This window comes from Caballeronia sp. GAWG1-1 (assembly GCF_023631465.1).
GTDB lineage: Bacteria > Pseudomonadota > Gammaproteobacteria > Burkholderiales > Burkholderiaceae > Caballeronia.
In genome coordinates this window covers 57,672-114,580 of record NZ_JALQDB010000016.1, presented here as the reverse complement: position 1 = coordinate 114,580, position 56,909 = coordinate 57,672, and the positions used below count along the sequence as shown (strand labels likewise).

At 61.9% G+C, this 56,909-nt stretch carries 54 protein-coding genes and 1 pseudogene (2 of these 55 cut by a window edge); 25 read left to right on the top strand and 30 right to left on the bottom strand.

The genetic code is table 11. The features are described 5' to 3' along the window. The 4 genes from gmd to NCT03_RS10850 all read left to right on the top strand — a co-directional run. Positions 1–474, top strand: partial view of a GDP-mannose 4,6-dehydratase gene (gmd, locus tag NCT03_RS10865; protein ID WP_244826041.1) — the final stretch only. The gene continues 645 nt to the left of window position 1, outside the view; only the last 474 of its 1,119 coding nucleotides appear in the window; the start codon falls outside the window, past its left edge; it ends in the stop codon at positions 472–474. A gap of 5 nt (positions 475–479) precedes the next feature. Then, positions 480–1,433 carry a GDP-L-fucose synthase family protein gene (locus tag NCT03_RS10860; protein WP_244826040.1) on the top strand — a complete coding sequence of 318 codons (954 nt, stop codon included), beginning with the start codon at positions 480–482 and terminating at the stop codon, positions 1,431–1,433. Between the two features lie 44 nt (positions 1,434–1,477). Then, a complete protein-coding gene (locus NCT03_RS10855; protein ID WP_250465405.1) occupies positions 1,478–2,620 on the top strand; it encodes a glycosyltransferase family 4 protein in 1,143 nt (380 codons plus the stop codon). A gap of 156 nt (positions 2,621–2,776) precedes the next feature. Beyond that, positions 2,777–4,102 carry a glycosyltransferase WbuB gene (locus NCT03_RS10850; RefSeq protein ID WP_250465403.1) on the top strand — a complete coding sequence of 442 codons (1,326 nt, stop codon included), beginning with the start codon at positions 2,777–2,779 and terminating at the stop codon, positions 4,100–4,102. Between the two features lie 72 nt (positions 4,103–4,174). Here NCT03_RS10850 and NCT03_RS10845 read toward each other — a convergent pair whose 3' ends face one another. Then, the gene (locus NCT03_RS10845) at positions 4,175–4,639 is read right to left on the bottom strand and encodes a hypothetical protein (protein ID WP_250465401.1); all 465 of its coding nucleotides are present in this window, start codon (positions 4,637–4,639) and stop codon (positions 4,175–4,177) included. A gap of 517 nt (positions 4,640–5,156) precedes the next feature. Here NCT03_RS10845 and NCT03_RS10840 point away from each other — a divergent pair. The 3 genes from NCT03_RS10840 (at position 5,157) to NCT03_RS10830 (ending at position 8,499) form a co-directional block, all read left to right on the top strand. After that, a complete protein-coding gene (locus tag NCT03_RS10840) occupies positions 5,157–5,792 on the top strand; it encodes a DapH/DapD/GlmU-related protein (RefSeq protein ID WP_250465400.1) in 636 nt (211 codons plus the stop codon). 384 nt (positions 5,793–6,176) lie between these two features. Continuing rightward, entirely contained in the window at positions 6,177–7,910 is a 1,734-nt protein-coding gene (locus NCT03_RS10835) for an FAD-dependent oxidoreductase (protein WP_244826035.1), read from the top strand. 130 nt (positions 7,911–8,040) lie between these two features. Then, a complete protein-coding gene (locus NCT03_RS10830) occupies positions 8,041–8,499 on the top strand; it encodes a hypothetical protein (RefSeq protein ID WP_244826034.1) in 459 nt (152 codons plus the stop codon). Positions 8,500–8,506: 7 nt separating this feature from the next. Here the strand turns inward: NCT03_RS10830 and NCT03_RS10825 are convergent, their stop codons facing one another. Both NCT03_RS10825 and NCT03_RS10820 read right to left on the bottom strand, forming a co-directional pair. Then, positions 8,507–9,709, bottom strand: coding sequence for a glycosyltransferase (locus NCT03_RS10825; protein WP_250465398.1), 1,203 nt, complete (start codon positions 9,707–9,709; stop codon positions 8,507–8,509). Between the two features lie 20 nt (positions 9,710–9,729). Next, positions 9,730–11,208: an O-antigen ligase family protein gene (locus NCT03_RS10820; RefSeq protein ID WP_250492636.1), complete on the bottom strand. Its 1,479-nt coding sequence runs from the start codon at positions 11,206–11,208 to the stop codon at positions 9,730–9,732. 463 nt (positions 11,209–11,671) lie between these two features. On the opposite strand from NCT03_RS10820, the gene NCT03_RS10815 reads away from it, so the two are divergent. After that, positions 11,672–12,811: an acyltransferase family protein gene (locus tag NCT03_RS10815; RefSeq protein ID WP_250465395.1), complete on the top strand. Its 1,140-nt coding sequence runs from the start codon at positions 11,672–11,674 to the stop codon at positions 12,809–12,811. Between the two features lie 81 nt (positions 12,812–12,892). On the opposite strand, the gene NCT03_RS10810 is transcribed toward NCT03_RS10815, so the two are convergent. Next, positions 12,893–14,074, bottom strand: a complete 1,182-nt coding sequence (locus tag NCT03_RS10810; protein ID WP_250465392.1) for a glycosyltransferase — start codon at positions 14,072–14,074, stop codon at positions 12,893–12,895. 397 nt (positions 14,075–14,471) lie between these two features. Between NCT03_RS10810 and NCT03_RS10805 the strand changes: the two genes are divergently transcribed. Beyond that, positions 14,472–15,719 carry an oligosaccharide flippase family protein gene (locus tag NCT03_RS10805; protein ID WP_250465390.1) on the top strand — a complete coding sequence of 416 codons (1,248 nt, stop codon included), beginning with the start codon at positions 14,472–14,474 and terminating at the stop codon, positions 15,717–15,719. Continuing rightward, positions 15,720–16,802, top strand: coding sequence for a glycosyltransferase family 4 protein (locus tag NCT03_RS10800; protein ID WP_244826025.1), 1,083 nt, complete (start codon positions 15,720–15,722; stop codon positions 16,800–16,802). 154 nt (positions 16,803–16,956) lie between these two features. On the opposite strand, the pseudogene NCT03_RS34080 reads toward NCT03_RS10800, so the two are convergent. Further along, positions 16,957–17,055: pseudogene (locus NCT03_RS34080) on the bottom strand (DegT/DnrJ/EryC1/StrS family aminotransferase); the annotation flags it as partial. A 287-nt stretch (positions 17,056–17,342) separates the two neighbouring features. Here NCT03_RS34080 and NCT03_RS10790 point away from each other — a divergent pair. From NCT03_RS10790 to NCT03_RS10780, 3 genes are all read left to right on the top strand, one after another. Further along, on the top strand, positions 17,343–18,164 hold the full coding sequence (locus NCT03_RS10790; RefSeq protein ID WP_244826023.1) for an alpha/beta fold hydrolase: 822 nt from the start codon (positions 17,343–17,345) through the stop codon (positions 18,162–18,164). A gap of 171 nt (positions 18,165–18,335) precedes the next feature. Beyond that, positions 18,336–18,803: an ImmA/IrrE family metallo-endopeptidase gene (locus NCT03_RS10785; RefSeq protein ID WP_250465386.1), complete on the top strand. Its 468-nt coding sequence runs from the start codon at positions 18,336–18,338 to the stop codon at positions 18,801–18,803. After that, positions 18,800–19,264 (top strand): hypothetical protein, encoded by a 465-nt coding sequence (locus NCT03_RS10780; RefSeq protein ID WP_250465384.1) that lies wholly within the window; start codon positions 18,800–18,802, stop codon positions 19,262–19,264. Before NCT03_RS10785 ends, NCT03_RS10780 begins: the two co-directional genes overlap by 4 nt. 46 nt (positions 19,265–19,310) lie before the next feature. Here NCT03_RS10780 and NCT03_RS10775 read toward each other — a convergent pair whose 3' ends face one another. From NCT03_RS10775 to NCT03_RS10755, 5 genes are all read right to left on the bottom strand, one after another. Then, positions 19,311–20,420, bottom strand: a complete 1,110-nt coding sequence (locus tag NCT03_RS10775) for an MraY family glycosyltransferase (RefSeq protein ID WP_244826018.1) — start codon at positions 20,418–20,420, stop codon at positions 19,311–19,313. 45 nt (positions 20,421–20,465) lie between these two features. Then, on the bottom strand, positions 20,466–21,536 hold the full coding sequence (gene galE / locus NCT03_RS10770; protein ID WP_250465382.1) for a UDP-glucose 4-epimerase GalE: 1,071 nt from the start codon (positions 21,534–21,536) through the stop codon (positions 20,466–20,468). A 23-nt stretch (positions 21,537–21,559) separates the two neighbouring features. Further along, positions 21,560–22,699, bottom strand: coding sequence for a glycosyltransferase family 4 protein (locus NCT03_RS10765; RefSeq protein ID WP_250465381.1), 1,140 nt, complete (start codon positions 22,697–22,699; stop codon positions 21,560–21,562). Positions 22,700–22,822: 123 nt separating this feature from the next. Then, complete coding sequence (locus NCT03_RS10760) at positions 22,823–23,632, bottom strand: glycosyltransferase (protein WP_250465379.1); 810 nt, start codon at positions 23,630–23,632, stop codon at positions 22,823–22,825. After that, positions 23,629–24,891 carry an oligosaccharide flippase family protein gene (locus tag NCT03_RS10755; protein WP_250465378.1) on the bottom strand — a complete coding sequence of 421 codons (1,263 nt, stop codon included), beginning with the start codon at positions 24,889–24,891 and terminating at the stop codon, positions 23,629–23,631. The genes NCT03_RS10760 and NCT03_RS10755 overlap by 4 nt, the downstream gene beginning before the upstream one ends. 449 nt (positions 24,892–25,340) lie before the next feature. Here NCT03_RS10755 and NCT03_RS10750 point away from each other — a divergent pair, with 449 nt between their 5' ends. Continuing rightward, positions 25,341–26,741 carry a phosphomannomutase/phosphoglucomutase gene (locus NCT03_RS10750; RefSeq protein ID WP_244826013.1) on the top strand — a complete coding sequence of 467 codons (1,401 nt, stop codon included), beginning with the start codon at positions 25,341–25,343 and terminating at the stop codon, positions 26,739–26,741. 61 nt (positions 26,742–26,802) lie between these two features. Here the strand turns inward: NCT03_RS10750 and NCT03_RS10745 are convergent, their stop codons facing one another. After that, entirely contained in the window at positions 26,803–27,234 is a 432-nt protein-coding gene (locus NCT03_RS10745; RefSeq protein WP_250465376.1) for a DUF29 domain-containing protein, read from the bottom strand. A gap of 197 nt (positions 27,235–27,431) precedes the next feature. Here NCT03_RS10745 and waaC point away from each other — a divergent pair, with 197 nt between their 5' ends. The 3 genes from waaC to waaA all read left to right on the top strand — a co-directional run bounded on the left by waaC (position 27,432) and on the right by waaA (position 30,747). After that, positions 27,432–28,427 (top strand): lipopolysaccharide heptosyltransferase I, encoded by a 996-nt coding sequence (gene waaC / locus NCT03_RS10740; RefSeq protein ID WP_250465375.1) that lies wholly within the window; start codon positions 27,432–27,434, stop codon positions 28,425–28,427. A gap of 68 nt (positions 28,428–28,495) precedes the next feature. After that, positions 28,496–29,380 (top strand): Kdo hydroxylase KdoO, encoded by an 885-nt coding sequence (gene kdoO / locus NCT03_RS10735; protein ID WP_250465374.1) that lies wholly within the window; start codon positions 28,496–28,498, stop codon positions 29,378–29,380. 44 nt (positions 29,381–29,424) lie between these two features. Continuing rightward, the gene (gene waaA, locus NCT03_RS10730; RefSeq protein WP_250465496.1) at positions 29,425–30,747 is read left to right on the top strand and encodes a lipid IV(A) 3-deoxy-D-manno-octulosonic acid transferase; all 1,323 of its coding nucleotides are present in this window, start codon (positions 29,425–29,427) and stop codon (positions 30,745–30,747) included. Positions 30,748–30,762: 15 nt separating this feature from the next. On the opposite strand, the gene NCT03_RS10725 is transcribed toward waaA, so the two are convergent. Then, entirely contained in the window at positions 30,763–32,013 is a 1,251-nt protein-coding gene (locus tag NCT03_RS10725; protein ID WP_502800366.1) for a glycosyltransferase, read from the bottom strand. A 160-nt stretch (positions 32,014–32,173) separates the two neighbouring features. On the opposite strand from NCT03_RS10725, the gene NCT03_RS10720 reads away from it, so the two are divergent. The 4 genes from NCT03_RS10720 (at position 32,174) to NCT03_RS10705 (ending at position 35,864) form a co-directional block, all read left to right on the top strand. Then, positions 32,174–32,590 (top strand): hypothetical protein, encoded by a 417-nt coding sequence (locus tag NCT03_RS10720; protein WP_250465370.1) that lies wholly within the window; start codon positions 32,174–32,176, stop codon positions 32,588–32,590. 81 nt (positions 32,591–32,671) lie between these two features. Then, positions 32,672–34,048 (top strand): AAA family ATPase, encoded by a 1,377-nt coding sequence (locus NCT03_RS10715; protein WP_250465369.1) that lies wholly within the window; start codon positions 32,672–32,674, stop codon positions 34,046–34,048. Between the two features lies 1 nt (position 34,049). Continuing rightward, positions 34,050–34,712 carry a hypothetical protein gene (locus tag NCT03_RS10710; protein WP_250465368.1) on the top strand — a complete coding sequence of 221 codons (663 nt, stop codon included), beginning with the start codon at positions 34,050–34,052 and terminating at the stop codon, positions 34,710–34,712. A 90-nt stretch (positions 34,713–34,802) separates the two neighbouring features. Beyond that, on the top strand, positions 34,803–35,864 hold the full coding sequence (locus NCT03_RS10705; RefSeq protein ID WP_250492677.1) for a DMT family transporter: 1,062 nt from the start codon (positions 34,803–34,805) through the stop codon (positions 35,862–35,864). 15 nt (positions 35,865–35,879) lie between these two features. On the opposite strand, the gene ureG is transcribed toward NCT03_RS10705, so the two are convergent. From ureG to NCT03_RS10655, 10 genes are all read right to left on the bottom strand, one after another. Continuing rightward, the gene (ureG, locus tag NCT03_RS10700; protein WP_250465365.1) at positions 35,880–36,527 is read right to left on the bottom strand and encodes an urease accessory protein UreG; all 648 of its coding nucleotides are present in this window, start codon (positions 36,525–36,527) and stop codon (positions 35,880–35,882) included. 32 nt (positions 36,528–36,559) lie between these two features. Further along, positions 36,560–37,240, bottom strand: coding sequence for an urease accessory protein UreF (locus tag NCT03_RS10695; RefSeq protein ID WP_250465363.1), 681 nt, complete (start codon positions 37,238–37,240; stop codon positions 36,560–36,562). Further along, complete coding sequence (ureE, locus tag NCT03_RS10690; RefSeq protein WP_250465362.1) at positions 37,240–37,884, bottom strand: urease accessory protein UreE; 645 nt, start codon at positions 37,882–37,884, stop codon at positions 37,240–37,242. Before ureE ends, NCT03_RS10695 begins: the two co-directional genes overlap by 1 nt. 8 nt (positions 37,885–37,892) lie before the next feature. Next, the gene (gene ureC / locus NCT03_RS10685) at positions 37,893–39,599 is read right to left on the bottom strand and encodes an urease subunit alpha (RefSeq protein ID WP_250465361.1); all 1,707 of its coding nucleotides are present in this window, start codon (positions 39,597–39,599) and stop codon (positions 37,893–37,895) included. A gap of 16 nt (positions 39,600–39,615) precedes the next feature. Then, positions 39,616–39,921 (bottom strand): urease subunit beta, encoded by a 306-nt coding sequence (locus NCT03_RS10680; protein ID WP_244825994.1) that lies wholly within the window; start codon positions 39,919–39,921, stop codon positions 39,616–39,618. Between the two features lie 4 nt (positions 39,922–39,925). Then, positions 39,926–40,228 carry an urease subunit gamma gene (gene ureA / locus NCT03_RS10675; protein WP_244825992.1) on the bottom strand — a complete coding sequence of 101 codons (303 nt, stop codon included), beginning with the start codon at positions 40,226–40,228 and terminating at the stop codon, positions 39,926–39,928. A 101-nt stretch (positions 40,229–40,329) separates the two neighbouring features. Then, on the bottom strand, positions 40,330–41,049 hold the full coding sequence (locus NCT03_RS10670) for an amino acid ABC transporter ATP-binding protein (protein ID WP_244825991.1): 720 nt from the start codon (positions 41,047–41,049) through the stop codon (positions 40,330–40,332). Beyond that, positions 41,036–41,686, bottom strand: a complete 651-nt coding sequence (locus tag NCT03_RS10665; RefSeq protein ID WP_244825990.1) for an amino acid ABC transporter permease — start codon at positions 41,684–41,686, stop codon at positions 41,036–41,038. Before NCT03_RS10665 ends, NCT03_RS10670 begins: the two co-directional genes overlap by 14 nt. Then, positions 41,683–42,360: an amino acid ABC transporter permease gene (locus tag NCT03_RS10660; RefSeq protein WP_244825988.1), complete on the bottom strand. Its 678-nt coding sequence runs from the start codon at positions 42,358–42,360 to the stop codon at positions 41,683–41,685. The genes NCT03_RS10665 and NCT03_RS10660 overlap by 4 nt, the downstream gene beginning before the upstream one ends. Before the next feature lie 18 nt (positions 42,361–42,378). Continuing rightward, on the bottom strand, positions 42,379–43,182 hold the full coding sequence (locus NCT03_RS10655) for a transporter substrate-binding domain-containing protein (RefSeq protein WP_250465359.1): 804 nt from the start codon (positions 43,180–43,182) through the stop codon (positions 42,379–42,381). A gap of 413 nt (positions 43,183–43,595) precedes the next feature. Between NCT03_RS10655 and NCT03_RS10650 the strand changes: the two genes are divergently transcribed. From NCT03_RS10650 to NCT03_RS10640, 3 genes are all read left to right on the top strand, one after another. Continuing rightward, positions 43,596–44,321 (top strand): sugar dehydrogenase complex small subunit, encoded by a 726-nt coding sequence (locus NCT03_RS10650; RefSeq protein WP_350030007.1) that lies wholly within the window; start codon positions 43,596–43,598, stop codon positions 44,319–44,321. Positions 44,322–44,431: 110 nt separating this feature from the next. Continuing rightward, a complete protein-coding gene (locus NCT03_RS10645) occupies positions 44,432–46,045 on the top strand; it encodes a GMC family oxidoreductase (RefSeq protein WP_250465357.1) in 1,614 nt (537 codons plus the stop codon). Between the two features lie 14 nt (positions 46,046–46,059). Beyond that, positions 46,060–47,514, top strand: coding sequence for a c-type cytochrome (locus NCT03_RS10640; RefSeq protein WP_250492635.1), 1,455 nt, complete (start codon positions 46,060–46,062; stop codon positions 47,512–47,514). 33 nt (positions 47,515–47,547) lie between these two features. On the opposite strand, the gene NCT03_RS10635 is transcribed toward NCT03_RS10640, so the two are convergent. The 7 genes from NCT03_RS10635 to NCT03_RS10605 all read right to left on the bottom strand — a co-directional run bounded on the left by NCT03_RS10635 (position 47,548) and on the right by NCT03_RS10605 (position 55,890). Further along, complete coding sequence (locus NCT03_RS10635) at positions 47,548–48,426, bottom strand: urease accessory protein UreD (RefSeq protein WP_250465354.1); 879 nt, start codon at positions 48,424–48,426, stop codon at positions 47,548–47,550. Between the two features lie 60 nt (positions 48,427–48,486). Continuing rightward, positions 48,487–49,179: an urea ABC transporter ATP-binding subunit UrtE gene (gene urtE / locus NCT03_RS10630; RefSeq protein WP_250465353.1), complete on the bottom strand. Its 693-nt coding sequence runs from the start codon at positions 49,177–49,179 to the stop codon at positions 48,487–48,489. Positions 49,180–49,223: 44 nt separating this feature from the next. Continuing rightward, positions 49,224–50,027 carry an urea ABC transporter ATP-binding protein UrtD gene (urtD, locus tag NCT03_RS10625; RefSeq protein WP_244828098.1) on the bottom strand — a complete coding sequence of 268 codons (804 nt, stop codon included), beginning with the start codon at positions 50,025–50,027 and terminating at the stop codon, positions 49,224–49,226. A 68-nt stretch (positions 50,028–50,095) separates the two neighbouring features. Then, complete coding sequence (gene urtC / locus NCT03_RS10620) at positions 50,096–51,292, bottom strand: urea ABC transporter permease subunit UrtC (protein ID WP_250465351.1); 1,197 nt, start codon at positions 51,290–51,292, stop codon at positions 50,096–50,098. Between the two features lie 4 nt (positions 51,293–51,296). Beyond that, entirely contained in the window at positions 51,297–52,913 is a 1,617-nt protein-coding gene (urtB, locus tag NCT03_RS10615) for an urea ABC transporter permease subunit UrtB (protein WP_250492634.1), read from the bottom strand. Positions 52,914–52,979: 66 nt separating this feature from the next. Further along, entirely contained in the window at positions 52,980–54,287 is a 1,308-nt protein-coding gene (urtA, locus tag NCT03_RS10610) for an urea ABC transporter substrate-binding protein (protein ID WP_244825971.1), read from the bottom strand. A 286-nt stretch (positions 54,288–54,573) separates the two neighbouring features. Beyond that, a complete protein-coding gene (locus NCT03_RS10605; protein WP_244825964.1) occupies positions 54,574–55,890 on the bottom strand; it encodes an MFS transporter in 1,317 nt (438 codons plus the stop codon). Between the two features lie 333 nt (positions 55,891–56,223). Between NCT03_RS10605 and ppa the strand changes: the two genes are divergently transcribed. Continuing rightward, the gene (ppa, locus tag NCT03_RS10600) at positions 56,224–56,751 is read left to right on the top strand and encodes an inorganic diphosphatase (RefSeq protein ID WP_244825962.1); all 528 of its coding nucleotides are present in this window, start codon (positions 56,224–56,226) and stop codon (positions 56,749–56,751) included. Between the two features lie 75 nt (positions 56,752–56,826). On the opposite strand, the gene NCT03_RS10595 is transcribed toward ppa, so the two are convergent. Then, positions 56,827–56,909, bottom strand: the 3' end of a protein-coding gene (locus NCT03_RS10595) for a GIY-YIG nuclease family protein (RefSeq protein ID WP_250492633.1). It continues 247 nt past the right edge of the window; the window shows 83 of its 330 coding nt (coding positions 248–330); its start codon lies beyond the right edge, outside the window — the gene reads right to left on this strand; it ends in the stop codon at positions 56,827–56,829.

Here is a 56,909-nt window from a genome sequence, read left to right as displayed (position 1 = left end):
GATCTGTACCTCGGCAACATGTCCGCGCTGCGCGACTGGGGCCATGCGCGCGACTACGTCGAGATGCAATGGATGATGCTGCAGCAAGAGCAGCCGGAAGACTTCGTGATTGCAACGGGCGTGCAATACAGCGTGCGTGAATTCGTGCAACAGGCAGCGGCCGAACTCGGCGTGCACGTGCGCTTCGAAGGCGAGGGCGTGGATGAAGTGGGTATCGTCGATCGAGTGGAAGGCCGCGAGACGAAGCTGAAGCCGGGTCAGGTGATCGTGCGCGTCGATCCGCGCTACTTCCGTCCGACCGAAGTGGAAACGCTGCTCGGCGATCCGTCGAAGGCGCATGCCAAGCTCGGCTGGCGTCCGCAGACCACCTTCCAGACGCTCGTCAAGGAGATGGTGCGCGCGGACTATCAGATTGCCCGACGCGACGCACTCGTCACGCTCGCCGGTTTCAAGGCCCTGGAACATCACGAGTAAAGCGCATGGACAAGCACGCACGCATTTTCGTGGCGGGACATCGCGGCATGGTGGGCTCGGCGCTGGTGCGCCGGCTCAATAAGGCCGGCTACCGCAACATCGTGACGCGCACGAAGGCGCATCTCGATCTCACCGACCAGGGCGCGGTGAACCTGTTCTTCGAGGAAGAGCATATCGACGTGGTGTTTCTCGCGGCGGCGCGCGTAGGGGGCATCCTCGCGAATTCGACGATGCCCGCCTCGTTCATCTACGAGAACCTAGCGATCCAGACCAACGTGATCCACGCGGCCTGCCGCTGGAACGTGAGCAAGCTCGTGTTCTTCGGTTCGTCGTGCATCTACCCGAAGGCCTGCCCGCAGCCGATCAAGGAAGAATATCTCCTGCAATCGGCGCTTGAGCCGACCAACGAAGCCTATGCGATTGCGAAGATCGCGGGCCTCAAGATGTGCGAGGCGTACAACCGTCAGTACGGCACGAAGTTCGTCTCGGTCATGCCGACGAATCTCTACGGCCCGAACGACAACTACGACCTGAAGAGCAGTCACGTGCTGCCCGCGCTGATTCGCAAGGCGCACGAAGCGAAGCAACGAGGGGATGCGACATTGCCGGTCTGGGGATCGGGCACGCCGCGTCGCGAGTTCCTGCATGTCGACGATCTCGCCGATGCCGCGACCTTCCTCATGGAAAGCGACATCAGCGAAGGCGTATTCAACGTCGGGACAGGTGAAGACCTGACCATCCGCGAACTCGCGCATACGATTTGTCGAGTGGTCGGCTTCGACGGTCAACTCGAGTTCGATGCCAGCAAGCCCGACGGCACGCCGCGCAAGCTGCTCGATGTTTCAAAGCTCGAAGGCATGGGATGGAAGGCGTCGATCGCACTGGAAGAAGGCATCCGCGCGACGTACGGGGACTTCCTCTCGCGTGACGAATCGATGCAAACGCCGGTCGCCGCATAGCCAGCCGCGAACATATCGAATCCTTTCCAAAGGACGCAAAAGAAATGTCAGCATCAGTGACCATTTTTCATAACGTCGTGTGGTCGCGGCATAAAGGCGAAGTTTTGTCCGCGTTGCATAACATCTCGGGGTCCGGCTCTATTCGTTATTCGATGGTGCAGATCGCGGATACGGAGCACGATCGCATCGGCTTTTCCGATGTCGACTATTCGTTCCACCGCTACCCGATGAGAAAGCTATACAGCGGCTGCTATGAAGACGTGCCGACCTGGCGCATGACCATGCGTCTCACTTGGGAAGTGCTCAAGGCGAAGTCCGATCTCGTGGTTTTGCCGGGGTATCACCGTCCGGAATATTGGGCGATGATGGCCGCGTGCATCCTCACCGGAAAGCGCCGCGCCGTGTTCTGCGATTCGACTGCACGTGACAATCCGCGCCGCATGTTGACCTCCATTCCGAAGCGCGTGTTCTTCGCGCTGTGCGACGGTTACTTCGCTTTCGGTACGCGCAGCCGCGAGTATCTGATGTCGCTCGGTGCGAAGCAGGAGAACATTTTCATCCCTTGTCAGGCTGCCGCGCTGCCGCGTTCGTTTTCACCGAAGACGGTGGGTGATGACCGGCTTCTACATCGGCAAGGCAACAAGCCGGTGTTCCTCTATGTCGGACGTCTGTCTGCCGAGAAGGGCATCGATACGCTGGTCGAAGCGTTCAGTACGCTCAAGAAGAGCGTGCCGGATGCCCAGCTGCGTATCGTGGGTACGGGCCCGCTCGGGGACGCGTTGAAGCAGCAAGTGAAAGAGGCTGGTCTCGAGGAATCCGTGCAGTTTCTCGGCAGTCTGCAAGACGCGCCACTGTCGCGCGAGTATTTCAGCGCGACGTGCATGGTGTTGCCGAGCCGGCGTGAACCGTGGGGTCTCGTCACGAACGAAGCATTGAGTCATGGTTGTCCGGTCATCGTCAGCGAAAGCTGCGGCTGCGTTCCGGAACTCGTGGTGGAAGGGGTATCGGGTTACTCCTTCCCTGCGGGCGATGTGGCGGCCTTGCATCGCACGATGCTCAAGTCGTTGGAAGCGTTCGCCGATACGGCGGGCACGGCGAGCCGTTGCACCGATGTGATTCAGCGCTTCGATCCGCCCACGGCGGCTGCCAATATCGCGCGAGGCTGCGCGCTCTTGCTGACCAACTAAGCGGGTGGCAAAAGCGGGACGGTAGATGGAGGAAGACGCACACAGGTAGTGAAGAGACGCTGCCAGACGCGCGGTCCTGCGCGCCTGGTGGCTGGCGCCTTGCCGGACGCGAAAGCCGTTCGGAGCGAAAGGCGCGTTAGTCGGGCGAGGGACCAAATGAGAATACTGATCTACGGGCTGAATTACGCGCCCGAGCTGACGGGAACCGGCAAGTACACGGCAGAGATGGCAGAAGCACTGGCCGCGGGCGGCCACGAAGTGCGCGTCGTCTGCGCGCCGCCATACTACCCGGAGTGGAAGGTCGGCGAGGGGTATCGAAGCTGGCTTCATCGTATCGAGTCACGCAAGGGCGTGCGTGTATGGCGCGCGCCGCTATGGGTGCCCAAGAAGCCTAGCGGCGCAAAGCGCATGTTGCATCTTGCGTCGTTCGCGCTGGCGTCCATGCCCGCGCTCGCGGCGCACGTGGCGTGGCGTCCGCATATCGTAATGAGCATTGCACCGAGCCTCGCCAACGCGCCTGGCGCACTTGCGTTGGCACGTCTGACCGGCGCGCGTTCATGGCTGCATATCCAGGATTTCGAGGTCGATGCCGCCTTCGATCTCGGCCTGCTCAAGAACGCGCGCGCCAGCCGCATGGCGCTCGGCTTCGAACGCTGGCTGATGAAGCACTTCGACGTGGTCTCGTCGATTTCCGACAAGATGGTCGATCGCGCGGTGAGGAAGGGCGTGGAGCTGACGCGCGTGTTCCATCTGCCCAACTGGGTCGATACCGGCGCGATCTTTCCGCTCGATCGTCCGAGCGAGTTTCGTCGTGAACTCGGGATCGGAGAACATACGGGCGTGGTGCTCTATTCGGGCAACATGGGCGCGAAGCAAGGCCTCGAAGTATTGGCCGATGCCGCCGCCGCACTAGCATCGCGCGATGACATCGTCTTCGTGTTTTGCGGTAACGGCGCGACCAAGGCGGAATTGCAGAAGCGTTGCGCGGGTCTCAAGAACACGCGCTTCATGTGCCTTCAGCCGGTTGAGCGTCTGAACGAACTGCTCAATCTCGCCGATGTTCACGTGCTTCCGCAACGCGGCGATGTCGCCGATCTCGTGATGCCTTCGAAGCTCACCGGCATGTTCGCCAGTTCACGCGCCGTGATTGCCATGGCGCATGGCGGCACGGAACTCTACGAAGCCGTCAATGGACGTGGCGTCGTGATCAAGCCGGAGAGCGCGAAGGACCTGACCGATGCGATAGAAATGCTGATCGGCGACCCGGAGTTACGGGCTTCGCATGGCGAGCAAGGACGGCTCTTCGCACAAGAACGTCTGTCGCCGGCTTCCGTGTTTGCACGCCTCGAAGACCGCTTGATCTCGCTCATCGGCAAGCCGGTTCCGCATGCGGCGCCGGTGCGGATCAAGGAAGCGGCTGCGCGGCCGGCGGATACGGATATGTTTATCGAGCGTGCACCTGTCGTCGAGAAGATCGAATAGCAGAGCATCGCGCTGGCTGTTTCACGTGACTTGCAAGGGTTCGTCTTTCATCGAAGACGAACCCTTGTGTTTTTAGTAGGGCGACTTGTAGATGTCTCTGGCGCGCGCGGGATTGGCCGGAGGCTTGAGTCCCGCCGGCGTGGGATAGAGCGTGGCCGCCGCGCCTTGCGGCATCAACATGGCCTTGGCGGTGGCTGCATCGTTTCTTCGACCCGTTGCCCGCAACTGCGCACCCGCACCGGGATTGCCGACATAGCCGTTCTGCTGGGCCAGCAACTTGTCGGTGGGCGAGATGCCCTCAGTGGTCTGCCCGTTCGTGATGGGTCCGCGCTTACCACCTTTGCCGTTGGTCGGCGCGCCATACGGGTCCGAATACGTCGATGGACTTCCGAGCAAGTCCATCTCACCCGCGCCGCCCGCGGCCTGACCGTTGCTCATGGCGGCATCGGCGAAATTGCCTGCATGTGCAAAGGGCGCCGCGGCGAACGCGGTCGCGGCGATGAGCGGGAATAGCACTACACGTAGCGCGTTTTTCATCGAAATCTCCAAAACGGTAGTGCGAAGTTTCCGCAAGTCGGCAGGTGATTGTCTGGTCGCAAGACCTCATTCGGTGCGCTTCCTGCATCGATTCGGTGAACCCGGATACAACGCATGCAACGAATAAATCGGACATGAAAACAGGATATGGCGCGGAACCGATCACTACCGCCAAAAGCCCTGCAGATGCGGCCATTCGTGTATTAGCGCACGCGGGCTCGTGCACCCTTCGCCGATAATCAACCTACCGTATGCGCCTGAGCCGCGCTGCATAGGCATGCTTTCCCTGGCAACGGGCGGGCGGCATGCAGGCATCTCGAGCAATCATGCTTATCAGAAAAGGTAAGACGAGTACGCCTTGAAGCGTACCTAAGGACAAGGCCAAACACGAGTCGCCAGAAAACAAAAGCGCGCTCGATGACAGGCACCGTGCGACAAGCGCTGCACAGCAATGAATCGGCAGTATGCGGGCAGCTGGGCGAGTAGTGAAGCGGAGTGACTGGGGCGGGGGTTCCTAATGGACAGAGCGATCGAAGAGCGTGGCATCGGCGCGGCCAGAAATGGCAACGCTGGCGAGACTGCCACACGGCGCGCGACGGCGTCGGGCAAGGTCATCGACCTGTCGCTCGCGGGTCCCGGCAACTTCGTTGCGAAGCGCGGCTTTCTGACCGAGCTCGTGTGGTTCTTCATCGAAGCATGCTTCATCAATAACAAGCTCATTCCGGTCTCGTTTGTGCGCGTGGCGCTTCTACGCGCATTCGGCGCGCGTATCGGCAGCAACTGCCGCATGCCGCATCCCATTCGCGTGAAGGCGCCGTGGAATCTCGAGGTCGGCGACAACTGCTGGTTCGGCGTCGATGCCTGGATCTACAACCAGACCACGATTCGCATCGGCTCCAACGTCTGCATCTCGCAGGGCGCGTTTCTCACTACCGGCTCGCACGACGTGGGCGGCAACATGGACTTGCAGGTCGCACCGATCGTGATCGAAGACGGCGTCTGGATCACTTCGAAATGCGTGGTGCAGATGGGCGTGACCATCGGGCGCTCGGCAGTCGTCACACCGCTTTCCGTCGTACATCGTTCGCTCGATGCGGAAGGCGTGTATGGCGGCAACCCAGTGCGCTTCATCAAAAAACGCTTCCCTGCATGAGTTTTATCGCGGTCGCGCGCTTCGTGATCGACGCGGCCCGGTCGTTTTTGAAAGCACAAGACATCTGAGGCACGGAGACAAAGCGCGCGCGGCGTGATGCGGGCATGTGATGCCGCGTATCACGGCGGGCTTTCGTGAACCGACAGCGAAGGAGACTTGCAAGCTCATGCGGAGCCCTGCGGCAGCACACGCGAACAAGCGCGAATAGCGCGTATATGGCGTACAGGGCGCCGTCGGGATCGTTCGAATCCGGCAAGAAGATGCGTCGCCAAGACGAGCGACGCCTCGCAACCGGATGCGGCGTTTGGACAACGGGTCAGGGGCGCGGTGCATTGCCGGCAACATGGCACACCGCTTAAGCACGAGTAAGAAGGAGCACGGGGCATGTTCATTGACAGCCGAAGCGTAGAGCAAGGCGCGGTAATCGATACCACGGTCTGCATCGTCGGGGCGGGGGTGGCCGGCATCACGCTGGCGCTCGAACTCGAAAGGCAGGGCATCGACGCGTGCCTCCTGGAAAGCGGCGGGTACAAAGCGGACGACGAAACGCGCGATCTGTATCGCGGCGAGAACGTCGGCGTGCCGTACGAGTTCGCCGATGGTTGCCGCAGCCGCTTTCTCGGCGGCAGCAGCAATTGCTGGGGCGGCTGGTGCCGTCCGCTCGATCCGTGGGATTTCGAAAAGCGCGACTGGGTGAAAGACAGCGGCTGGCCTTTCAGCCTGGACGAGTTGCGCCCTTACTATGCGCGCACGCATCAACTGCTGCAGCTCGGCGAGAATAATTTCGATCCGGCCTACTGGGAAGCGGCGATTCATCGTTCGGATGTCAAGCGTCATCCATTCCCGACGGGCAAGGTGCGCGACACGATCTCGCAGTTCAGCCCGCCGGTGCGCTTCGGCAAGGTGTATCGCAAGCATCTGCTCGATGCGAAGAACGTGCGCGTGATGCTGTACGCGAACGCGATGAACATCGACACCGACACCGACGCACGCACCGTCACGAAGATCGATATCGGCACCATCAGCGGCCGGCGCTTTGCGATTCGCGCGAAGGTCTTCGTGCTCGCGACAGGCGGTATCGAAAACGCGCGTCTGTTGTTGTCGTCGAACAAGGTGCAGAAGGCGGGTCTCGGCAACGGCAACGATCTGGTGGGCCGTTACTTCATGGACCATCCGCGCATCATGTCGGCGAAGGTGAACTTCAAGAAGGAATGGGCGCGCAACAAGCTCTACGACATCAAGTATCACTATCAGAACAAGGCGGTCTCGGCGCACGGTACGTTCATCTCTTCGCAATTCGCGCTCACGCAGTCCGTGCTGGAACGCGAGAAGCTCCTGAACGCGCGCTCGTGGTTCTATTCGGTGTTCCGTGGTGAGAACACCGAGGGTTCCGAAGCGTTGATCCGCGCGAAACAGGCCATGCTCAAGAAGGATCAGCCGGGCTACAGCATGGCGGGCGACCTCATGACCATGATGGCGCATCCCGTCGATACCGCGTGCTTCGGTCTTGCGCGTCTGTTGCAACCGCGTTCGCTCATCACCGAAGTGAAGATTCAGACGATCGTGGAAGCGGAGCCGAATCGCGACAGCCGCGTGACGCTCTCGGCGCAGAAAGACGCGCTCGGAATGAATCGCGTGTCGGTGGACTGGCAAGTGACCGAGCTCGTGAAGCGCACCTTCGATCGCACGGTGACGCTTCTTGCCGAGGAACTGAAGCGCGGCGGCGTGGCCGACGTGGAGCTCGACGAGCCGCTCGAAGGCAAGCCGTGGCCCGCGCAGCTCGAAGGCACATGGCATCACATGGGCACGACGCGCATGCACGACTCGGAAAAGGAAGGCGTGGTCGATCGCAACCTGAAGATTCACGGCATGAGCAACCTGTATGTGGCGGGCAGCTCGGTGTTCCCGACGGTTGGCGCAAACTTCCCGACCATCACGATCGCCGCGATGACCCTGCGTCTCGGTAGCCATCTCGGCCGCATGCTGAAGAACGATGAAAGCACGCCGGCAGCGACGCTCGTCTCTTCGTCCGGCACGCCGCTCAAGGGTATCGTCACCGAGGAAATGCCGATGGCCGCATCGGCCATGCATATGCCGGGTGATCTGAGCAAGGCGTGAGGCAGGGCAGCAGCACCTGAAGCGCAAAACGCCGCCGGTCGTCGAGGACCGGCGGCGTTTCGTTTTGATGCGTGCGAGCGGGCATCGCTATAATCGCCGTCCACACCCGGCTTTTTTAGGTATATCGCTCGTGAAACTGCTTATCGCCCTGACACTTGCCCAGCTCTTGCTCGTAGCCTGCTCGTTCTCCGAAACCGAAGCGCAGAAGGCTGGGCGCTTCACGCGCACCGAGCAATCGCTCGAAGAGGCGCAGCGCAACGCGACCGTCGAATGCAACGACGCGGCGCAATGCGACGCGGCCTGGAAGCTGACGAAGACGTATGTGGAAAAAAGTTCGAAGGAACGTCTGTTGCGCGCGGACGATGTCGCGATCGACACCGACATGCCTTCAGGCTCAGGCAAGCCGGTCTATTCGGCGACGCGCACGGCGAAGGGCAGTGGCGCAACCATCGTGCTATATGCGCAATGCCGCGACATGTACGGCGAAGAGCGCACCGTGGGCTCGGACTACAACGGCTGCGCGGAAAAGATCATCGCCACGCAGAACGGCTTCGTCGATTACCTGAAGGCCAATCTGGTCGCGAAATAAGCACGCATCAACCGGCTTGCCGCTTCAAACGCAAGGCATCGGTCCTGCCGCCGCGCGGTCCCGCCGTTTCGCGCAGCACGCGGACGAGATCCTTCGACATGGCGTCGACATGAAAGCGTTGCATGAAGGTCTTGAGCGCTTGCTCGCGCATGGCTTCGACCTTGGCGGTATCCATGCGCAGCCAGGTCGATAACGCATCGGCGGCGCCCTCGACGGTATCGGTCGTCACGATTCCCGCGCCGTCTTCTTTCACTTCGCGCCAGATGTTGACCTTGTCGGAGATCAGCACCGGCAAGCGCGAACCCAGCGCTTCCGCAACCGCAATGCCGAAGTTCTCCTGATGCGAAGGCAGCGCGAAGACATCGCTCGTGCGAAACGCGCCCCACTTCAAGTCACCACTTAGCATGCCGGTCCACGTCATGCGAGTCTCGATGCCAAGTTCCTTGGCGAGCGTACGCAGATTGGCGGCGAACTCGCCGTCGTCGGGACCGGCCATCACGAGATGCGCGTTCGTGTCGATATCGCGCACGTTGGCGAACGCCTTCAGCAGCAAGTCGCAGCCTTTTTTCTCGTGAATACGGCCGAGAAACAGAATGGTGCGCTTGCCCGCGAGTTGCGGAAACTTCGCCAGGAACGCTTCGCGCAACGCGGTGGAATCGGCGGGCGGCGGGCGCGTGCCGAACGCGACCACTTCCTCATTCGCGCGATACAGTTTGAACGACTCGCGTGCAAGCAGTCGCTCTTCCTGCGTCGTGAACAGCACGCGGCGCGCATCGCGCAGGACGCGATATTCGGCCCACGGCCAATAGAGGCTTTTCTTCAGATGCTTGAGCGGATACGTGCGCTTGAACCACGGATCGAGCATGCCGTGCGGAAACACGTAATAGGGCACGCTGCTGTCGCGCAGAGCATTCCACGTGCCGTAGCCGTGATACTGCCAGAGACCGTTGACGATCACGGCATCGAAGCGCGTTGCGTGTTCCTTGAGCCACGGCACGAGCTTCGGCGTGAGTCCGTAGAAGCCGCGCACCGGACCCAACGCATGAAGACGCAGGGGAAAACTCGCGAGCCACGGTGCATCGGGTGCGTCGAGTGAGACCACTTCGATCTCATGGCCCATCGTCTGCATGCTGATGCCGCTTTGCAGCACGCCTTCGATGGGACCGCCCGCGCGTGGATCGACAGTGGAAAGCAGATGCAGAATCTTCATGGCGTATGAAATGGCTCGTGTCAGGCGGACGGCGCGAAGGTGCTCGCGCCCGGCGGCGAATCGCGCCGGCCGTCGTCATGATGACCATGCGTGAGGCCCGGTGCGTGCGATGCGTGCGTCGGCAAGGCATCGGGCGTGGGCTCGAAAAACGGCTGCATGTCGGGATGCACGGGACCGAAGGGACTTCTGAACGATGGCCGCGGCGCCGCCGTCTCAGTCGCACGCGTGCGCAATGCATGAGCGATGCGCGCATAGGCGGCGACCAGCAGACCGAGCGCGACGCCGAACACGATGCCCGAGAAACGGTTGCCGAGTGGATTGCCGCCCACCGACGTCGCGGGCAGCGAGGCGACCACGAGCAACGCGCGTCCGAGCACCGGCAGATACATCACATCCGGCGCGCGATGCTTCCATGCGCGATACGCCATGGAGCCGCGATAGAGCGCCCACAGCAACGCGATCGGCAACGCAATACCGAACATGATGCCGCCCGCGAAGAACTGATAGACCCAGAAGTTGTGGCCGGCCGCCCATTCCTTGATCGCGTAGAAATCCTTCTTGGTCATCTGACCGGCGAGGTCCGGCAGATACGTCGGCGAATAGCGATAGTCGTGACCGTATCCGAGACCGACCGCGACGGAGAGTGGCGAGGCCATCGTCTGATCGTATTGATCCTTCATCTCGGCAAGGCGCGTGATGGTGGTCGGATCGCGGCCGGACTCCGTGTCTTTCGAGAACGACATGCGCTGCGCCCAGTGCTCGGCAACACTGGGGAAGAACGCGGCAGACGCGGCCACCATCGCGCCGAGAAGCGCCGCGATCATGACCGCGCGCAAGCCGGCCGTGAAGAGATGGCGGATGGACGGCGCGGCAAGCCAGGTCGCATAAATGAACAGCAGGATGGTGCCGACGAGCAGACTGCGCGTCACGCTGAGCAGTTCGATCACGACGGTGCCGAGAAACAGCAACGCGGTGAACTTAGTGACGCGCCGCGCGATGACGAACTCATGCAGCAACAGTCCTTGCAAGCAGAGGAACGTCACGGAGACGATGCGAAAGCGCACGCTGTCGAGGCCGCCGCCGGTTGCCATGCCGTAGGCGAAGCTGAAGACGAGCGAGGCGATCATCGACCAGTACATTGCGCGTTCGATCTGTTCGAGACGCTGAGAGTCCCACGGACGGCATGCGACGAAATAGCCGAGCAGCATCAGGAGGAACGGCAGAATCACGCGCATGTAGTTGCCGGAGTCGTTGCCCTGCAACACCTGCGTGGCGATACTGCCGACCATGGTGAGCATGAAGAGCGACGTGATGACCGTGCGCAGCCGCGAGCGATAAGCAAAGCGCGGTCCGATCAGCATAAGCGCGATGGCGGCGCCGATGGAAGGCACGGTGAGAAGAATCTGGATGGCCTTGCTGGCTGTCTCGGCGGCCTTGAAGTCGAAAGCGAGCGGCAGCAGGAAGAGCCAGATCCAGACGACGGCGAACTTGTTGCGCATGGCGTTCTCTTTAGATCGCAAAGCTCTTCGAGCTTCATATCCTCGCGGCGTCTGCCGCTGCATACCCGGAAAGCCTGAGTCGCGTTTCGTTTCGTGATGCTGTTGATGGATGCGACGGTTCCGGGAGCCCCGTATTTGTGGGTCGAATATATCAGCGGGTTTTCGAGCATGCCGTCGCGGCGGCGTTTTGCGACTAGCGTTAGGCGCGAAACGACGGACGCCCATGTGCGCCGCACCACGCTCGCCGTGAGCGCTTAAAGACATTGTTGCCGAGCGCGCATACGAGATTCGCCGATGTCGGCTAACTGCGCGATTCTGGCGGATCGCAACGATAGTCTGGACCGATTATTGGACAGCCGCGATGCTCGTTCTTCGTGCACGAGCGTGCGTGCGCGCGCCGTCGACGGGACAGTCAAATGCGGCGTCAACTACAACAGAAAGACCTTCGCAGAAGGGGGAAGACATGAGCCTGTTCGGCGTGCCGCGCATTCAGGGAGCGAGTCGCTCGATCGAGCTCGACTTCATCCGGGGTCTCGCGATCATCGCGGTGATGGGATATCACTTCCATTCGTATCCCACGGGTAGCGCGTTTATCGCGGCGATCGAGTATCCGCTCAAGAGCTTCGGGCACGAAGGCGTGAATCTGTTCTTCACGCTGAGCGGCTATCTCGTCGGCGGATTGCTGCTCAGGCAATACGCGCAAGAGGAACGTATCGATGCGGGGCGCTTCATCGTGCGTCGGATCTTCAAGATCTGGCCTGCTTATTACGCGCTGATTCTGTTTCATGTGGTGGCGGGACGGCATCCGACCGATACCTTCCTCGTGCAGAACCTCACGCACATGCAGAACTTCTTTGGTTCGTCGATTGCACAGACCTGGAGTCTTGCCGTCGAAGAGCATTTCTATCTGTTCCTGCCGTTGCTTCTGATCGTGCTGGCGCGGTGGCGTGCGGATTTCAAGACTATTCTTGCCGTACTGGGATCGATCTGCGTGGTGGTGTTGGTTGCACGAAGTATCGCGGTTTATAACGGGCATCTCGAGGAGACCTTCTTCTATACGCAGTACCGCATCGACAGCTTGCTGTTCGGCGTGATGCTCGCGACCGTTCGTTGGCTCAAGCCGAATATCTATCGTTCGATTGCGGCGCAAAAGCACTTGCTGATCGCGATGGTCGTCGGCGTCGTGTTATGGCTCGTCTTCGGAACGCGCAACGTGGCGCTCGATCAGAGCATCGGCTATACGATCCAGGCGATCGGATTCTGCGCGCTCATCGTGCTGACGCTCGAATATTCGAAGTCGACCAGGCAGAGCATGATTTATCGCGTGATCGGATGGATCGGGGTGTATTCATACGGCATCTATCTTTGGCATTCGCTGGCGCTGGCTCCGGGCGACATGCTCATTCGCCGGGCCGCGGCGCTGCATGTGCCGGCCATTCCCGCTTGGTTCGCAATCATGGGCGCGCAGTTCGCTATTGCCATCGTCGTAGGATACGTGACCACGCGCGCTGTCGAGTTTCCGTTCTTGAGGATTCGGGACGCGCTCTTTCCGGCGAAGCGGAAGGCGGAGGTGCCGGTTTCGGCGGTTGAGCCGCAGGCTTGATTGGCTTACGGGAGCAAGAAAAAAGAAGCCGCCTTTCGTGAGGAAAGGCGGCTTCTCTCGTTGATGCACCGCAAAACGCCATCAAACCGCCTGCCGCAACGTCTCCTTGAATTGCAGAAGCGTGTTGCGCTCCAGCAGATGCCCCGAAGCGAACGGCGCCACGCGTCGTGCGAGCACATCGTCGAGCGCCTGATTGATCGCAGCGGGCGAAAGCTCGTCGACCACAGGCCCAAGCTCTCCCGTGCGGCAGAACCATCCGATCAAGCCATCCGCCGTGGCAATCACCGGCTTGCCGAAGCGGAACGCCTGCACGAGCACGCCGCTCATGCCGTAGTGCCCTTTGTATCCGAGCCAGACGGCATCGCAGGCCGAGAAGAGATCCAGCTCCATCTCGGCGGGAATGAAGCGGTTGAACACCACGGGCACGGGCGCCTTCAACTTTGCGATTGCCGTTGCGAGCCGAGCGCGCACGTCTTCGTCCTGAGCGCCGGCAATGACGAGCGTCGGCGACTGCGCACTCGGGCGTTGCGCGAGCGCTTCGATGAGTTCGAAAAGGCCCTTGCGTTCGTTGATCGCACCGTAGACGAGCACATGCAGCCCATCGGACAGGCCGAGGCGCTCACGAGCCGCTGAGGGCTCGGCGGCGCGTGCGTCGGGAAACGGATCGGCGAGATATTCGATCGAGGTCGTGTAGCGCGCGGTGGATACGTTGCGCTTCCACCAGTCCGGCAAGGTCGGGTCGATGGTCAGCAGCGTCTTCATGCCGCCCACGCGAATGGCGCGCGCAAAGAGTCTTCCCTTCACCGCATTCACGAGCGGCCGGCGCGGCGCGCGCACACCCACGAGATGATGATGAAAATTCGAACGCATCGTGATGCCGACCCACGGCGTCTTTCCGAACGGCGAGCGCAGGAACGGCAAAGCGAGCAGGAAGTAATCGACGTAAGGCACCACGACGAGCGCGATGGAACGCCCACGGCTCGCGGTATCGAAGAAATGCTTGAAGTCCTGATGCGCGCGCACGTAGCTGACCGAGTGCAGGCCGCGCCCATGACGCACGGGCGGCGCGACCATCATGACTTCGAGCGCGTCGCCGCCTTGCTCCTGAATCTTCTTCACGAGCGGATGCGCCGCGTTGCCAGGCTCGGTCACGATGATGCAGCGATACCCCGCTTCCATGTAAGCGTTCGCGGCCCATTCGGCATAACGCCAGCGATGCCCGCTGAAATTGGGCTCGATGATGAGGACTTGATCTTTCGCCATTGATTTCACCGTTGCATCCGGCAGATGTGAACGCACATTGAGCGCGAGATGGCTCGCGCCACGCCATAACGCCGACGAAACCGACGTTAGCATCGCCACTGCGTACGCAACGGCCAAATTTCAGCGTTTTTCCGCGTACGCCCTGTGTGCGGGGACACGCTTTGAAATTCGTCAACCCGCATTGACACCCATTTCGGGCCGATTTCAACTACGCGTTGTCGTCCGCCGCAACCGCTGCCACGATACTTTTGGCACAGTCGCCTGAAGAAGAAGCGGCGTCACGCGCGCACCCGTCGTCCGGAATGGGAGCGTTGCGCGACGCGCAAGGTGGTCGAGCGCGCCAGGCCTCAAGCGCGAACGCCACGCCAACGAAATAACAGCAGCGCGGGGAATTCGAGTGAGATCTGTCCGGCTACCTTTCATACCGGCGCGCGGGCGTTTCCAGCAGGACGCCGCATTCTGGGTGCTTCTGCAGCAAGTGGTCGTGCGCGGCTTCGTCGCCGTCAAGTTTCTCGCCATCGGCCGGATTCTCGGACCCGAGGCAATCGGCGCGGTCAGCATCGCGCTGCTCGCGGTGGCTATCGCCGAATCCTTGTCCGATACCGGGCTCGCGCAAGCCGTCGTGCAAGGCCGCGATGCGCCCACGCATAACGAGCTCGGCGCGGTGTGGTCCACGCTCGCGATGCGCGGCGTGCTCATCGGTCTCTTGCTCGCGGTGCTCGCGCCGTTCATGAGCAGCCAGTTCCATATGAGCGGCTCGATCGGGCTGATCCTGCTTGCAGCCGTGTTGCCGATCGTGCGTGGCGTGGCATCGCCCGCGTATTTCATCGTGACGCGGCAGCGCGGCTTCCAGAAGCTCGCGGGCGTCGAGTGTTCCGCGAGTTTCACGGATTGCGCCGTCGGCCTCATCTGCGCGCTCTCGGGCGCGGGCGCCTACTCGGTGCTGATCGGCCTCGTCGCCGGCGAGATACTCAAGACCACGCTCACCTGGAGCAGCATGTCGCCGCGTCCGCCGCTGCGCTTGTCGGTTGCGGGCATCTCGCATTACGTGGGTTTCAGCCGCTGGATCTGGGCGGGCAGCGTGGTCAATCTGCTGCTCAATCAGTTCGACAAGGTGGTCGTCGCCAAGCTGCTCGGGCCGATGCAACTGGGCGCGTATCAGATGTCGTCGAAGCTCGCGCAGATGCTCCTCGCCGATGCCGCCATCGCCATGTCGCAGTATCTGTTTCCGACATTCTCCGAGCATCACCGGCGCGATACGCAAGGCGCGCGCAAGCTCTTCACGCGTTATCTGCTGATCGCGGGCGTCGGGCTCACGGTGCTCGTGATCGTGCTGCGTCTGGCCGCCGAGCCGCTCTTCAATCTCGTGCTCGGACCGGCATGGCTTTCGGCCGTGCCGCTCTTCCGTATTTTCGTGATCAACATGGCGATCGGCGCGATCATCGCGGTGCTGGTGTCGTGGCTGCGCGCGGTCGGCATGCCCAAGGTGGCGACGCACGCGTCGATCGTGCAGGCCATCGTGCTGTGCGTGACCGTGCCCATCGCGACGCACCTGTGGGGCGTGACGGGTATTGCCTGGGCCATGACGCTCGGTCTCGGCGCCGCGGCGTCATGGATGCTGTTTCGTATCGTCAGGGAGGCTTGAATGCGCATAGTTCACCTCGTACTTGCACCGCGTCTGTCCGGCGCCGAAGTGCTCGCGAAAGATCTGGCGATTCATCAGCAGAAGGGCGGCGAGTCGGTGGCGGTGGCCTCACTCGTGCCGGCGCACGACGATTTCACGGCGCTCAAGGCGGAACTCGTCGCGAATGGCGTGGAGTGTCTGTTCCCGGAGCGCATGTACGGGCGCTTCGGCAAGCTGTGGAATCTGTATCGCACGATCAAGGACGCGCGCGCCGACGTGCTCTTCGCGCACGCGACCATTCCCGCGTTCTACGCGCGCATGCTGCCGCTCAACGTGCCGATCGTCTATGTGATGCACTCGGCCACCAACGACTTCGAGAGCGAAGCCTTCAGGCGCGTCGAACGTCTGTTGTCGCGGCGGGCGCGCGCGGTGATCGCGGTGTCGCCGACCAATATCGACGATTATGTGGACGCGGTGGGCCGTCATCCTTCGATGACGCTGATTCCGAATGGCGTCGACATGGCGCGCTTCGGCAAGCGCCCGGCCGGCAGCGTGACAAAGGAAGCGCAGATCGTGCAGATCGGCCGCTATACGTCGGTGAAGAACCAGCTTTCCACGGTGCATGCGTTTCAGCGCGTCGTCGAGAAAGTGCCGTCCGCGCGGCTCTTGTTGTGCGGCGTGATCGAAGATCCGGCGTATCACGCGGCGGTCGGCGATCTCATCGCCAAGCTCGGATTGTCGGATCGCGTGAGTCTGCAAGGTCCGCGTTCGGATGTCGCGGAACTGCTGTTCTCGTCGAACGTGTTCGCCATGCCGTCGCGTTCGGAAGGGCATAGCATCGCGTTTCTGGAGGCGCTCGCGTCCGGCGTGCCGGTGGTGGCGAGCACCATTCGGCCGTTCAGCTTCGCGGCGGATTTTCCGGGCGTGCATCTCTGCGATCCCGACGATATCGACGCTTATGCGGACGCGCTCGTGCGTGCGCTGACCGAGCCTCGCTCGCATCGTCCGCTTGGTGGGCTCACGCTCGCCGATACCGCCGCGCGATATCTCGCGGTGGCGCGTCAGGTCACGCAGGCGCTGCCGCGTGGGGCCGCGCCGGCTTGAGGTTTCATCGTTGATGGCTTGACGCGGCGGGCGTTTGTCGAGCATTGCGCCGGCGTGATGTTCGACCTGGCGCCGCGCCGAGGTTTTTTCACATCTTCTGCGTGCAAGCGGCCATTGCGCCGCTGTCCTTCCCTCCCGAATCCGGAAGACGCGACCGCTTGCCGTTTGAGCTCGAACCGAACGCCTGCGCCGCGTCTTCGATCACGCGCGGCTTGTGGGCGCGCGCGATGGCGTAAAGCCGGTCCATATCCACTCCCGTCGATTCAACACTGGCGCACTCATAATTTTTCGCGTATCAATTGAGGGCTTGCGCCACGGTCGCTGTCCGGACCGCCATCGCCTCGATCCCTTCCAGGCTTCGGCAAGCACGCGCTTCGGATGCGGCGCTTTGCCGTTCGTATCACGTCCGCCGGTCACACAATCGCTTCACACTTCACTGCAGACATCGCGCGCGTGCGTGATAGGCATCGCCATTGGCGCAGGCTGCAGCGCGGAAACCGCGCTTCTCCCAATTGTTGGATTTTCGAGGAGTTCCACACGATGAGCACGATCAAGACGAAAGACGGCACCTCCATCTATTACAAGGACTGGGGCAGCGGCAAGCCGGTGGTGTTCTCGCACGGCTGGCCGCTCGACGCCGATGCCTGGGACGCTCAAATGCTTTTCCTCGCGGGCAAGGGATACCGCGTGATCGCGCACGACCGTCGCGGACACGGTCGTTCGGATCAACCGTCGGAAGGCAACGACATGGACACTTATGCCGACGATCTCGCCGCGCTGCTCGACACGCTCGATATCACGGGCGCCACGCTCGTCGGCCACTCGACGGGCGGCGGGGAGGTCGCGCATTACATCGGCCGACATGGCACGAAGCGCGTGGCCAAGGCCGTGCTGATCGGTGCGGTGCCGCCGCTCATGCTCAAGACCGAGGCAAATCCGGACGGCTTGCCGATCGACGTTTTCGACGGCATACGCCAGGGTGTGGCGGCGGATCGCTCGCAGTTCTATCAGGATCTGACGATGCCGTTCTACGGCTACAACCGCGAAGGCGCGAAGATTTCGCAGGGCGTGCGCGACCTGTTCTGGCTGCAGGGCATGCGCGGCGGCATCAAGGGGCATTACGAGTGCATCAAGCAGTTCTCGGAAGTGGACTACACGGCCGACCTCGAAAAGTTCGACGTGCCCACGCTCTTTCTGCATGGCGACGACGACCAGATCGTGCCCATCGGCGCGGCGGCGGAGAAGGCGTCGAAGATCGTGAAGAATGCGACGTTGAAGGTGTATCCGGGCGGCGCGCACGGCATGTGCACGGTCGAGGCGGATAAGGTGAATGCGGACTTGCTGGCTTTCATCGAGAGTTAAACAGGCTTTGCGTGACTCGTTCTTGCGGGCGAGTCACGCGTTACGCGTTGGCCATTCGGATGAGGTGCGCAGGATAGATGTATCGTGGATGATAGACTCCGAACGACAGGATCGCGAAGGATGACGAAGTAATTGACGCGAGGGTTATTTTGTTGATGGAGGGCAGGAATTATGCCGGAGATGCAGGCACACTTTTTACATTCGAAATATTGGAACGGTTTTCTACCAGTCGACCCGGCTGTGATTGCCCGCAAGGCGGGCGTCACGGTCGAGTACGACCCGGCGCTGGGGGACGCGTGCGGAAGGTTCGAGATCGTGGAGGGGCATCCCAAGATTTATATCAATCCGAACGAGACCAAGATTTGCCAGCGATTCGTCGTGGCGCATGAGCTGGGTCATTTCGTGCTCAAGCACGGCAAGCGATTCGTCGATACGCATCGCCAACTGAAATACGTGCAATTCAAATTTCGGGAACAGCAAGCCAATGACTTCGCGCTGGAACTGCTAATTCCGCATTTTGCAGTCGATATCCTGATCGAAAAGCGCAATATCACGAGCTACATCAAGCTCGCGGAATCGTTTGGTGTTGGAACGATGGCGATGCGAACCAAGCTCAAAAAAATGGGGTGGGCCCCATGAACGCAGACATCGATGTCAGGACGTTGCAAGCCGATAGCGATGCTTCGCTTGGCGAGCTTGATACCACGCGAACGACGGCTGAACAGAGTTCCTTGATCGTGGAACATATCGCTGACCGCCGGCAATATCGGATGTTCAGGCACTACGCGTTCTTCGGCATGGCGGCCCTGATCGCGACGCTCGTGGCAATGCTGGCGACCTGGATTATCACGTGCGGCTGGCGCATTTTCAGTTCTTCAGCCCAAAACTATTCATCGCATGTCGAGTTGTTGCTGGCGCCGCTTGTGGTGCTGGCTTCATTGGTCGCCGTGTCCATGCTGCCCATCGTCCGCCTGGTATTCCGGCAACTCGGAGACAAAGACGACAACAAGAACAGCATCACCATCTGGCAAACGGTCATCAGCGAAATCGGCGATGCTCTAAAGGAGTATCTGGGTCGCAGCCCCAAATCCCCCGCCTGAAACCAAAACCGCCCGGGCAAGACACGGGCGGTTTAGAAAACATGATTCACTTGCGCACCACGTGCGGCCGTCGAAACACCATCCATCGTGGAACCTTGAATCGCACGATGCTGATGTACAGCCACACGTAAGTCGCCGCAAACACCATCACGAAACAGAACAAATGCAGCGTGTGCCGCCAGAACAACGTCGCGGGAATCACCGCAATCAGGCATAGCAGCCAGAGATAGGGCGAAGTCAGCGAATTGCGTCGCGTGAGTTCACGCGCATTCTGCACGCCGACCGCCCAGCGCATCAGCCGCTTGTAAACCAGCATATGCAGATGCACGCCATCCGGAATGCCCGGCGACATGCCGCGAATGAACTTCTTGCGGTAGATCGAGAAACACGTCTCGAAGATCGGGTACATGAAAAGCAGCACGGGATACCATGCCGAGACATCGCGGTTGCGCATCACGAGCAGGATTGACAGTTCGCCGAGCATGAAACCGACGAAGTACGCGCCGCCATCGCCGAGAAAGATCAGTCCCGCCGGAAAATTCCAGATGAAGAAGCCCATCACCGCGCCCATCATGATGAGCGAGCCCGACAGCACGACCGGATCGTGCACCTGAAACGCCACGTAGGCGAGCGAGGCGAACATCATGAACGTGACCATCGAAGCGAGGCCGTTGAAGCCGTCGATGATATTCACCGCGTTGGCGAGCGCCGCCACCGCGATCACCGTGACCGCGCAGGAAATGACCGCGTAGGAAAGCAGAAAGTCGAGCGGCGGCACGCTGATGCGCGTCACCGCGATATTCAGAACCGCATACGCGAGCCCGGCCGCCGCCATGGTGCAGACAAGCCGGATGAGCGGCGTGACGCGCTTGGTCATGTCTTCGATCAAGCCGGAGAGAAACGCCGGCATGCCGCACGCGATGATGCCGAGTATCCCGCCCGAAACGAGCGGGTAACTCCATCGCAATTGCACGGCCGATACCGTCAGTCCGCATAAAATGCCGACGCCGCCGATGCGCGGCACCGGTCGCGCATGAAACTTCTGCACGCCGGCAAGATCGGTGTCGCCCAGCACGCCTTCATGCAGGTGCGCGAACCGCACGATCAACAACGTCACCAGCAGCGACACCAGAAAAGCGAGCGCGAAACTAAGCATGAAATAGGACCGGTTGATACGAGTGAAGCAAGGCGCCGCGACGCCTCAGGCAAAGCCTCGCGGATTTTGCGACTGCCAGCGCCAGTGATCCGCGCACATGCGCTCGATGCCATGTTCCGCGCGCCAGCCGATCAGCGCGAGCGCCGCGGCCGGGTCGGCGTAGCAAGCGGCGACATCGCCCGGACGGCGCGGCACGAGTTCGTAAGGCACTGGCTTGCCCGACGCCGTTTCGAATGCCTTGACCACATCCAGCACGCTATAGCCTTGTCCCGTGCCGAGATTGACGACGAAACTTCGGTCGAGCGACTTCAGCGCATCGATTGCGGCAATATGCCCGCGCGCCAGATCGACCACGTGAATGTAATCGCGCACGCCGGTGCCGTCGGGCGTCTCGTAGTCGCTGCCGAACACGCGCAGGCGTTCCAGCTTGCCGACCGCCACTTGCGCCACGTAAGGCATCAGATTGTTCGGCACGCCCGCCGGATCTTCGCCGATGAGCCCGCTTTCATGCGCGCCGACCGGGTTGAAATAGCGCAGCGTCGCGATACGCCACGACGGATCGGACACTTCGAGATCGCGCAAGATCTGCTCGGCGATGAGCTTCGATTGCCCGTACGGATTGGTCGCGGAGAGCGGAAAACTCTCGTCGATCGGCACGCTCCGCGGCACGCCGTACACCGTTGCCGACGAACTGAACACGAAGTTGCGCACGTTGCGCTCGCGCATCACGTTGAGCACGGCAAGCAGGCTGCCGATGTTGTTGCTGTAGTACTCGATCGGCTTCGCGACCGATTCGCCCACCGCCTTCAACGCGGCGAAGTGGATCGCGCCGGTGATCTCGTGCGCATCGAAAATTCGGCGAAGCGCGGCTTCGTCGCGCGCGTCTTCCTGATAAAACGCCACCGGCTTGCCCGCAATGCGCTCCACGCGCTTGAGCGACTCCGCGCGGCTGTTGACGAGATTGTCGATGACCACCACGCCGTAGCCCGCGCCGAGCAGTTCGACGCAGGTATGCGAACCGATGAAGCCCGCGCCGCCTGTCACCAGAATCGTGCCTCGCGAGGTGGTTTGTGCCGTGTCCTGCGCCGCGTTCTCATGCGCCCCGTTGCCATTCATCGTGTGCTCCCCAGAAATCGAAATCAGAGTGAAATGCCGGTTATGGCGTGTATTGTGCCCTTGTATCGTTCGACGACATTTTTTTCGTCGAATTCGCGGGTGACTTTCTCGCGGCCGCGTTGCGCCATTGCTTCGCGCGCGCTACGTGGCAGCGTCAGCATGCTTTCGAGTTGCGCAGTAAGGCTGTCCGCGCTCTTGACTTCGCAAAGCAGGCCGTTTTCGCCGTGCGCGACCACTTCGCGGCAGCCGGGCACGTCGGTCGCGACGATCGGACGGCCCATCGCGGAGGCTTCCATCAAGGTGCGCGGCACGCCTTCGCGATACGAAGGCAGCACGACGCAATCCGCCGCCGCGACGAGCGGCCGAACGTCGTTCGCTTCGCCCAGATATTCGACGATATTCTCACGCTCCCACGCTTCTACGTCCGTGCGGCCGATCGCGCTGGGATTATCGACGCCAACGGGCCCCAGCAACTGGAAACGCGCATGCGGATAGCGGCGCTTAAGCCGTCGCGCCGCTTCCACGTATTCGGCCACGCCCTTGTCCCACAAGAGCCGCCCGATCAGGATGAACACGAAGTCTTCGCGTTCGGGCAACGGCTCGAAGGCGAACTCGTCGAGATCGACGCCCTCGCCATGCAGACGGCGCGCGCGATCCGGGTGCACAAGCAGTTTTTCATCGTTGAAGGCGGCGAGATCGTCCTGATTCAGAAACCAGATTTCGCGCGGAAAACGGAACGCAAAGCGATAAAGCCGCTTGGCGATCTGCGCCGTGCGGCTTTTCTGGATGAACACGTAGCCGAGTCCCGTCGTCACCGCAATCGACGGCACGCGCGCCAGCATGGCCGCAAGCGAGCCGTAGATATTCGGCTTGATCGTGTAGTGGAAAACGAGATGCGGACGCGTCGCGCGATATTCGCGATACAGCGCGACGAGCGTCTTCAGGTCCTGACGCGGGTCCGTGCCTTTGGACGCCACCGGCAATTCAACGCAGCGGCAGCCCATTGCCTCCAGCGGTTCGAACGTGCGGTCGCGCGGCGCGATGATCGTCACTTCGGCTCCGTTGTCCGTCAGCATGCGCAGCACGCCGCGCCGGTAGGTATAAATGGCCCATGCCGTGTTGCACACGAGGGCGATGCGAAGGCGCTGCGGTGGTTTCGTCATCCGGGAGTCGTTCTTTTACGGTTCGCCGTGCGAGGCGGAACATGCCGCGCGCTTGCGCTTGTGCACGGCCAACCGTAGCGCAAAATCAATCGAAAGCAATTCGACAATAAGTTCAGGGTGCAACTATTTCGTGGGCGTGGAAGGCCGCAGCAGTTTCGCCTTCAACGCCTTGAGCGCGCGATACGGCAGCAGCAGATGCGCAATGCTCTTGCCGATGCCCGCCCAGTCGAACACGTTGCCCGCCCGCAAGTAACGCCATTGCAGGCGCAGCGTTGACAGCGTCTGCGTGCGGCGTTTCGTGGCGCTGATGCCGTTCTCGTTCAACTCGTAGTAAAGACCGAACGCCGGCAGATTCGCGCCGTCGTAGCGTGCAAGCAGACGCAGCAGCAGATCCAGGTCTTCCGCCGCGCGATAGTCCGCGCGATAGTTGCCGACCTCGCGCACCGCCTCGACACGCAGCATCAGCGAGGGATGCGCGAAGCACGAGCGGGCGAGCATCATGCGGCGGATCGTGTCCGGTTCGGTCGGCGGCGTGAGATCGAAGAGCGGCGCGCCGCCGGTGGCTACCACGTGCGTCCACATGCCGAGCGCGGCTACACGCGGATGCGCCTCGAGATACGCACGCTGCATCGCGAGCCGCCCGGGCGTCGCGAGATCGCCGCTGTCGATACGCGCCGCGTAGCGCAAACCGCGCGCGGCAAGCGCTTCGATGCCGGCCTGCAACGCGCGCTCGATCCCGCCGTTTTCGGGCAGTCGCAGAATCGCGATCCGCATGCCGTCGATGACCGGCGCGACGATGGGTGGCGTGCTGCCGTCATCGACGATCAGCACTTGCACGGGCGACGTTTCATCGAACGAGGCGAGCGTGCGTTCCAGGTCGGCCTGACCGTTGTACGCGGGAATGAGGACGGCGACATCGGAGAGAGCGTTCATGCTGACAGGCGCAAGCGTATGTAATAGAAATTCACCGACGCCGCCGCCAGATAACCCGCAGCCAGTCCGATCAACGCGCCGTAGCCTTCGAAGCGCGGAATGGCGAACGCATTCACCGCGAACGCGACGCCGAGCGCGAGCAGCCATTTCGCGAGCAGCACGTACTTCGCCTGAAATTTCAGGACCACGAGATTGCCGATTGCCTCGATGCCCGCCGGCACCGAAAGCCACACCGCCCAGCGGAAAATTTCCGTGGCGCCCGCATAGTTCGGCCCGAAGACTCGCGTGATGATGAAGCCCGCGAGGGCGTCGAGCACGGCGGCGCCGGCGACCATCAAAACGGCGGTCAGCGCGAAGAGGCGCCACAGATTGCGCTTCAGTTGCGCGGTGTCCGTCACGCGATAAACGAACGCCGGCGCGATGGTCTGCGCCAGCATCAGCGCAAGCGCAATCCAGTTCTCGTTCAATTGCTGCGCGGCGGAATAAAGCCCGAGTTCCGCGAACGATACGCAATGCGCGAGCATCAGCCGGTCGAGTTTAAGGAACAGATACATGCAGATGAGGCCGATCCAGAACACCATACCCGCGCTCGCGAAGTGCCTGAACAGTGCGCGGTCGAAGTGCCAGCCGAGCCTGCCGCCGTGCCGCCGCATGTAATACACGAGAAGCACGCCGCCTATCGCCGCCGCTTCCAGCGCCCACAGCCAGCCGAAACTCGCCGCGCTCATCGCCATGCGCACGAAGGCATAGACGAGCGCCGCCTTGACGATGGCCGTGAACATGCTCGCAATCAATTGCGGCTTGCTGTAGGTCATGCTCTGCAGCCACGCGTTGATCACGCCGATGAACGGCTCGCGAAACAACATGGTGAGCGCAAGACCGGCGAGCATGGCACCCACGAGCGGGTCGGTGAAGCCCGCCGCGATCCATGTCCAGGTCACGACGAGCGCAATCGCCGATACCGCGATGCGCAGCACGAAGGCGCTGCCGAGCACGACGCCCGTGCGCGCGGGTGGTTCCTTCACGATGGTCGGCACCAGAATTTCCGCGCCGCAGACCCACGTGATCGGCGCGATGACGAGCAAAAGCGTATTCGCGTACTGCCATTTGCCGAACGCGTCCGGGCCGAGATAGCGCGCGAGCAGCCCCGAAATGACGATGGCGATTGCAATTTGCGTCAGCCTTTCGAGCCCGAGCCAGACGATGTTGGCGAGCGCCCGCGCGACGTCCGGATTGCCCGAGCGCGTCAACGCCTTCATGCCGCGCGTACCGAGGTGTGGTCGGGCATGCCGTGTGCTAGCAAAACCTGACGGTCCGACGCTTTCGCGATTTTCGCCAGCTTCGCGACAAACGTTCGCCGCAACGGAAAATACTTTTGTGTGGTGGCGCGCGAAGGCGCCTCATTCCCGGGCATCGAGGCGAAAGAGCGATTAGGCATTGGATTAGAATGAGCGCGCGAGGCTTTACCGCGACGCGCAGCATGAAAACGTGGAAAGCGCTGAAAGACAGCGATTATAAGTGCGAACCGAAGCTCGATCCTCGAAGCCGCGGTCGCGATGCGCAAGCACACTTGCAGGCAGAATTCGAACCGTCATCTGGCATGCGCTTGCATGCCGGCGCGTTTTACATCGATCACGTTTCGACCTGCACGCCCTCATGGCTGCATCGCCGAGAATCCATCAATCAAACGAGAAGAGGTAGCCATCTTATGACCCAGGTATCCCAATCCATTTTCAAGGCCTACGACATCCGCGGCATCGTCGGCAAGACGGTCGACAAGGACGTGGCGAAGAACATCGGCCAAGCGTTCGGCAGCGAGATCCGCAAGCAGGGCGGCGATTCCGTCGTCGTTGCGCGCGATGGCCGTCTGTCCGGCCCGGAACTCGTCGGCGCGCTCGCGGACGGCCTGCGCGCGGCGGGCGTCGATGTCATCGATATCGGCATGGTGCCGACGCCCGTCGGCTACTTCGCCGCGAGCGTGCCGCTGCCCTTGCCCGAGGGCGAGCGGCGCGTGGATTCGTGCATCGTCGTGACGGGCAGCCACAATCCGCCCGACTACAACGGCTTCAAGATGGTGCTGCGCGGCGCGGCCATCTACGGCGAGCAGATTCAGAGCCTGTATCAGAGGATCGTCAACGACGACTTCGAAACGGGCGAAGGCAGCTACACCGAGTTCGACGTCCAGCAGATCTATCTCGACCGAATCCTCTCCGATGTGAAGCCGGTGCGCGGCATGAAGATCGTCATCGATGCAGGCAACGGCGTCGCGGGCGGTCTTGCGCCGCGTCTGTTCAAGGCGCTCGGTTGCGAGCTGGTCGAACTCTTTACGGACATCGACGGCAACTTCCCGAACCATCACCCGGACCCGGCGCATGCCGAGAATCTGCAGGACGTCATGAAGGCGCTAAAGGAAACGGATGCCGAGATCGGCTTCGCATTCGATGGCGACGGCGACCGTCTCGGCGTGGTGACGAAGGACGGCCAGATGATCTATCCGGACCGCCAGCTGATGTTGTTTGCGCAGGAAGTGCTGTCGCGCAACAAGGGCGGCCAGATCATTTATGACGTGAAGTGCACGCGCAATCTCGCGAAGTGGGTGCGCGAGCAGGGCGGCGAGCCGGTCATGTGGAAGACGGGCCACTCGCTCGTGAAGGCGAAGCTGCGCGAAACCGGCGCGCCGCTCGCGGGCGAAATGAGCGGTCACGTGTTCTTCAAGGACCGCTGGTACGGCTTCGACGACGGCCTTTACACGGGCGCGCGACTCCTCGAAATCCTTTCGCGCGTGGACGACCCGAGCAAGCTGCTCAACGACCTGCCGAACTCGCTGTCGACGCCTGAATTGCAGATCAAACTGGAAGAAGGCGAAAACTTCGAACTGATCGGACGCTTGCAGAAGTCGGCGAAGTTCGAAGGCGCGGACGATGTGCTGACCATCGACGGATTGCGTGTCGAATATCCGGATGGTTTCGGTCTCGCGCGTTCGTCGAACACGACGCCGGTCGTGGTGATGCGTTTCGAGGCGGACACCGAAGAGGCGTTGAAGCGCATTCAGGAAGATTTCCGCCGCGTGATTCTGGCGGAAAAGCCGGACGCGAAGCTGCCGTTCTGATTTGGACGGAGTGGGTCTAGATGGTTGGGAAGCGGCGCGGTTGGGCAAACCGCGCCGTTTTTCATTGGGAATAAAACTCTGCCGAAAGAATCTGGTCGGTCGACCAGGACAGTTCTTCCGGGAACGCATCTAGTCCTTGTTCTTCGGCGGCTTTCGAAACGGCATCGGTCCACGTTCCGGTGAGCCAGCCCGAGTCGCGCAACGAAGTGTTCAGACTCGGCGTCTTTAGCAGCGCGACGCCGACGGCGCGGCGCTGTTCCTTGATCGTACGCTGCCAACTCGAGCCACGACGTCCCGGTTGGTATTGCCACTTGAGAAGATGCGCAAGCAGCACGGCCATACGGCTGGAAAGCTCGCGTTGTTCGCTCTTGCCGACGTCCTCGATTTCCTCTGCGATAGGTTCCACATCGATGGCCGAGAACTTACCGGCCCGCAGCAGCTCGGCTTGTTCCCGCGCCCACGCCACCACGTCCTGTTCGTAACGCGTTTCCATCGCAGCTCCCTTTGTGGTCGGATATCCGGTACGGCTTGCCCGGTGATCGTCGTGTTACCGGCTTTTTTGCGCCCTTAAATCGCTTCAGGAGACAGCGAGCGCCGCCGCGCGCACAACCCGCGCTAAAATCCCGTTTCCCCATCTCCAATTCACCGCGAGAATCGCCCGAACGCGAATCCGCGCCTGTCCCAATCAGCGTGCAAAAGATCCTGATCGTTCGCGTGTCGTCGCTTGGCGACGTCGTTCACAACATGCCGGTCGTCGCCGACATTCGCCGCCGTTATCCCGATGCGCGGATCGACTGGCTCGTCGAGGAAAGTTTCGCGAGTCTCGTCGAACTCGTCGATGGCGTGCATCGCGCGATCCCGTTTTCGCTGCGACGCTGGCGCAAGAGTTTCGCGTCGCCCGCGAACTGGCGCGAGATCGGCAAGTTCAAGCGCCAGCTCGCCGCCGAGAAATACGATCTCGTGATCGACTGTCAAGGGCTCATCAAGACCGCGTGGGTCGCGAGCTGGGCGCGCGGGCCGCTCGTCGGCTTGGCGAATCGCACGGAAGGCGCGGGCTTCGAATGGCCCGTGCGCTTTTTCTACGACCGCCGCGTGCCGATCGAGCCGCGCACGCATGTGGTCGAACGCACGCGCCAGCTCGTGGCCGCCGCGCTCGATCTGCCGCGCCCGCAGCCCACCGACGATATCGACTTCGGCATCGATACGCGCCGTGCAACGCTCGCCATTTCAGAGCTCGGGCTGAATCTGCCGGTGCCTTATGTCGTGTTCGTGCACGCGACCTCCCGCGCCGACAAACAATGGCCCGAAGCCGCGTGGATCGAGCTCGGACAGGCGCTCGTCACGCGCGGTGCATCGATCGTGCTGCCGTGGGGCAACGAAGCCGAACGCGCGACGAGCGAGAAACTCGCGAAGGAATTCGGCGCGGCTGCCATCGTGCCGCCGAAACTCTCGCTGCCCGCGGTCGTCGGGCTGATCGATGGCGCGGCCGCGACCGTTGGCGTCGATACCGGGCTGGTTCATATCGCGGCGGCGCTGAAGCGTCCGACCGTCGAGTTGTACAATTTCTCGACCGCCTGGCGCACCGGCGGCTACTGGTCGCCGAAGGTCGTCAATCTTGGCGACGCGAGCCGGCATCCCACGTTGTCCGAAGTCAAGGCAGCGCTCGCGGGCTTCGGTCTCTTGTAGCGTGCCGTGATAGCGTGCCCGTCGCGCATTACGTTTCCAGGCGCCAAGCAACTCAAGGTCGAAGGCACATGACGGAATCTCAAATCATCGAAGTCGCTTCGTGCGATTGGCACGGCAAAAATCTTTCCGTACCGCGCGAAACGCTGCTCGCCGGCGTCGAAAACGGCAAAGTCCTCTATTTTCCCAATCTGCGCTTCGAGATTGCGGGCGGCGAACAGGCGCTGCTCGACCCGCGCATTGCAGACCCGAAGCGCAAGAACATCAGCCTCGCGCCCAACGGCGGCGCGCTTGCTGGCGTGCTCGGCGACAACGTGATGCAGTCGGCGGTGCGCTCGCTCATCGCGCGCTATCAGACGAACGCGCGCTCCCTGGTGGATGGCCTCTTCCCCGAATACGACGGCAAGTTGCGCGTCGCGCCAACCAGCTTGCGGCTGCATCAGGTGGAAACGCGCGAGACATCCTGGCGCAAGGACGACAGCCGTCTTCACGTCGATGCCTTTCCGTCGCGGCCGAATTACGGCGAACGCATTCTGCGCGTCTTCACCAACGTGAACCCGCAAGGCGCGCCGCGCGTGTGGCGCGTGGGCGAGCCGTTCGAGGACATGGCGAAGCGCTTCCTGCCGAACATCAAGGCGCAGACGCCGGGCGCGGCGTGGCTCATGAATCTGCTGCACATCACGAAGTCGAAGCGCAGCGAATACGATCACCTGATGCTGCATCTGCACGACGCGATGAAAGCCGATCTCGATTATCAAAAGGTTTCGCCGCAAGTGACGATGCCGTTTCCGCCCGGCTCGGTATGGGTCTGTTTCTCCGACCAGACGTCGCACGCGGTGATGTCCGGCCAGTTCATGATGGAGCAGACGTTCTTTCTGCCCGTCAAGTCGATGGCGCGGCCTGAGCGCGCGCCGCTCGGCATTCTCGAACGTCTCAAGGGCAGGGCGCTCGTTTGAACGGCGCAGCTATCGGAGCCGGCGCGCCGCCTGCCTCGGCGGTGCTGATGAGGCTCGTGTATCGCGCGGCGTGGTGGCTCGTTGCGCCGCTTGCGGTGCTGCGTCTGTTGATTCGTTCCCGCAAGGAGCGCGGTTATCGCGAGCATATTGCCGAGCGCTTCGGTCGCGGTCCCGCGCGCCGCGCCGACGATCTCGCGCCGCTCGTCTGGGTGCATGCGGTGTCCGTGGGCGAGACGCGCGCGGCGCAACCGCTCATCGAAGCGTTGCTCAAGACGCATCCCGAAGCGCGGCTGCTCATTACGCACATGACGCCAAGCGGCCGCGCGACCGGCGAGCAGCTTTATGGCGATCGCGTCATGCGCGCTTATCTTCCCTACGACTCGCCGCGTTTCGTGCGGCGTTTTCTGCGTGCCTGGCGGCCGTCGCTCGGCATCGTGATGGAGACGGAAGTGTGGCCGACGCTCATCGACGAATGCAAGCACGCGGACGTGCCGCTCGTGCTGACGAACGCGCGCATGTCGGAGCGTTCGTTCAAGCGCGCGGCGCGTTTCGGGCGCGCGGTGCGCGAAGTGTTCGGCGGCTTTTCTCGCGTGCTGGCGCAGACGCCTTCGGATGCCGAGCGGCTCATCGCGCTTGGCGCGCGCAATGTCGCGGTGCTCGGCAACCTGAAGTTCGACATGAGCGCGCCGCCTGAACTCGTCGCACGCGGACAGGCCTGGCGCGCAGCCATCGGCAATCGGCCGGTGTGGGTGGCGGCAAGCACGCGCGAAGGCGAGGAAACTTTGGTGCTGCGCGCGTTCGCCGCGCTGAACGTGCCCGATGCGTTGCTGATTCTCGTGCCGCGCCATCCGCAACGGTTCGATGAAGTATCGGCGATGATCGCGGCCGCCGGCATGAAGAGCGCGCGCCGTTCAGTGTGGGCGCCAAAGGCCGTGGCGGCGGGATCGGGCGCGGACGTGCCGGAGCCGTTGCCATCGAACGTGCAGGTTTTGCTCGGCGATTCCATGGGCGAACTCGGCGCGTACTACGCGGCGTCGGATCTGGCGTTTATCGGTGGGAGTTTGTTGCCGCTTGGCGGGCAGAATCTGATCGAGGCGTGCGCGGCGGGCGTGCCGGTGCTGATCGGACCGCATACCTTCAACTTCACGCAGGCGACCAACGATGCCATCGCGGCGGGCGCGGCGTTGCGCGTGCAAGACCCGCAGGAACTCGCGCGCGGCCTGCGCGAGTTGTTCACCGACAAGCCGCAGCGTCTCGCGATGAGCGCGGCGGCCGCGGCGTTCGCGGCGCGGCATCGCGGGGCGACGGAGCGCACGGTGTCTATTCTGGGTGCGTTGCTGGACGAGGAGAGTGACGCGGAGCGTTGAGCCAGCGGCGACGACTCAGCGTGCCAGCAAGGCCGCAACGCATCGCGCGAAGCGTTCGTTGCTCGCCGCGATGCCGTATTCCTCCGCGCGTTCCAGCGCGCGCGCCTGCATGTCGGCGCATAACGTGTCGTCGGTCAAGACGCGGCGCAGCGCATTCGCCATTTCATCCACGGATTCCACCGGAACCAGCAGACCGAAGCGCCCATCGCCGAGAATCTCGCGCGGGCCGGTCGGGCAATCGCTCGCGACCACTGGCTTACCGAGCGCGAGCGCTTCGAGCAGCACCATCGGCATGCCTTCGTAGCGCGAACTCAGCACCTGCAGGCGCGCGCGTGCGACGAGCGCATGCGGATTATTTCGATATCCCATGAAATGCACGCGCGCCGCGATCCCCAGTTCGTTGGCGAGACCTTCGAGTTCGCGGCGAAACGCGCCGTCGCCGACGATCACGAGATGTTCGATGATCTGCCCGTCGCGCACGAGTTCGGCATAAGCGCGCAACAGCGTGCGATGGTCCTTTTGAATTTCGTCGAGCCGCGCGACGGAGACGATATACGGCGCGTCGCACGGCGCTGCTTCGCTGATCTGTCCGTTCTGCCGAATGCGCTCGATATCGATGGCGTTCGGCAACACGAAGATCCGCTTCAGCCCGCTGCCGAACATGGCGCGCGCTTCCGCCGCCATGTGATCGTTGAGCGCCGCGACGCCGTCGTAGCGCGCGAACTGCTCGGCAAGCCGGCGTTGTCGGCGCGGACGGCTGGCAAGCCTCGCGTCGAAGCTGAAATGATTCACGCCGAGCCACGCTATGTCGAACTGACCCGCAAGCCGGCGCAGCGACATGTCGTAATCGACGATCAGCGCATGCTGGCGCGCGAGCGTTTCTACACGACGCTTCACATAGGGCCGCACGACGAGCGTATTGAAGACATCGCGGCCGACGCGCCCGAGCTTGCCCAGGCGCTTCGCGTAGCGCCGCGCCTGAAAGGTGTTGAGCCACGGCTTTTCCGCGAGGATTTCGATCTTCACGTCCGGCGGCACCAGCGCGCGAAAGCGGTTTTCGAACGCGGGCGACGGGTGCATGACGGACAATGTGACGGCGAAGCGCGTGCGGTCGAAGACGCGCAGCCATTGAATCAGCGAGGACTCGATACCGCCATCGCCGAAGTCCACGATGTGGAAGAGGACGGGGACGGGCGTGGAATCGATTCCGGTTTGGCCTGGAAAAGGGTTCGTGGACGGTTGTTCGGACAAAGCAGCAGTGGGCATCATGTATCACGCTCGCAATTTCGGCGCAGGCGAACGTGAGGATCGAGGAAGCCGGTATGCTACCGCACGGGGTGTGGCGATGCAGAAAGCCGCCGGAAAATGCGGCAAAGTTACTGGCCGCGCGTCGTTGAAGATCATCATCGGACGAAGAAGGCACGTCATGGCGAGCGAATGGAAGCGGCGCATCATCGTGTTCGTGAAACGCTTCTGGCAACCGACGAGCGCGTGCATGACCTGCATGCCGGGAAGCTGGATGAACGTCATGAGCCTCGCGCACTGGACGCTGGCTTTCAAGACAGGGCTCGCCACGGGCATTCTCGCTGTGCTGATCACATTCACGCCGGCGCGCAGGCTGTTTTTGAATCGATATGGCAATGCGCTCGTCGTCGGTGTTCTCACCATGATCGGCGACGCATATTCGCATGCGAATCACTACGGTGTTCCGTTTCTCGAACCTTTGATGACGGGGCTGACTTCCGGTGTGCTGGCGCTCGTCGGGTGGTATCTGTTCGAGGATCGCGGGCGGCGGATACGGGCGGTTTGGGCGTCGATCTTTCGAGCCAGCCGCTCCCGTTGAGCAGTATTGCAGCATTGGCATTCGAAGAAAAGTAGCAAGAACCGCTGACACGGAAGTCGTCCAGAAGACCATTCTTGAGACTTGCATCGCCCGCAATCTACGATGGTATGCTTATCTGACCCTGCGTCGCTGGACCAGACCGATCAAAATTCATTACTACTGCGCCGCAAAGTGATAGCCACCATTCGTATCGAGAACTACAAATCAATCACTAGCTTGCCCCTTGAACTGGGACGAGTAAACGTTCTTATTGGTGAGAACGGTGCGGGGAAAAGCAACATTCTGGAAGCGATCGCTTTGGCCGGCGCAGCGGCTGCACGCAAGCTCGATAACGAATTCCTCGTGTCGCGTGGAATAAGAGTCGTCAGACCAGCAGATATGCGGCCGGCATTTGCGGGCGTCGATCCTCTCTCGGCGATCAAGGTTACGGTGTCCTCTAATGAAGACGAGAACGTGTCGTTCGCAATGGTCAACGACAATGAGCCGTATTCGAAATGGACGTTGAGTCAGCCGGGGGATCAGGTGGAGTTCGTGGCCGAACAGGGCGGAAAAATAGCGGCATATCTGCAATCCGTCAATGTCAGCGCTCATAGTCCGCGTGAACTAACTGATACGCTGAAAGTCGTCAGCGCCTTCGTTGAAGTTTTAGGTAAGGAATTGGAGCAGGGAAAGAAAGGTCTAAATGCATCGGCAAGATCATCCAACGAAGACTCGCCTGAAGCTCTGCTTATGTCGGTAATACACGACAAGACCCACAAATATCTTAGCGGCTTCATCACCTACTCACCAGAAAATTCAGCGCTGAGAACTGCGCGGCGCGAGGGACAAATAGAGCCTCTGGGAATAAGCGGCGAAGGCGTTTCGCGCCTATTTGCGTACTATGTTCATCAAGCCAAGGGAGGTCAGGGAATCGACCCCGATGCAATGCTGCGCGCTCAAGAAATTCTGGAATCGCTCGATTCATCGCTGCGCGTCTTAGGCTGGTTTGACGGACTTCGCCTTGCCAACGAGAGCAAGGATGAGGCGCTGGAGATTCGCGACTTCTTCGTCGACGAGTCCGAACGCTTCTTTGAGTATTCCAGCGCGAACGAGGGGTTCTTCTTCCTGCTGTTTTATTTTCTTTTGTTTGCGAGCGATTTGACTCCGCCGTTTTTCGCTATCGACAATATCGATGCTTCATTGAATCCGGGCCTTTGTCGCAGCATGATGCGCGAGTTGGTGGAACTGGCAAAGAAGAATCAGAAGCAGGTCATATTCACCACTCACAACCCGGCTGTTTTAGATGGCCTTAACCTCGACGACGACGAACAACGTCTTTTCGTGGTTAGGAGAAACCTCGACGGTAAGACCATGGTCGATCGCGTGCTGAAGCCCAGGAATTTCGAAAATCTTCCTAACCTCAAGATGTCGGAAGCCTTCATGCGCGGGTTGATCGGTGGGATTTCAAGTTCGTTCTAAGATGAAGAAAATTGCCCTTGTTTGTGAAGGCGCGACAGATCAGCGCTTCCTTGAATATTTGTTGGACGGCTTTTATGGCGGAGATTTGGTTTTCAACTCCATTCAGCCGGAACTGGATGCAACGGATAAAGATCGGCAAGGAAGCTTCGGCGGATGGGAAAATGTGTTTTCGTTTCTGGAGCGCCGTGGTGTGCTCGACGAAATTTTCGCGACGAACGATTTCTTAGTCATCCAGATTGATACCGACGTTTGCGAGCATGAACATTTTGCAGTGTCTCGCTTCGTCGACGGAGCAGAGAAGCCCATCGCGAGATTGATATTCGACGTGCGGGCAACTCTGATTGCTAGGGTAGGAGTCGAAGAGTTTCTGAAGTATGAGAAGCGCATTGCATTCGCCATATGCGTGCATTCGCTCGAATGCTGGCTTCTACCGCTTCACGCCATCAACAAGGCCGACTTTACGGCGACACTGACGTGTGAAGACAGACTTCGGAAGGCTCTGGCGGCGCAGGAAGAGAAATTCGAGAAAACTGCCGCATACTATCGGAGGCTTGCGAAGCCTATGCGGAAGAAGGAAAAGAGAGAACTGTGCTGCCGGCACAACGAAAGTCTTCGTATATTCGTCGATTCTCTGCCAGGCATTAGTGACGAAATCGTCACCTGACGTTTGTCCGAGGTTGAGCGGCGTTTGCGAGCCGTCCCGGACATGAATGATGCGATAGGACAAGCAAGCTCCAACCTGCAAATCGAAGCGATGACCACTCGCCCGAACGCCGCCTTCACCGCCTTGCTCGCCGCCGCGTTATTCGGCGCGACCACACCCATAGCCAAGGCGCTCCTGGGCACGCTTGCACCCTTCATGGTTGCCGGATTGTTCTATCTCGGCAGCGGCATCGGGCTTGCCATCGTGTTGGTCGTGCGGCAGACGCTTTCCGCCACACGCGTCGAGCGTGGCGACATCCGCATCCCGCGAAACGAAACGCTTTGGCTCGTCGGCGCCATCGCGGCCGGCGGCGTCGCGGGCCCCGCGCTGCTCATGTTGGGACTCGCCGCCACGCCTGCCGCGACCAGTTCGCTGCTGTTGAATCTCGAAGGCGTGTTCACCGCCGTCATCGCGTGGGTCGTCTTTCGGGAAAACGTCGACCTTCAGGTGTTCCTCGGCATGGTCGCGATCGTCGCCGGAGGCGCGGTGCTTTCGTGGCAGCCGGGCGCGGGCGGCATGACGTCCGGTGCACTGTTGGTCGCGGGCGCGTGCTTTTGCTGGGCCATCGACAACAATCTGACGCGCAAGGTATCGACGAACGATGCCTTCGTCATCGCGTGCGTGAAAGGGCTCGTCGCGGGGACGGTCAATCTCGGCATCGCCTGCATGCTCGGCGCGCGGCTTCCCGATGCGTCGCATATGCTCATGGCCATGCTTGCGGGATTTGCCGGATACGGTGTGAGCCTCGTTCTCTTCGTGGTCGCGCTGCGCAATCTGGGCACGGCGCGCACCGGCGCGTATTTTTCGGTTGCGCCGGTTTTCGGCGTCGCGCTCTCGCTGCTTCTATGGCCGGAATCGCCCTCGATGCTCTTCTGGTGCGCCGCCGCGCTAATGACGCTCGGCGTATGGCTACATTTGCGGGAACGTCACGAACATGCCCACACGCACGAGCCGCTCGCGCATACGCACCGGCATCGACATGACGAGCATCATCGGCATGAACACGATTTCGAATGGGATGGCGTCGAGCCGCATGTGCATGAGCATCGGCATCTGCCGATCACGCACACGCATGCACATTTTCCGGATATTCATCATCGGCACCGTCATTGACGGCGCTCGAAGCGCCTAAACCAGCAAGCCCTTCTTCTCGATGAAGCCGATCACCGTATCCACGCCATCGAGCGCCTTGAGGTTGCACATCACGAACGGACGTTCACCGCGCATCTTCTTTGCGTCGCTTGCCATCACGTTGAGATTCGCGCCGACATAAGGCGCGAGATCCGTTTTATTGATGACGAGCAGATCCGACTTCGTGATGCCCGGTCCGCCTTTACGCGGGATCTTCTCGCCGCCCGCGACATCGATCACATAGATGGTCAGGTCCGACAGCTCGGGGCTGAAGGTCGCCGCGAGATTGTCGCCGCCCGATTCGATGAAGACGATGTCCGCATCCGGAAAGCGCGACACCATGCGATCGACGGCTTCGAGGTTGATCGACGCATCCTCGCGAATGGCCGTGTGTGGGCAACCGCCCGTCTCCACGCCCATGATGCGCTCGGCGGGCAGCGCGCCCGCAACGGTCAGGAGGCGCTGATCTTCCTTCGTGTAGATGTCATTGGTGATGGCGACGAGATCGTAATTCTCGCGCATCGCCTTGCAGAGCATTTCGAGCAGCGTGGTCTTGCCGGAGCCGACCGGCCCGCCTACGCCAACGCGCAACGGCGGCAGCTTCTTGGTTCGACGGGCGGCGGAAGAATAAGCAGGGGCGTTCATGGGCGTTGTTTGAAGTGCTTCGGTTTCTGCGATCAGGAGCGGAAAAGCCGCGAATATTGCGACTCGTGCCGCGCCGACAAAATGCCGAGTTGCGGCGCGAAAGTATTGACCTGGTTCGGCGATGTCGCCAGCGCGCGGCGCACGGCGTCGTCTATCGGCGCGCGTAACGCCACGATGATGCGCTGCCCCGCAAGTTGCCCGAGCGGCACGGCCTTGAGCGCCGCGGCCGCCTGATTCTCGACCCAACTGAACGCGTAGGCGGCGAGCATCGCGTCGGGCGCGGCATCGTGCGCGAAGGCGGCAAAGGCAAACGCCGTCGGTTGCGCAATCGGCTTGATCGCGGCAAGCGTGGCGCGGCGCGCGGCATCGCCCCATTCGAGCGACGCGCACAACTGCGCAAGCGACCAGCCCATTTGCTCGGTCTCGCGGCGCAACTCCGACGACTCGCGGCTCGCGATGTATTCGTCGTTCGCCGCGGTCAAGGCGGCTTCGTCGTGCGCGTGCCAGCGTTGCAGCTGATGCGCGAGAAACGGCAGTTCGCCGCGTGCGAGCACGTTGACGAGCCCGCTTGCAATCCAGTCGCGGGCACTGTCGGCATCGTGGATGAAACCGTGTTCGATGGCCGCTTCGAGTCCTTGCGAATAGCTGAACGCGCCGATAGGCAGCGCAGGCGACGCCAGATGCAGCAGCGCGGTGAGTTCAGCGGTTTGCATCAGTGATCGTGCTTGTGCTTGTGGTCGTGGCCATGATCATGCGAGTGATCGTGGCCGCATTGGGAGTGATCGTGATCATGGGCATCGTGAGCGTGCTTGTGCTCGTGTTCGTGGTCATGGTCGTGCGAATGCCCGTGATGCTCGCTATAAACCTTCTGCGCGAGCGCATAGTCCTCGCCGAAGGTTTCATCGTGGCCGTGCTTGTGCCCGCCGCCATAAGCGCCGGTCTCAGGCTGAAACGGCTGCGACTCATGCCCGACGATACAACCGAGACGCCTGAGCATGTCTTCGAGCACCGGATCGGCTTCGAGCTTCAAATACTCCGCGCCGACTTCGACCGGCGTATGCCGGTTGCCAAGGTGATAAGCCGCGCGTGTCAAGAGACGCACGCTCGGCGCCCGCACGATCAGCACGTCCTCCGGCGCGGCCACCACGCGCACGAAACCGCCATCGTCCGCGACGAGCATGTCGCCGTCCGCGAGCACGGTGCCGCGCGGCATCACGAGCGCGACTTCCTCGCCGTGGTCCAGCGTGGCGGCAAGGCGGCTCTTGCAGCGCGCATCGAAGGCGAGCGTGAGCGTGGGCGCGCGTTTGACGAGTACAGGTGCGAGCTTGGCGGTAAGGCGTTTATCGATAGTGCGCATGGCGTGCGTCAGAACAGGAAGTAGCGTTGCGCCATCGGCAGAACGGTGGCGGGGTCGCAAGTGAGCAGTTGTCCGTCGGCGATCACCTGATAGGTCTGCGGATCGACGCTGATGGACGGTTGCCATGCATTGTGAATCATGTCGGCCTTCGTCACCTTGCGGCAGTTTTTCACGGCGACGACCTGCTTCTTCAAACCGTAGCGATCCGCAATGCGCGCTTCCGCCGCCATCTGCGAGACGAACGTCAGCGACGTCTTGCCGAGCGCGCCGCCGCGCGTGGCGAACATCTCGCGATAATGCACCGGCTGCGGCGTAGGAATCGATGCGTTCGGATCGCCCATCTGCGCCACCGCGATCATCCCGCCCTTGACGATCATCGCGGGCTTCACGCCGAAGAACGCCGGTTCCCAGAAGACGAGGTCGGCCCACTTGCCCGGCTCGATGGAGCCCACTTCATGCGCGATGCCATGTGTGATCGCCGGGTTGATCGTGTACTTCGCGACATAACGCTTCGCGCGGAAGTTGTCGTTGCGTCCGGTGTCCTCGGGCAGCGCGCCGCGTTGCACCTTCATCTTGTGCGCCGTCTGCCAGGTGCGAATGATCACTTCGCCGACACGGCCCATAGCCTGCGAATCCGACGAAAGCATGGAAAGCGCGCCCAGATCGTGGAGGATATCCTCGGCGGCAATGGTCTCGCGCCGAATGCGCGATTCGGCGAATGCAATGTCTTCCGCAATCGACGGGTCGAGGTGATGGCACACCATCAGCATGTCGAGATGCTCGTCGAGCGTGTTGATGGTGTAAGGGCGCGTGGGATTGGTGGAAGAGGGCAGCACGTTGGACTCGCCGCACACCTTGATGATGTCGGGTGCGTGACCGCCGCCCGCGCCTTCGGTGTGATACGTATGAATCGTGCGGCCCTTGAACGCGGCGACGGTGGTTTCGACGAAGCCGGCTTCGTTCAGCGTGTCCGTGTGGATGGCGACTTGCGTGTCGGTGTCGTCGGCGACGGAAAGGCAGTTGTCGATAGCCGCAGGCGTCGTGCCCCAGTCTTCGTGCAGCTTGAGGCCGATCGCGCCCGCCTTGATCTGTTCGACGAGCGGTTCCGCCAAGCTCGTGTTGCCCTTGCCGAGAAAGCCCAGGTTGACCGGCCAACCATCGGCGGCTTGCAGCATGCGTTCGAGATGCCACGGGCCCGGCGTGCAGGTCGTGGCGTTGGTGCCGGTCGCGGGACCGGTGCCGCCACCAAGCATGGTGGTCACGCCGCTTGCGAGCGCTTCGTCGATCTGCTGCGGGCTGATGAAGTGGATATGCGAGTCGATGCCGCCCGCGGTCACGATCATGCCTTCGCCCGCAATGACTTCGGTGGCCGCGCCGATCGCGATGTTCACGTTCGGCTGAATGTCGGGATTGCCCGCCTTGCCGATAGCGAAGACGCGTCCGCCCTTGATGCCGATGTCGGCTTTCACGATGCCCCAGTGATCGAGGATCAGCGCGTTGGTGACGACGGTATCGACCACTTCGGCGGATGGGCGCTGCGACTGGCCCATGCCGTCGCGAATGACCTTGCCGCCGCCGAACTTCACTTCCTCGCCGTACGTGGTGAAGTCGCGTTCGACTTCGATGATGAGGTCGGTGTCGGCGAGGCGCACACGGTCGCCGGTGGTCGGGCCGAACATTTCCGCGTAAGCGCGGCGGCCGATGCGTAACGTCATATCGTAGGTATCCTGGTCAGAGAGGGCCCATCACGAGGCCATTGAAGCCATAGACATGGCGATCGCCCGCGAGCGCGACGAGTTCGACGGTGCGCTCCTGTCCCGGTTCGAAGCGCACGGCGGTGCCGGCCGCGATGTTGAGACGAAAGCCGCGCGCCTTCGCCCGTTCGAACTTGAGTGCCGTGTTGACTTCGTAGAAGTGATAGTGCGAGCCGACCTGCACGGGGCGGTCGCCGTGATTCGCGACGGTGACCGTAACGGTTTCGCGGCCCACGTTGAGTTCGTGCTCGCCGTCGTCGATAAAGTATTCGCCGGGAATCATGTGCTTAAGGGATCGGATGGTGGACCGTGACCAGCTTCGTGCCATCGGGGAAGGTGGCTTCGATCTGGATGTCGGGGATCATTTCGGGCACGCCTTCCATGACGTCGTCACGGCTTAGCAGCGTGGTGCCGTAATGCATGACCTCGGCGACGGTCTGACCGTCGCGCGCCGCTTCCATGAGCGCCGCCGAAATGAAGGCGATGGCTTCCGGATAGTTCAGCTTGAGGCCGCGAGCGCGGCGGCGTTCGGCTAAGAGCGCCGCGGTGAAAATCAGCAGTTTGTCTTTTTCGCGAGGGGTGAGTTTCATCGGTCAGGGACGTTGACTTCGCTTGGGGGCGGGTGATCTATGCTAGCACTGGTTCAAGGGTGGAATGGGGAATCGAGCCCATGCATCGCGGCAAACGAGCCTCACTGAATGAACCTTTGCAGCTCCACCGTCGAAGGCCGCTCGAAAATCTCTTCGGGCGCGCCCGATTCCCAGACTCGCCCCTGGTGCATGAAGACGACCTTGTCGGAAACCTTGCGCGCGAAGCGCATCTCATGCGTGACCATGATGAGCGTCATCCCGTCGCGAGCCAGGCTTTCGACGACCGCCAGCACTTCGCCGACGAGTTCGGGGTCGAGCGCCGAGGTGATTTCGTCGCACAGCAGCACGGTCGGCTTCATGGCAAGCGCGCGTGCAATGGCCACGCGCTGCTGTTGTCCTCCGGATAGCTGCTCGGGATAGGCGTCGAACTTGTCGCCGAGTCCCACGCGTTCGAGCACGCTATGGGCCGTGGCGCGCGCCTTCGCCTTGTGGATCTTTTTGACGACCGTCTGCGCGAGCATCACGTTTTGTCCCGCCGTCAGATGCGGAAAGAGGTTGTACTGCTGAAACACCATGCCGACTTTCAGACGCAACGCGCGGAGGTCGGCGCGGCGCGCATCGATATGTTCGCCATCGATCTCGATCGAACCTTCGTCGATACTTTCCAGTCCGTTCAAGGTCCGCAAGAGCGTGCTCTTGCCCGAGCCGCTTCGCCCGATGATGGCCACGACTTGCCCTTGCTCGACCGAAAAGTCGATGCCCTTCAGAACCTGATTCGAGCCGAACTGTTTTTGCAGATTGCGGGTTTCAACGAGCGGCATTCCATTTCCTTTCGAGCGTCCGCGCATAGCGCGTGAGCGGATAGCAAAGCACGAAGTAGATGATCGCAACGAGGCCGTACACGAGAAACGGCCGGAACGTCGCGTTCGAGATCATCGTGCCGGCTTTCGTGAGTTCGGTGAAGCCGATGATCGAAACGAGCGCCGTATCCTTCACCGCCTGCACCGCGAAGCCGACCGTCGGTCCAATGGCGATACGCAGCGCCTGCGGCAGGATCACATGACGCAATTGCTCGAAGTAGTTCATCGCCAGGCTGGACGACGCTTCCCACTGACCTTTCGGCACGGCTTCCACCGCGCCGCGCCAGATCTCTGCGAGATAGGCGCTCGTGAAGAACGTGAGACCCACGGTCGCCGCGAGCCACGGCGAGACTTCCACACCAATCAGCGGCAAGCCGAAGAACACGAGAAAAAGCTGCATCAGCAAGGGCGTGCCCTGGAAAATCTGGATGTAGCCCTTCACGATGGTGCGCAAAAACTCCGACTTCGACACGCGCATCACGAGCAGCGCGAAGCCGACGACACCGCCGAGCACGAACGAGACGATCGACAGCACGATAGTCCAGCGCGCGGCCAGCAACAGGTTCTCGACGATCTGAGCGAAAGTGAATTCGATCATCGCGCGGGACTCCGGCTGTTGACGAAAAAGCGCTTGCCTGCCGCGTTCAACGCCGCGCGCAGTATCAGCGCGAGCGCGAGATAAGCCGCCGTGATCAGGAAGCACGTCTCGAACGCGCGGAAGTTGCGCGACTGGATATAGCTCGCCGCGTAGGTCAAATCCGGCACGGAGATTTGCGACACCACCGCCGAGCCGAGCATGGTGATGACGATCTGACTCGTGAGCGCCGGGAACACCTTGGCGATTGCTTGCGGCAGCACGACGTGACGAAAGATCTCGCCGCGCGACATGGCAAGCGAAGCGGCCGCTTCGTGATGACCCTTCGGCACGGCGGCAATCCCCGACCGAATGATCTCGATGCTGTACGCGCCGAGATTGAGGGTCATCGCGAGAATCGCGGCGACGTATTCGCTCAAGTGGATGCCGAGCGCCGGCAAGCCGAAGAACACGAAGAACAGTTGCACGATGAACGGCGTGTTGCGGATGGCTTCGACATAGCCGCCGACGGATGCGCGCAACCACGCCCGCGTGCTGTTGCGACCGGCCGCGCCGAGCACGCCGACGGTTACGCCGAGCACCGTCGAGACGGCCGTGAGCGCAAGCGTCGTCGCCGCGCCGCTCGCGAACATGCCCGCATAGTTCGTGAGATCGCCGAATTGGAGTTCATAGGCCATCGCTTGGGCAGTCCTCGATCAGAGGCTTGCGGGCAGCGGCTGGCCGAACCATTTCTTCGACATCGCGCCGAGCGTGCCGTCCTTCTTCGCCTGCGCGATGGCGTCGTTGACCTTCGCGAGCAGCTTCGGCTCGTTCTTGTTCAGGCCGACGAAGCACGGCGAGTCCTTGATGACGAACTTCGGTTCCGGACGGCGCGGCGGATTCTTCGCGATGATCGCGGCAGCCACGATGTTGCCCGCGGCGATCAACTGCACCTGACCCGAGAGGAATGCGGAGATGGTGGCGTTGTTGTCCTCGAAGCGCTTGATGGTGGCGTTGGGCGCCATCTGCGAGAGCGCGATTTCTTCCAGCGCGCCGCGCGTGGCGCCGACGGTCTTGCCGGTGAGATCGGCGGGACCGGTCACCTTGATGTCGGCGGGGCCGAACACGCCCTGGTAGTACGGCGCATAAGGCGCGGAAAAATCGAGGACCTTCTCGCGCTCCGGCGTCTTGCCGAGCGACGAGATCACGAGATCGACCTTGTTGGTGGTGAGATAAGGGATGCGGTTCGCGCTGTTCACCGGCACGAGTTCGAGCTTCACGTTCAACGCCTTGGCGAGCAGCGCGGCGGTATCGACGTCGTAGCCTTGCGGCTTCATGTCGGCGCCCACGAAACCGAAAGGCGGATAGTCCTCGGGCACCGCAACGCGCAGCGTGCCGCTCTTCGCGATGTTGTCGAGCGCATCGGCAAGAGCGGCGAGCGGTGTCAGTGCGAGGAGCGGGGCGGCGAGAAGCGCGGCGAGCGCCGTGCGGCGGCGGGCGAGAGCAAGCTTGATGTGCATCGAAGATCCTTCGTTCTTGAATCGACCGCGTTGGAGAGCGCGGCTTCTGAAGGTTGTCTCAAGCGAAAGTCATGCCATTGCGGCCCACGGCTTGTGGGCAGGAGGATCCGGCGCGGCGGCCGTATGCGCTTGCACAATCGCGGGGCGCGCGGGTGCCTGTTCTTGGTGCGCAAAGTTCGGGCGGCGGCACTGTCTTATTGAACGACATGCGGATTCGTTTCCACTGCCATGCCATCCCGGTGAAAGTCGCGCGAAATGACTCGTGCGGCTGGATCGTAAACTCGGACGTGTCCGCTTGCTGAAAATGTGAATTTACGTCGTGCCGACGCCTCGATGCACTAATCGTAAGTACCTGTCTGGCAAAATGAGCCACCCGTCGAACGTGCCGACCCGCGCTTGAAGCTTCGCCTGTCATGGCCGCAAAGCGCCTCGTTCAATGTATCGCCACAGGCCGAATGCCGGCCATGTGTCCGCTCAACGAAGCCTCATGTTTGACCTCTATGTCTGCCGATAAAAAACGCCTGGAGTCGCTGCACGACTCTAGCGTCGTATCCTTCCCGCACACTTCCGCCTCGCTCTTTCCCGATACGCCAAACCCGTTGCGCAGGTTGATCGTCGGTGGTGTCGTCGCCTCTTTGACCCTGGTTCCCGCGGTCACGTTCATGCGTCCCGTCTTTGCCGCGGGCGCAAGCTCGGGTGCGGACGCCGCGACCACTCGTGCATTCGCCGATGTCTCGCGCTATCTGATCGGCGAGCGCTCGCTCGACCCGACGCAGACATCGCGACTCCTGCAAGCGCTGCTCGACGACGATGCCGGCTTCGGCGCCGCGTGCCAGCAACTGGCGGCGTATCTCACGGCAAACAAGCCCGACCCGCTGCATCTGCAAGCGGACCTGGATGCGGCCAAGGCTTCTTATGCCTCCTTGCCGCGTCGTATCGTGACGGCCTGGTATGTCGGCGTGGTCGGCGATGGCGAACGTGCGCGCGCCATCACCTACACGACCAGCCTGATGAACCGCGTCGTCGAAGACCGCCTGCGTCCGCCGAGTTATGCCTACGGCGGTTATGGCGCTTGGCGAGTCGATCCCCGCACGGTGAGCCTGCCGCCGCTCGTGGCTCCCGCTGCCGCGCGCGTATAGCCAGCAGAACCCGCACTGCCGGTTTTCCGGCGCCAAACATACTCCAAACGTTTCCCATCCATGCCCCGGCCCGCAGCGCACGCGCGCCGGCACTTTTCATTGCCTCGAACATGTCCTCTCAAACCAACGTGCCGAACAGCGCCGATGTCGTCGTGATCGGTTCGGGAATCATCGGGTCGCTTGCCGCGCAAAAAATGGCGCAGCACGGCGCATCCGTCTTGATCCTCGAGTCGGGTCCACGCATCACGCGCGAACAGATCGTGGCGGGCTTTCGCAACTCGCCTCGCAAGAACGACTTCATGTCGCCGTATCCGTTCTCGTCGTGGTCGCCGCATCCGGTCTACAAGCCGACCAAGAACAACTACATCGTGCAGAACGGTCCGTATCCGTACGAGCCGGAATATATCCGCGCCGTGGGCGGCACGACGTGGCACTGGGCGGCGCAGGCTTGGCGCGTCCTGCCCAACGACATGCGTCTGAAGACGCTGTATGGCGTGGGCCGCGACTGGCCGATTGCCTACGAAGACCTGGAGCCGTTCTATTTCGAAGCGGAAGTGAAGATGGGCGTCTCCGGCGCACCCGACAACGGTTCGCCGCGCAGCAAGCCGTTCCCGATGCAACCCGTGACCGAATCGTATCTGGAGCAGCGCTTTCGCGAGCGGCTTGCACCGGCGGGCATCGCGGTGATCACGAACACGACTGCACGCAACAGCCGCACATACGATGGCCGGCCAGCCTGCTGCGGCAACAACAACTGCATGCCGATTTGCCCGATCGATGCGCAATATCACGGTGGCCTTGCAGCCGATGCCGCCGAAGCCTCGGGCGTGAAGCTGCTGCCGAACGCGGTGGTCTACAAGATCGAGCACGATGCCAGCGGCAAGATCGTCGCCGTGCATTACTACACGCCCGAGAAGGCATCGGTTCGAGTGACGGCGAAGACCTTCATTCTGGCGGCGAACGGCGTTGAAAGTCCGCGCCTCTTGCTGATGTCGGCAAGCGACAAGTTCAAGAATGGTCTCGCGAACAGTTCGGGCACCTTGGGCCAGAACCTGATGGATCATCCGAGCAACTCGTTGACCTTCGACGCGCAAGACGAGGTCTGGGCCGGTCGCGGGCCGATGAGCCCGTCGTCGATTCAGTTGATGCGCGATGGCGCGTTCCGCAGTGAACACGCGGCGTTTCGCGTCGACATCGGCAATTCGTCGCAGGTGTTGTCCATTACGCAGGACCTGATTGGCAAGGGTGTCTATGGTCCGGAACTCGAGAAGCAATTGCGCGAGCGCGCGGCGCATCAGGTCAGCCTGAAGAACGTGCTCGAAATCTTGCCCGACCGGCGCAACAGAATTTATCTCAGCGACCAGAAAGACGCGCTCGGGCTGCCGCGTCCGGCGGTCGAATATCGCATGAGCGATTACGTCGAGAAGGGCATGCAGGCGTCGAAAGCCTTCTACCTGAAGGTCGCCGACCTCATGGGCGGCACCAACCTGCGTCACAGTCCCGATGGCGTCTACAGCAACAATCAGCACATCACCGGCACGCTCTCGATGGGCGCGGACCCGGGCGATTCCGTGTGCGACGGCTGGGGCCGCACGCACGATCACGAAAACCTCTTCCTCGCGAGTACCGGCGTCATGCCGACTGCCGCCACCGTCAACTCGACGCTCACGGGTGCCGCGCTCGCGCTGCGCACTGTCGATCACATCGTGAAGGAAGCGCGATGAAGCACGAACACATCATGTCGCGAACAAGCGCAGTCGAACGCCATGCGTTCGTCATCGGAAGTTTCATCAAGCGTGCAATGGCGGCTGGCGTGGCTGTCGCCTCGCTTGCCATCGGGTGGATGCCGGCGAGCGCTCACGCGGAAGCCGCCGTCGATGAATCCGCGTTGATTCAGCGTGGCGAGTATCTCGCGCGCGCGGGCGATTGCGTGGCCTGTCACACGGCGACCGGCGGCAAGCCGTTCGCGGGCGGACTGGCGATTGCCTCTCCCATGGGCACCATCTGGTCGACCAACATCACGGCATCGAAGACGCACGGTATCGGTTCCTACACCGAGGCGCAGTTCGCCGATGCCCTGCGCGCCGGCAAGCGTGCCGACGGCGCACAGCTTTATCCGGCGATGCCGTACACCTCGTTCGCGAAGCTCACCGATCCCGACGTACACGCGCTTTACACGTACTTCATGAAGGCCGTGCCCGCTGTGGATAGCGCCGTGCCGCACACCGATCTGCCGTTCCCGTTCAGCATTCGGGCATCGCTCATTCCGTGGAATCTGCTCTTCGTCGACAAGGATCGCTTCAAGCCCGACCCGCAAAAGAGCGTGGAGTGGAATCGCGGCGCTTATCTCGTCGAAGGCCTTGCGCATTGCAGCGTCTGTCATACGCCACGCAATCTGCTGATGGCGGAGCAGACCTCGCGTGGCTTGGCGGGCGGTGCGGTCGGCGCGTGGTACGCGCCCAATATCACGTCCGACACGACGAGCGGTATCGGCGGATGGAGCGAGCAGGACATCGTCGCGTACCTGAAAACGGGCGTCGTGCGGGGCAAGGCGCAGGCAGCCGGCCCGATGGCGGAGGCCGTGAATCACAGCCTGCAGTATCTGACCGATGCGGACCTCGGAGCGATCGCCACGTACCTGAAGACGGTTCCCGCCGTCCACGACGACGCCGATACGCTCGCGCTCGACGTGTCGTCCGGCCTTATCGAAGATCCGGATGCTGTGCGTCAGACGCCGTGGCCCGCCGACCCCGAACGGTTGAACGGCCCGCAACTCTACGATTCGAATTGCGCGAGTTGCCATCAGGCGAGCGGTCAAGGGACGGCCGATGGCGCGCTGCCGCCGTTGTCGCATAACTCTGTGTTTCGCAACGGCCAGCCGAACAATGTCGTGATGTCGATTCTGCAGGGCGTGTCGCATCCGGAGTCCGCAAACCGCGCGTCTGATAGCGTCGACATGCCCGCCTTTGCAGACCGGCTGTCCGATACGCAGATCGCCACGTTATCGAGCTATCTGATGCAGCAGTTCGGGCGCCACAATGTGCAGGTGACGGCGCAGGATGTGGCGACGTTGCGTGCCGGTGGTCCGGTCTCGCCCATGGCGAGCGCTGCGCGTATCGGGCTTGGCGTATTGATTCTCGCCGCGCTGTTTGCCGTCGTGCTGATCGTAAGAGCTCGGCGTCGAGTGCGCTAAGTCAGTGTTTCAACGAAGCGGCCGCTTGCGTCCTCACGTCGTCCATAGCCGCAACGGCTGCGCCTTCACGCCATGCACGAGAGGCCGCAGCCGCAACCAGCATTCGGTCATCGTGCGTTGCAGCGGCTCCATCGAGTGGCTGATGGCGCGCACGATCAACACGCCAGGCGTAATGCACGATGCAGCCGCGCGCAACGTATCGTCGAAGGGCAGTTCGGCGGTGAGGGCTTCGGCGAGCGCATCGTCGCAAGCCGGGCCTATCGCCCATAGCGTGCCGTAAGCGGGAAAGCGCGCGAGTCCTTGCGCCGCATCGCAAAGAGGATCGGTCGCATCGAGCAGGCTGCGTTCGAACCAGAGCGGCTTGTCATCGGCATGCGCAATGCGCGATACCGCTTCGATATGTCCATGCGTCCAGCGCTCGCCCGCCGCCGCGCGGCCAAGCAGCATTGCGTCCCAGCCGATGGCGCTCGCGCCTTCGCCGAGCGTCAGACTGAAGTCGAGCTTCACGTTCGACGATTCGAACACGATGTTGTTCTGCGGCAGCCAGTCGAGCTTCGCATGCGCGGCGAGCGCAATATCGATACGCTGCGTCGCGAGCTTGCCGTTGGCCTTGTACCACTTGGTCGAACCGGGCGTCGTGACGACGGCATGCGTGTCTTCGCCGAGCTTCACGTCGATGGAGAGCCGGTCGCCTCCCGCGACGCCGCCCGGCGGATGCACGATCACCGCGTGGCAGATGCCGTCTTCCGGATAGAGCGGACGTTGCAGCCTGAGCGGCCCTTCGTGTTTGCGATGCGAAAAGACCGTGCGCCCATGCTTCTGCTCGAAACCGAGTTCGAGCCGGCCGCGCCAGACGTTTGGATCGGCGTCGATTTGCGCGGCAGCGAGCGCCGCGTGCGATTCATGATGCATGAGCGAGCAGTGACTAGTGAACTGAGCAGACGAGGTGAGCCGCCATGTTAAGCCGAAAATTCAGACGGCGATCAACTCTCGCACACCTTGTTCATCCATCTCGGAGCCCGCGCCGCCCGCGATGATCTCGCCGCGGCTCATCACCCAGTAGCGGTCGGCGAGTTCGCGCGCGAAGTCGTAGTACTGTTCGACGAGCAAGACCGTCATGCCCATTTCATCGACGAGTTGGCGCAGCGTCCTGCCGATGTCGCGAATGATGGACGGCTGGATGCCTTCGGTCGGTTCGTCGAGAATCAGCAGCTGCGGTTCGCTCATCAGCGCGCGGCCGATAGCCAGTTGCTGTTGCTGACCGCCCGAAAGGTCGCCGCCGCGCCGGTTTTTCATGTCCTTCAGCACCGGAAAGAGCTGATAGATGTGATCGGGAATCTTCGATGGCGACTTGCGGCTCGCCGCGCCGACCAGCAGGTTCTCTTCCACGGTGAGGCGGCCGAAGATGTCCCGGCCTTGCGGAACATAGGCAAGGCCATTCGTCACGCGCGCATGCGTGGGCATCGACGAAATCTTCTTGTCGCGCCAGGTGATGGTGCCGCTGCGCGTCGGCACGACGCCCATCAAACAGCGCAGGAGCGTCGTCTTGCCGACGCCGTTGCGGCCGAGCAGCACGGTCAGCTTGCCATCGGGGACGGTCATCTTCACATCGCGAAGAATGTGGCTGCCGCCGTAGTACTGATTCAGGGATTCGACTTCTAGCATGGGTGCCTTGGGCTTCGCTCTGGTGATCTGTGCGGGCGGTGAGATCAGCGTCCGAGGTAGGACTCGATCACCGCTTCATCGCGCTGAACGTCTTCTAGCGTGCCCTCGGCGAGCACGCTGCCTTCGGCCATGACCGTGACCTTGCCATCGGCGCCCGCGAGCGCGGCGACGAACTCCATGTCGTGTTCGACGACCATCATCGAACAGGAGCCGCGCAGTTTGTTGAGCAGCTCGGCAAGTTCCATGGTCTCGTGATCGGTCATGCCGGCAGCGGGTTCGTCGAGCAGCAAGAGGGCAGGCTGCTGCATCAGCAACATGCCGATCTCGAGCCGCTGCTTTTGCCCGTGCGACAACTCGCCCGCGAGCCGCGTGGCCTGATGATGAAGGCGAATCAGCTCCAGCGTCTCTTCGATACGTGCCTGCGCCGCGCGGTCGAGCCGCGAACGCAGCGACGCGAACCAGCGCTTGTCCGTTTTCATCGCGAGTTCGAGGTTCTCCCACACGGGATGATTCTCGAACACCGTGGGCTTCTGAAACTTCCGGCCGATTCCAGTACGCGCAATCACCGGCTCCGACATTCGCGTGAGGTCGAGAGTCTGTCCGAGAAAGACCTTGCCCGTATCGGGACGCGTCTTGCCGGTGACGACATCCATCATCGTGGTCTTGCCCGCGCCGTTCGGGCCGATGACGCAGCGCAGTTCGCCCACGTCGATCGACAAGGTCAGTTTGTTGAGCGCCCGAAAACCGTCGAAGCTCTTGGTCACGTCTTCGAGGTAGAGAATGGTGCCGTGCGATACGTCGATCTCGCCGGGCGCGAGCACATGGCCGAGCCCGGTGATGCCGTTCATGTTGCGTTCGTTCGATTCCTCCGATTGCGGCAACGGCGGCAGATCGACGATCAGTGCGTTATGTGCGGTCATTCTGCGGCGTCTCCTGCGTGAGCCTTCTTGCGGCGCGCCATGTCGATGAGTCCCATGATGCCGTTCGGCAGAAGCAGCGGCACGAGCGTGAAGATGAGGCCGAGAAAGAACAGCCAGTATTCCGCGAAATAAGCGGTGAAGAAGCTCTTCGCGCCATTCACGGCGAACGCGCCGATGATCGGGCCGATGAGCGTTCCGCGTCCGCCTACCGCAACCCAGATCGCCATTTCAATGGAGTTGGCGGGCGACATCTCACTCGGATTGATGATGCCGACTTGCGGCACATAGAGCGCGCCGGCAATGCCGCACAGCACCGCCGACACGGTCCAGATGAAGAGCTTGTATGCGAGCGGGCTGTAGCCCAGGAACATGAGCCGCGTCTCGCCGTCGCGCACGCCGGTCACCACACGTCCGAGCTTCGAGGTGACGATCCAGCGCGCCGCGAGAAACGCGAGCACCAGCACCGCGAACGTGATGAGAAAGAGGCCGGTGCGTGTGCCCGGATGCGTGATCGGAAAGCCCGCGATGCGCTTGAAATCGGTGAAGCCGTTATTGCCGCCGAAGCCCGTTTCATTGCGATAGAAGAGCAGCATCGCGGCGAAGGTCATGGCTTGCGTGATGATCGACAGATACACGCCCTTCACGCGCGAACGGAACGTGAAGAAGCCGAACACCCACGCGAGCACGCCTGGCACGAGGACGACGAGCAAAAGCGCATACCAGAGATGCTCCGTGCCTTCCCAAAACCACGGCAGCTTGTGCCAGTCGAGAAACACCATGAAGTCGGGCAGGTCGCTCTGATACGTGCCTTCGCGACCGATCGAGCGCATCAGGTACATGCCCATTGCGTAGCCGCCGAGCGCGAAGAACAGCGCGTGACCCAGGCTCAGAATGCCGCAGTAGCCCCACACGAGATCGAGCGCGAGCGCGCCGATGGCATAGCACATCAGCTTGCCGATGAGCGTCATCGCATACGCGGACAGATGGAACGTGCTCGTTTCCGGCAGCACGAGCGCGGAGACCGGCACGACGATGCCCATCGCGATGATGAGCGCGATCAGCGCGATCCAGCCGTTGCGCGGCAAGAGCGCGGCGCGCGGCGGCAGGCCGAGCGCGAAGCCCGCGCGGGCGGCGTTCTCGTCGGGTTGCGGCGCGACGTCGAGATTGGCCGAGAGATTGGTCGAGGCAGTCATGGGATCAGGCCTCCGCGCTGCGGCCCTTCAGGGCGAACATGCCTTGAGGACGCTTCTGAATGAACAGCACGATCAGCACGAGCACCGCGATCTTCGCGAGCACCGCGCCCCAGAACGGCTCGATCGCCTTGTTGACGAGACCGAGTCCGAAGCCGCCGATCACCGTGCCTGCAAGTTGACCGACGCCGCCGAGCACCACGGCCATGAAGGAATCGATGATGTAGCTCTGCCCGAGATCCGGTCCCACGTTGCCGATCTGCGAAAGCGCGCAGCCGCCGAGTCCCGCGATGCCCGCGCCGAACGCGAATGCATACGAATCGACACGCGAAGTCTTCACGCCGACGCACGCGGCCATGCGGCGGTTCTGCGTGACAGCGCGCACGAAAAGCCCGAGCCGCGTGCGCGTGAGCACGCCCCATGCAATCGCCACGACGGCGAGCGAGAAGGCGAGAATGGTGAGCCGGTTATACGGCAGGATCAGATTCGGCATGACGGCAATCCCGCCGCTCATCCACGAAGGATTGGTCACCTGCACGTTCTGCGCACCGAAGAGCGTGCGCGTCGCCTGAATGAGGATGAGGCTGATACCGAAGGTCGTCAGCAGCGTTTCGAGCGGACGTCCATAGAGATGCTTCAATACGAGGCGCTCCAGCACGATGCCGACGAGCGCCGCCGCGGCAAACGACGCGGGTACGGCAAAGAGCGGATACCAGCTGAACGCGGCAGGCGCGTAATGCTGCACGAGGTTCTGCACGACATATGTCGCGTAGGCGCCGATCATCAAAAACTCGCCGTGCGCCATGTTGATGACGCCGATCAGACCGTACGTGATGGCAAGACCGAGCGCCGCGAGCAACAGCACGCTGCCGAGCGAAAGGCCCGCGAACAGCGTGCCGAAGATTTCGCCGCGATGCTGAATCGAATCGAGGTCTTCGATGCCCGCTTGCGCCGCGGCCCGCACGCGGTCGTCGGGTTCGTTGAAGGTGCCGTCCGCTTTCTTCGCGACGAGCGGACGCAGCAATTCGTACATGTCGAGATCGTGCCGCGCGGCGACGAGCTTGACCGCGTCCAGTCGCTTGACGACGTCGGCGTCGTGCAGGGCGGTCATCGCCCAGAGCGTGTCGAGACGCTTCTTGAGCTCGGGATCGGTTTCGCCGGCGCGCGCGCGGTCGATCAGCGGCTTCATCGACGGATCGGGATTCTTCAGGAGCGCGGCCACAGCATCGCGACGCTTGGCGATATCCGGCGAAGCGAGCTGCAAGCCCGACAATGCGCCGTTCACTTTCGTGCGCAGGATGTTGTTGAGCGTGATCGCCTGCGCGTCGGGCGCTTCGACGACCTTGCCGGTAAGCGGGTCCTTGTTGCCGTCGTCGGTCTGCAGATAAACGTGGCCATTGTCGGTCGCGACGAGCGAGCCGTCCGCGAGCGCGGAGAGCACGGCGACCGAAGGCGCATCCGCGTTGGCGATCAGCTTGTCGATGGCCGCGGACTTCGCCTCGAAGTCGTCGGCGGCAAGCGGCGCGAGATCGTCGCTGGTGAGCGCATGCGCGGAGAACGGCGCGAGCGCGATGAAAAGCGCAAGCAGCATACGCGGGAAGAGGCGGGCGAACGAACCGGTCATGGTGGCCTTTCTGATGGTGATGGCCGCGCGCGATGACACGCGCGGCCCTTTCCTCGACTCGATACGTCAGGCCGTGCGCGTGCGCGCGCGGCGCAGGAACGAGGGAATCGAGCTGACCACGTCCGGCTTGCCCTGATTGCCGGCGATATACGGACTCCACGGCTGCGCGCGGATGGCGGTCTTCGTCTTCCACACGACGTTGAACTGACCGTCGCCGCGAATTTCGCCGATCATCACGGGCTTGTGCAGATGGTGGTTGCCATCCATCGTCAAGGTGAAGCCCGAGGGCGCGGCGAAGCTCTGGCCGATCATCGCGACGCGCACCTTGTCCACATCGGCGCTCTTTGCTTTCTCGACCGCCTGCTTCCACATGTGGATGCCGACGAAGGTCGCTTCCATCGGATCGTTGGTCACGCGCTTGTCGCCGCCCGGCAGATTCTGCGCCTTGGCGTACGCGAAGAACTCCTTCTCGAACTTCGTGTTGTTCGGGTTCTTCACCGACATGAAGTAGTTCCATGCGGCGAGGTGGCCGACGAGCGGCTTCGTATCGATACCGCGCAATTCTTCTTCACCGACCGAGAACGCGACCACGGGCACGTCCGTCGCCTTCAGGCCTTGATTGCCGAGTTCCTTGTAGAACGGTACGTTCGAGTCGCCGTTGATCGTAGAGACGACAGTTGTCTTTCCCCCTTGGGAAAAGGTCTTGATGTTCGCGACGATGGTTTGATAGTCGCTATGTCCGAACGGTGTGTAGACCTCTTGAATGTCCTCATCCTTGACTCCTTTCGAATGAAGGAAGGCGCGCAGGATCTTGTTGGTCGTGCGCGGATACACATAGTCCGTGCCGAGCAGGAAGAAGCGCTTGGCACTGCCGCCTTCCGCGCCCATCAGATATTCGACGGCGGGAATCGCTTGCTGGTTCGGCGCCGCGCCCGTGTAGAACACGTTGCGCGACATCTCTTCGCCTTCGTACTGCACGGGGTAGAAGAGCAGGCCGTTGAGTTCCTCGAAGACCGGCAGCACCGACTTGCGCGACACGGACGTCCAGCAGCCGAACACGACGGCGACCTTGTCCTGCGTCAGAAGCTGACGGGCTTTTTCGGCGAAGAGCGGCCAGTTGGATGCCGGGTCCACGACCACCGGTTCGAGCTGGCGGCCGTTCACGCCGCCGCTCTTGTTGATATCGGCAATGGTCATGAGCGCCGTGTCTTTGAGCGACGTCTCGGAGATGGCCATGGTGCCCGACAGCGAATGCAGGATGCCGACTTTGATCGGACCCGTATCGGCGGCTTGCGCCTTGGTGATCGGAAGCTGACCTGCGAGGGCGAGCGCGCCCGACATGGAGCCGAACTTCAGCAGACTGCGTCGTTTCATTTGTGTGTTCCCCTTGCCGATGTGTATTTGCTTGACGTGGTGTGAGCGTCGACGCCCGCTACCAGCAAGGGGGTTCTGCAAGTGCTATGCCAATCGGGGGCTTTTGACCGATGGCTATGGGTTTGCGGAGTTTTCGGGAAGGAATTACAGCGTGACGGAGGCGTCTAGCGCGGTTGCTTTTGGTGCATAGTGGCGAGGTGTGCGTCGTCGTGGTGCGCGGGTGCTTCAGACGGATTGGTGTGCGGATAAAGCCGCCGCCTCGTTTCCACGGCGGCTCTCCTTCGATTCACCGATTGACCATTCGCGCAGGCACGCTCAGCACGAGCAGTGCCCCCACGATCAGACAGCCGGCCAGCATATACATGCCGCTTGCGTTCGATGCCGTGGCTTGCTTGAGCCATCCCACGAGATACGGGCTCAGAAAGCCCGCGAGATTGCCGAGCGAATTGATCATCGCGATGCCGGCGGCCGCGCCCGTGCCCGCGAGGAACGCAGTCGGCAGACTCCAGAACAACGGCAAGGTCGTGAGAATGCCCATGGTCGCAAGCGTGAGTCCGAGCATGGCAAGCGGCGTGTTCGCCGACCACACGACCGAGAGCACCAGCCCCAATGCGCCGATGAACGCCGGAATGGCGATATGCCAGCGCCGCTCGCCGCGCTTGTCCGCGCTGCGCGCGACCAGCAGCATGCCGATCACCGCCGCGCCGTAGGGAATCGCGGAGAGGAGGCCGACCGTGAGCGCATCGGAGACGCCGGTGGCCTTGATGATCGTCGGCAGCCAGAAGCTCACGCCATAAAGACCCATCACGAAGGAAAAGTAGATCAGGCTCATCAGCCAGACTTTCGGGCTCGACAGAATCTTGCCGATGGGCATGTCCTCTTTCTCGACGTTATCGGCGGCGATATTGCGTTCGAGCAACGCTCGCTCGTCGGCCGTGAGCCACTTCGCTTTCGAGATGCGGTCGTCGAGTTTGAAGAACACGACGAGTCCGACGACGATCGACGGAATGCCTTCCAGCAATAGCAGCCACTGCCAGCCATGCCAGTCGTTCGTGCCATCGAAACGCTTCATGATCCAGCCCGACACCGGCCCGCCGATCAACCCCGACAGCGCGATCGCCGTCATGAACAGCGTCGTCATGCGCCCGCGCCGTTGCGCCGGAAACCAGTACGTCAAATAAAGAATGATGCCGGGAAAGAAGCCCGCTTCGGCCACGCCCAGCAGAAAGCGCATGACGTAAAACATGGTCGGCGTGGTGATGAACATGGTGAGCGCGGAAATGACGCCCCACGAGATCATGATCCGCGCGATCCACACGCGCGCGCCGACGCGATGAAGAATCACGTTGCTCGGTATCTCGAAGATGAAATAGCCGAAAAAGAAAATGCCCGCGCCGAAGCCATAGACGGCATCGGAGAGGTTCAAATCGGCGGCCATCTGCAACTTGGCGAAGCCGACGTTCACGCGGTCGAGATACGCGACCACATAACAAATGAGCAGAAGCGGCGAGAGCCGCCATGCGACCTTCTTGTAGGTTGCTTCCTCGAATGCGGAAGGCGTGCCCGTGGCGGGGCTTTGCACTGAATCGGCGGTGCGGGCCATGTCGTCTCCTCTTTCTCTTGCGCGTTCGGGTTCGTTCGATGATTACAGACGCGTAAGGATTCTAGCTGCCAGGCGGCAAGCCGAGGCGAGGGTTTCGGATCGGGGAAAACACGGATGAACGTGTGGCGTGCAACGTCCGGCGATCATCCCGCCAAGGCAAGCGAAAGGGCGCGCAGGCGCGTTTGGCTATAATGCCCGGGTTGCACTTCGCTGCATCCACGCCGCCTCGCGCGACCGCGCGAATGCGCCGAAACGCGGCCACCGCGCCGAAAAGAATGCCTCGCGCGCGCGGCGCTGACAGATTTCCGAACTCAACTTCATCAGAGAGCGCTCATGAGCTTCAACAACGTACCTTCCGGCAAGGATCTTCCGCAGGACTTCAACGTCATCATCGAGATTCCCGCGCAGAGCGATCCGGTGAAATACGAAGCGGACAAGGACATGGGCCTGCTCGTCGTCGACCGCTTCATCGGCACCGGCATGCGCTATCCGGCGAATTACGGCTTCATCCCGCAGACGCTGTCGGGCGACGGCGACCCGGTCGACGTGCTGGTCATCACGCCGTTCCCGCTGCTCGCAGGCTCGGTGGTCCGCTCGCGCGCGCTCGGCATGCTGAAGATGACCGACGAATCCGGCGTCGATGCGAAGCTGATCGCCGTTGCACACGACAAGATCTGCCCGATGACGGCAAATCTCAAGTCGATCGACGACGTGCCCGAGTACCTCAAAGACCAGATCAAGCATTTCTTCGAACAATACAAGGCGCTGGAGAAGGGCAAGTGGGTGAAGGTCGAAGGCTGGGACGGCATCGAAGCCGCGCACAAGGAAATCTCGGAAGGCGCGGCTAACTTCAAGAAGTAAGCCTGGCTTTCGCGCGTCGCGTTGCGTAGACGCGATGCGAGTGGTCCGCACGGCCGCGCTCGATGCGCGGCCGTTTCAATTTGCGGGCGCGTCGTGGGCTTCGTCCAGGTTGTCCTCCACGACGGCGACAGCGGGCGGCGGCAGCACGGAATCGAGCG

Coding starts and splice junctions, on each gene's coding strand:
- NCT03_RS10860 (WP_244826040.1), top strand. CDS start 480: ATGGACAAGCACGCACGCATTTTCGTGGCGGGACATCGCGGCATGGTG.
- NCT03_RS10855 (WP_250465405.1), top strand. CDS start 1,478: ATGTCAGCATCAGTGACCATTTTTCATAACGTCGTGTGGTCGCGGCAT.
- NCT03_RS10850 (WP_250465403.1), top strand. CDS start 2,777: ATGAGAATACTGATCTACGGGCTGAATTACGCGCCCGAGCTGACGGGA.
- NCT03_RS10845 (WP_250465401.1), bottom strand. CDS start 4,639: ATGAAAAACGCGCTACGTGTAGTGCTATTCCCGCTCATCGCCGCGACC.
- NCT03_RS10840 (WP_250465400.1), top strand. CDS start 5,157: ATGGACAGAGCGATCGAAGAGCGTGGCATCGGCGCGGCCAGAAATGGC.
- NCT03_RS10835 (WP_244826035.1), top strand. CDS start 6,177: ATGTTCATTGACAGCCGAAGCGTAGAGCAAGGCGCGGTAATCGATACC.
- NCT03_RS10825 (WP_250465398.1), bottom strand. CDS start 9,709: ATGAAGATTCTGCATCTGCTTTCCACTGTCGATCCACGCGCGGGCGGT.
- NCT03_RS10820 (WP_250492636.1), bottom strand. CDS start 11,208: ATGCGCAACAAGTTCGCCGTCGTCTGGATCTGGCTCTTCCTGCTGCCG.
- NCT03_RS10815 (WP_250465395.1), top strand. CDS start 11,672: ATGAGCCTGTTCGGCGTGCCGCGCATTCAGGGAGCGAGTCGCTCGATC.
- NCT03_RS10810 (WP_250465392.1), bottom strand. CDS start 14,074: ATGGCGAAAGATCAAGTCCTCATCATCGAGCCCAATTTCAGCGGGCAT.
- NCT03_RS10800 (WP_244826025.1), top strand. CDS start 15,720: ATGCGCATAGTTCACCTCGTACTTGCACCGCGTCTGTCCGGCGCCGAA.
- NCT03_RS10790 (WP_244826023.1), top strand. CDS start 17,343: ATGAGCACGATCAAGACGAAAGACGGCACCTCCATCTATTACAAGGAC.
- NCT03_RS10785 (WP_250465386.1), top strand. CDS start 18,336: ATGCCGGAGATGCAGGCACACTTTTTACATTCGAAATATTGGAACGGT.
- NCT03_RS10780 (WP_250465384.1), top strand. CDS start 18,800: ATGAACGCAGACATCGATGTCAGGACGTTGCAAGCCGATAGCGATGCT.
- NCT03_RS10775 (WP_244826018.1), bottom strand. CDS start 20,420: ATGCTTAGTTTCGCGCTCGCTTTTCTGGTGTCGCTGCTGGTGACGTTG.
- galE (WP_250465382.1), bottom strand. CDS start 21,536: ATGAATGGCAACGGGGCGCATGAGAACGCGGCGCAGGACACGGCACAA.
- NCT03_RS10765 (WP_250465381.1), bottom strand. CDS start 22,699: ATGACGAAACCACCGCAGCGCCTTCGCATCGCCCTCGTGTGCAACACG.
- NCT03_RS10760 (WP_250465379.1), bottom strand. CDS start 23,632: ATGAACGCTCTCTCCGATGTCGCCGTCCTCATTCCCGCGTACAACGGT.
- NCT03_RS10755 (WP_250465378.1), bottom strand. CDS start 24,891: ATGAAGGCGTTGACGCGCTCGGGCAATCCGGACGTCGCGCGGGCGCTC.
- NCT03_RS10750 (WP_244826013.1), top strand. CDS start 25,341: ATGACCCAGGTATCCCAATCCATTTTCAAGGCCTACGACATCCGCGGC.
- NCT03_RS10745 (WP_250465376.1), bottom strand. CDS start 27,234: ATGGAAACGCGTTACGAACAGGACGTGGTGGCGTGGGCGCGGGAACAA.
- kdoO (WP_250465374.1), top strand. CDS start 28,496: ATGACGGAATCTCAAATCATCGAAGTCGCTTCGTGCGATTGGCACGGC.
- NCT03_RS10725 (WP_502800366.1), bottom strand. CDS start 32,013: ATGCCCACTGCTGCTTTGTCCGAACAACCGTCCACGAACCCTTTTCCA.
- NCT03_RS10720 (WP_250465370.1), top strand. CDS start 32,174: ATGGCGAGCGAATGGAAGCGGCGCATCATCGTGTTCGTGAAACGCTTC.
- NCT03_RS10710 (WP_250465368.1), top strand. CDS start 34,050: ATGAAGAAAATTGCCCTTGTTTGTGAAGGCGCGACAGATCAGCGCTTC.
- NCT03_RS10705 (WP_250492677.1), top strand. CDS start 34,803: ATGACCACTCGCCCGAACGCCGCCTTCACCGCCTTGCTCGCCGCCGCG.
- ureG (WP_250465365.1), bottom strand. CDS start 36,527: ATGAACGCCCCTGCTTATTCTTCCGCCGCCCGTCGAACCAAGAAGCTG.
- NCT03_RS10695 (WP_250465363.1), bottom strand. CDS start 37,240: ATGCAAACCGCTGAACTCACCGCGCTGCTGCATCTGGCGTCGCCTGCG.
- ureE (WP_250465362.1), bottom strand. CDS start 37,884: ATGCGCACTATCGATAAACGCCTTACCGCCAAGCTCGCACCTGTACTC.
- ureC (WP_250465361.1), bottom strand. CDS start 39,599: ATGACGTTACGCATCGGCCGCCGCGCTTACGCGGAAATGTTCGGCCCG.
- NCT03_RS10680 (WP_244825994.1), bottom strand. CDS start 39,921: ATGATTCCCGGCGAATACTTTATCGACGACGGCGAGCACGAACTCAAC.
- ureA (WP_244825992.1), bottom strand. CDS start 40,228: ATGAAACTCACCCCTCGCGAAAAAGACAAACTGCTGATTTTCACCGCG.
- NCT03_RS10670 (WP_244825991.1), bottom strand. CDS start 41,049: ATGCCGCTCGTTGAAACCCGCAATCTGCAAAAACAGTTCGGCTCGAAT.
- NCT03_RS10665 (WP_244825990.1), bottom strand. CDS start 41,686: ATGATCGAATTCACTTTCGCTCAGATCGTCGAGAACCTGTTGCTGGCC.
- NCT03_RS10660 (WP_244825988.1), bottom strand. CDS start 42,360: ATGGCCTATGAACTCCAATTCGGCGATCTCACGAACTATGCGGGCATG.
- NCT03_RS10655 (WP_250465359.1), bottom strand. CDS start 43,182: ATGCACATCAAGCTTGCTCTCGCCCGCCGCCGCACGGCGCTCGCCGCG.
- NCT03_RS10650 (WP_350030007.1), top strand. CDS start 43,596: ATGGCCGCAAAGCGCCTCGTTCAATGTATCGCCACAGGCCGAATGCCG.
- NCT03_RS10645 (WP_250465357.1), top strand. CDS start 44,432: ATGTCCTCTCAAACCAACGTGCCGAACAGCGCCGATGTCGTCGTGATC.
- NCT03_RS10640 (WP_250492635.1), top strand. CDS start 46,060: ATGTCGCGAACAAGCGCAGTCGAACGCCATGCGTTCGTCATCGGAAGT.
- NCT03_RS10635 (WP_250465354.1), bottom strand. CDS start 48,426: ATGCATCATGAATCGCACGCGGCGCTCGCTGCCGCGCAAATCGACGCC.
- urtE (WP_250465353.1), bottom strand. CDS start 49,179: ATGCTAGAAGTCGAATCCCTGAATCAGTACTACGGCGGCAGCCACATT.
- urtD (WP_244828098.1), bottom strand. CDS start 50,027: ATGAACGGCATCACCGGGCTCGGCCATGTGCTCGCGCCCGGCGAGATC.
- urtC (WP_250465351.1), bottom strand. CDS start 51,292: ATGACTGCCTCGACCAATCTCTCGGCCAATCTCGACGTCGCGCCGCAA.
- urtB (WP_250492634.1), bottom strand. CDS start 52,913: ATGACCGGTTCGTTCGCCCGCCTCTTCCCGCGTATGCTGCTTGCGCTT.
- urtA (WP_244825971.1), bottom strand. CDS start 54,287: ATGAAACGACGCAGTCTGCTGAAGTTCGGCTCCATGTCGGGCGCGCTC.
- NCT03_RS10605 (WP_244825964.1), bottom strand. CDS start 55,890: ATGGCCCGCACCGCCGATTCAGTGCAAAGCCCCGCCACGGGCACGCCT.
- ppa (WP_244825962.1), top strand. CDS start 56,224: ATGAGCTTCAACAACGTACCTTCCGGCAAGGATCTTCCGCAGGACTTC.